This is a genomic window from Arhodomonas sp. KWT2 (genome assembly GCF_041949875.1).
Lineage (GTDB): Bacteria > Pseudomonadota > Gammaproteobacteria > Nitrococcales > Nitrococcaceae > Arhodomonas > Arhodomonas aquaeolei.
Map to the genome: position 1 here is coordinate 170223 of NZ_JBHFPQ010000051.1, position 57479 is coordinate 227701.

47 protein-coding genes, 1 pseudogene and 1 riboswitch (2 of these 49 cut by a window edge) are annotated in these 57479 nt (G+C 69.7%); of the genes and pseudogenes, 29 read left to right on the forward strand and 19 right to left on the reverse strand.

The window, feature by feature from the left end; genetic code table 11:
* The 3 genes from ACEZHJ_RS16210 to tkt all read right to left on the reverse strand — a co-directional run.
* Positions 1-574: the start of a phosphoglycerate kinase gene (locus ACEZHJ_RS16210; protein ID WP_018716467.1), read on the reverse strand. The gene continues 605 nt to the left of window position 1, outside the view; the window shows 574 of its 1179 coding nt (coding positions 1-574); the start codon lies at positions 572-574; its stop codon lies off the left edge, out of view.
* Positions 575-636: 62 nt separating this feature from the next.
* Positions 637-1647 (reverse strand): type I glyceraldehyde-3-phosphate dehydrogenase, encoded by a 1011-nt coding sequence (gene gap / locus ACEZHJ_RS16215; RefSeq protein ID WP_018716468.1) that lies wholly within the window; start codon positions 1645-1647, stop codon positions 637-639.
* 25 nt (positions 1648-1672) lie between these two features.
* The gene (tkt, locus tag ACEZHJ_RS16220) at positions 1673-3667 is read right to left on the reverse strand and encodes a transketolase (protein ID WP_259199854.1); all 1995 of its coding nucleotides are present in this window, start codon (positions 3665-3667) and stop codon (positions 1673-1675) included.
* A 576-nt stretch (positions 3668-4243) separates the two neighbouring features.
* On the opposite strand from tkt, the gene ACEZHJ_RS16225 reads away from it, so the two are divergent.
* The 4 genes from ACEZHJ_RS16225 (at position 4244) to ahcY (ending at position 8702) form a co-directional block, all read left to right on the forward strand.
* Positions 4244-5053, forward strand: coding sequence for a class I SAM-dependent methyltransferase (locus ACEZHJ_RS16225; protein WP_163140267.1), 810 nt, complete (start codon positions 4244-4246; stop codon positions 5051-5053).
* Positions 5053-5892 (forward strand): methyltransferase domain-containing protein, encoded by an 840-nt coding sequence (locus ACEZHJ_RS16230; protein ID WP_018716471.1) that lies wholly within the window; start codon positions 5053-5055, stop codon positions 5890-5892. Before ACEZHJ_RS16225 ends, ACEZHJ_RS16230 begins: the two co-directional genes overlap by 1 nt.
* A 94-nt stretch (positions 5893-5986) precedes the next feature.
* Positions 5987-7150, forward strand: a complete 1164-nt coding sequence (gene metK, locus ACEZHJ_RS16235; RefSeq protein WP_026320849.1) for a methionine adenosyltransferase — start codon at positions 5987-5989, stop codon at positions 7148-7150.
* A gap of 35 nt (positions 7151-7185) precedes the next feature.
* A riboswitch (S-adenosyl-L-homocysteine riboswitch) is annotated at positions 7186-7273 on the forward strand.
* A 13-nt stretch (positions 7274-7286) separates the two neighbouring features.
* A complete protein-coding gene (gene ahcY, locus ACEZHJ_RS16240) occupies positions 7287-8702 on the forward strand; it encodes an adenosylhomocysteinase (protein ID WP_018716473.1) in 1416 nt (471 codons plus the stop codon).
* A gap of 172 nt (positions 8703-8874) precedes the next feature.
* Here ahcY and ACEZHJ_RS16245 read toward each other — a convergent pair whose 3' ends face one another.
* The gene (locus ACEZHJ_RS16245) at positions 8875-9912 is read right to left on the reverse strand and encodes a DUF4062 domain-containing protein (protein ID WP_163140275.1); all 1038 of its coding nucleotides are present in this window, start codon (positions 9910-9912) and stop codon (positions 8875-8877) included.
* Between the two features lie 628 nt (positions 9913-10540).
* Here ACEZHJ_RS16245 and ACEZHJ_RS16250 point away from each other — a divergent pair.
* On the forward strand, positions 10541-11299 hold the full coding sequence (locus ACEZHJ_RS16250) for a hypothetical protein (protein WP_375036706.1): 759 nt from the start codon (positions 10541-10543) through the stop codon (positions 11297-11299).
* Here the strand turns inward: ACEZHJ_RS16250 and ACEZHJ_RS16255 are convergent.
* From ACEZHJ_RS16255 to ACEZHJ_RS16275, 5 genes are all read right to left on the reverse strand, one after another.
* Positions 11227-11727, reverse strand: coding sequence for a DUF4411 family protein (locus ACEZHJ_RS16255; protein ID WP_163140279.1), 501 nt, complete (start codon positions 11725-11727; stop codon positions 11227-11229). The genes ACEZHJ_RS16250 and ACEZHJ_RS16255 overlap by 73 nt on opposite strands.
* Positions 11724-12863 carry an XRE family transcriptional regulator gene (locus tag ACEZHJ_RS16260; protein ID WP_163140281.1) on the reverse strand — a complete coding sequence of 380 codons (1140 nt, stop codon included), beginning with the start codon at positions 12861-12863 and terminating at the stop codon, positions 11724-11726. The genes ACEZHJ_RS16255 and ACEZHJ_RS16260 overlap by 4 nt, the downstream gene beginning before the upstream one ends.
* A gap of 141 nt (positions 12864-13004) precedes the next feature.
* On the reverse strand, positions 13005-14045 hold the full coding sequence (locus tag ACEZHJ_RS16265; RefSeq protein WP_375036707.1) for a helix-turn-helix domain-containing protein: 1041 nt from the start codon (positions 14043-14045) through the stop codon (positions 13005-13007).
* A gap of 392 nt (positions 14046-14437) precedes the next feature.
* A complete protein-coding gene (locus ACEZHJ_RS16270) occupies positions 14438-15718 on the reverse strand; it encodes a CmpA/NrtA family ABC transporter substrate-binding protein (protein WP_375036708.1) in 1281 nt (426 codons plus the stop codon).
* A gap of 23 nt (positions 15719-15741) precedes the next feature.
* Positions 15742-16302 (reverse strand): ANTAR domain-containing response regulator, encoded by a 561-nt coding sequence (locus ACEZHJ_RS16275; protein ID WP_375036709.1) that lies wholly within the window; start codon positions 16300-16302, stop codon positions 15742-15744.
* A 379-nt stretch (positions 16303-16681) separates the two neighbouring features.
* Between ACEZHJ_RS16275 and ACEZHJ_RS16280 the strand changes: the two genes are divergently transcribed.
* From ACEZHJ_RS16280 to cobA, 5 genes are all read left to right on the forward strand, one after another.
* Positions 16682-18031 (forward strand): MFS transporter, encoded by a 1350-nt coding sequence (locus ACEZHJ_RS16280; RefSeq protein WP_259199878.1) that lies wholly within the window; start codon positions 16682-16684, stop codon positions 18029-18031.
* A gap of 65 nt (positions 18032-18096) precedes the next feature.
* A complete protein-coding gene (gene nirB, locus ACEZHJ_RS16285) occupies positions 18097-20535 on the forward strand; it encodes a nitrite reductase large subunit NirB (protein ID WP_375036710.1) in 2439 nt (812 codons plus the stop codon).
* Positions 20536-20563: 28 nt separating this feature from the next.
* Complete coding sequence (gene nirD / locus ACEZHJ_RS16290) at positions 20564-20905, forward strand: nitrite reductase small subunit NirD (protein WP_163143031.1); 342 nt, start codon at positions 20564-20566, stop codon at positions 20903-20905.
* Positions 20902-23373 carry a molybdopterin oxidoreductase family protein gene (locus tag ACEZHJ_RS16295; RefSeq protein ID WP_375036711.1) on the forward strand — a complete coding sequence of 824 codons (2472 nt, stop codon included), beginning with the start codon at positions 20902-20904 and terminating at the stop codon, positions 23371-23373. The genes nirD and ACEZHJ_RS16295 overlap by 4 nt, the downstream gene beginning before the upstream one ends.
* Positions 23374-23384: 11 nt before the next feature.
* Positions 23385-24164: a uroporphyrinogen-III C-methyltransferase gene (gene cobA / locus ACEZHJ_RS16300; protein ID WP_240466332.1), complete on the forward strand. Its 780-nt coding sequence runs from the start codon at positions 23385-23387 to the stop codon at positions 24162-24164.
* Between the two features lie 5 nt (positions 24165-24169).
* Here the strand turns inward: cobA and ACEZHJ_RS16305 are convergent, their stop codons facing one another.
* The 5 genes from ACEZHJ_RS16305 to ACEZHJ_RS16325 form a co-directional block, all read right to left on the reverse strand.
* On the reverse strand, positions 24170-25057 hold the full coding sequence (locus ACEZHJ_RS16305; RefSeq protein WP_259199893.1) for an EamA family transporter: 888 nt from the start codon (positions 25055-25057) through the stop codon (positions 24170-24172).
* A gap of 3 nt (positions 25058-25060) precedes the next feature.
* Positions 25061-26059: a biotin synthase BioB gene (gene bioB, locus ACEZHJ_RS16310; protein ID WP_259199894.1), complete on the reverse strand. Its 999-nt coding sequence runs from the start codon at positions 26057-26059 to the stop codon at positions 25061-25063.
* 480 nt (positions 26060-26539) lie between these two features.
* The gene (locus ACEZHJ_RS16315; protein ID WP_163143284.1) at positions 26540-26902 is read right to left on the reverse strand and encodes a DUF779 domain-containing protein; all 363 of its coding nucleotides are present in this window, start codon (positions 26900-26902) and stop codon (positions 26540-26542) included.
* Complete coding sequence (adhP, locus tag ACEZHJ_RS16320) at positions 26899-27924, reverse strand: alcohol dehydrogenase AdhP (protein WP_163143438.1); 1026 nt, start codon at positions 27922-27924, stop codon at positions 26899-26901. The genes ACEZHJ_RS16315 and adhP overlap by 4 nt, the downstream gene beginning before the upstream one ends.
* Before the next feature lie 35 nt (positions 27925-27959).
* Positions 27960-29480: an aldehyde dehydrogenase family protein gene (locus ACEZHJ_RS16325; RefSeq protein ID WP_259199901.1), complete on the reverse strand. Its 1521-nt coding sequence runs from the start codon at positions 29478-29480 to the stop codon at positions 27960-27962.
* A 223-nt stretch (positions 29481-29703) separates the two neighbouring features.
* On the opposite strand from ACEZHJ_RS16325, the gene ACEZHJ_RS16330 reads away from it, so the two are divergent.
* Positions 29704-31569, forward strand: coding sequence for a sigma-54-dependent Fis family transcriptional regulator (locus tag ACEZHJ_RS16330; RefSeq protein WP_375036712.1), 1866 nt, complete (start codon positions 29704-29706; stop codon positions 31567-31569).
* Positions 31570-31640: 71 nt separating this feature from the next.
* A complete protein-coding gene (locus tag ACEZHJ_RS16335) occupies positions 31641-32393 on the forward strand; it encodes a 16S rRNA (uracil(1498)-N(3))-methyltransferase (RefSeq protein ID WP_163140410.1) in 753 nt (250 codons plus the stop codon).
* Here the strand turns inward: ACEZHJ_RS16335 and ACEZHJ_RS16340 are convergent.
* Complete coding sequence (locus tag ACEZHJ_RS16340) at positions 32390-34342, reverse strand: hypothetical protein (protein ID WP_163140408.1); 1953 nt, start codon at positions 34340-34342, stop codon at positions 32390-32392. The two genes, ACEZHJ_RS16335 and ACEZHJ_RS16340, sit on opposite strands and share 4 nt — an antisense overlap.
* A gap of 240 nt (positions 34343-34582) precedes the next feature.
* Positions 34583-35290 carry a FadR/GntR family transcriptional regulator gene (locus tag ACEZHJ_RS16345; RefSeq protein WP_018716491.1) on the reverse strand — a complete coding sequence of 236 codons (708 nt, stop codon included), beginning with the start codon at positions 35288-35290 and terminating at the stop codon, positions 34583-34585.
* 219 nt (positions 35291-35509) lie between these two features.
* Here ACEZHJ_RS16345 and ACEZHJ_RS16350 point away from each other — a divergent pair, with 219 nt between their 5' ends.
* The 6 genes from ACEZHJ_RS16350 (at position 35510) to ACEZHJ_RS16375 (ending at position 41972) form a co-directional block, all read left to right on the forward strand.
* Positions 35510-36739, forward strand: a complete 1230-nt coding sequence (locus ACEZHJ_RS16350) for an ABC transporter substrate-binding protein (RefSeq protein ID WP_163140406.1) — start codon at positions 35510-35512, stop codon at positions 36737-36739.
* 84 nt (positions 36740-36823) lie between these two features.
* Positions 36824-38317 (forward strand): amidase, encoded by a 1494-nt coding sequence (locus tag ACEZHJ_RS16355; protein WP_163140404.1) that lies wholly within the window; start codon positions 36824-36826, stop codon positions 38315-38317.
* On the forward strand, positions 38317-39207 hold the full coding sequence (locus ACEZHJ_RS16360) for a branched-chain amino acid ABC transporter permease (protein ID WP_240466255.1): 891 nt from the start codon (positions 38317-38319) through the stop codon (positions 39205-39207). The genes ACEZHJ_RS16355 and ACEZHJ_RS16360 overlap by 1 nt, the downstream gene beginning before the upstream one ends.
* Positions 39207-40169, forward strand: coding sequence for a branched-chain amino acid ABC transporter permease (locus tag ACEZHJ_RS16365; protein WP_018716495.1), 963 nt, complete (start codon positions 39207-39209; stop codon positions 40167-40169). Before ACEZHJ_RS16360 ends, ACEZHJ_RS16365 begins: the two co-directional genes overlap by 1 nt.
* Before the next feature lie 4 nt (positions 40170-40173).
* On the forward strand, positions 40174-40893 hold the full coding sequence (locus ACEZHJ_RS16370) for an ABC transporter ATP-binding protein (RefSeq protein WP_163140400.1): 720 nt from the start codon (positions 40174-40176) through the stop codon (positions 40891-40893).
* Entirely contained in the window at positions 40890-41972 is a 1083-nt protein-coding gene (locus ACEZHJ_RS16375) for an ABC transporter ATP-binding protein (protein ID WP_375036713.1), read from the forward strand. Before ACEZHJ_RS16370 ends, ACEZHJ_RS16375 begins: the two co-directional genes overlap by 4 nt.
* Here ACEZHJ_RS16375 and ACEZHJ_RS16380 read toward each other — a convergent pair.
* Entirely contained in the window at positions 41857-42573 is a 717-nt protein-coding gene (locus tag ACEZHJ_RS16380) for a murein L,D-transpeptidase catalytic domain family protein (RefSeq protein WP_375036714.1), read from the reverse strand. The genes ACEZHJ_RS16375 and ACEZHJ_RS16380 overlap by 116 nt on opposite strands.
* A gap of 137 nt (positions 42574-42710) precedes the next feature.
* Between ACEZHJ_RS16380 and ACEZHJ_RS16385 the strand changes: the two genes are divergently transcribed.
* The 5 genes and pseudogenes from ACEZHJ_RS16385 (at position 42711) to hslO (ending at position 48717) form a co-directional block, all read left to right on the forward strand.
* Positions 42711-44342: a murein L,D-transpeptidase gene (locus tag ACEZHJ_RS16385; protein WP_375036738.1), complete on the forward strand. Its 1632-nt coding sequence runs from the start codon at positions 42711-42713 to the stop codon at positions 44340-44342.
* A gap of 118 nt (positions 44343-44460) precedes the next feature.
* Entirely contained in the window at positions 44461-44748 is a 288-nt protein-coding gene (gene gatC, locus ACEZHJ_RS16390) for an Asp-tRNA(Asn)/Glu-tRNA(Gln) amidotransferase subunit GatC (protein WP_163141162.1), read from the forward strand.
* A 28-nt stretch (positions 44749-44776) separates the two neighbouring features.
* A pseudogene (gene gatA / locus ACEZHJ_RS16395) lies at positions 44777-46228 on the forward strand (Asp-tRNA(Asn)/Glu-tRNA(Gln) amidotransferase subunit GatA); the annotation flags it as partial.
* A gap of 73 nt (positions 46229-46301) precedes the next feature.
* Entirely contained in the window at positions 46302-47738 is a 1437-nt protein-coding gene (gene gatB / locus ACEZHJ_RS16400; protein WP_018716502.1) for an Asp-tRNA(Asn)/Glu-tRNA(Gln) amidotransferase subunit GatB, read from the forward strand.
* A gap of 103 nt (positions 47739-47841) precedes the next feature.
* Positions 47842-48717 (forward strand): Hsp33 family molecular chaperone HslO, encoded by an 876-nt coding sequence (hslO, locus tag ACEZHJ_RS16405; protein WP_375036715.1) that lies wholly within the window; start codon positions 47842-47844, stop codon positions 48715-48717.
* A 19-nt stretch (positions 48718-48736) separates the two neighbouring features.
* Here the strand turns inward: hslO and murU are convergent, their stop codons facing one another.
* Together murU and ACEZHJ_RS16415 are read right to left on the reverse strand one after the other, a co-directional pair.
* Complete coding sequence (murU, locus tag ACEZHJ_RS16410; RefSeq protein WP_375036716.1) at positions 48737-49408, reverse strand: N-acetylmuramate alpha-1-phosphate uridylyltransferase MurU; 672 nt, start codon at positions 49406-49408, stop codon at positions 48737-48739.
* Positions 49408-50409, reverse strand: a complete 1002-nt coding sequence (locus ACEZHJ_RS16415) for an aminoglycoside phosphotransferase family protein (RefSeq protein ID WP_240466288.1) — start codon at positions 50407-50409, stop codon at positions 49408-49410. The genes murU and ACEZHJ_RS16415 overlap by 1 nt, the downstream gene beginning before the upstream one ends.
* 181 nt (positions 50410-50590) lie before the next feature.
* Here ACEZHJ_RS16415 and ACEZHJ_RS16420 point away from each other — a divergent pair, with 181 nt between their 5' ends.
* The 6 genes from ACEZHJ_RS16420 to tal form a co-directional block, all read left to right on the forward strand.
* Entirely contained in the window at positions 50591-52840 is a 2250-nt protein-coding gene (locus ACEZHJ_RS16420) for an LPS-assembly protein LptD (protein WP_375036717.1), read from the forward strand.
* Positions 52841-52905: 65 nt separating this feature from the next.
* Positions 52906-54204, forward strand: a complete 1299-nt coding sequence (locus ACEZHJ_RS16425) for a peptidylprolyl isomerase (protein WP_018716507.1) — start codon at positions 52906-52908, stop codon at positions 54202-54204.
* A 23-nt stretch (positions 54205-54227) separates the two neighbouring features.
* Positions 54228-55184: a 4-hydroxythreonine-4-phosphate dehydrogenase PdxA gene (gene pdxA, locus ACEZHJ_RS16430; protein ID WP_040409132.1), complete on the forward strand. Its 957-nt coding sequence runs from the start codon at positions 54228-54230 to the stop codon at positions 55182-55184.
* The gene (rsmA, locus tag ACEZHJ_RS16435; protein ID WP_163142710.1) at positions 55181-55951 is read left to right on the forward strand and encodes a 16S rRNA (adenine(1518)-N(6)/adenine(1519)-N(6))-dimethyltransferase RsmA; all 771 of its coding nucleotides are present in this window, start codon (positions 55181-55183) and stop codon (positions 55949-55951) included. The genes pdxA and rsmA overlap by 4 nt, the downstream gene beginning before the upstream one ends.
* Before the next feature lie 80 nt (positions 55952-56031).
* Positions 56032-56463: a universal stress protein gene (locus tag ACEZHJ_RS16440; protein WP_018716510.1), complete on the forward strand. Its 432-nt coding sequence runs from the start codon at positions 56032-56034 to the stop codon at positions 56461-56463.
* Positions 56464-56761: 298 nt separating this feature from the next.
* A protein-coding gene (tal, locus tag ACEZHJ_RS16445) for a transaldolase (RefSeq protein WP_018716511.1) crosses the window boundary here: on the forward strand, positions 56762-57479 show its 5' portion. The gene runs 404 nt beyond the window's last position; 718 of the gene's 1122 nt are visible here — the first part of the coding sequence; the start codon lies at positions 56762-56764; its stop codon lies beyond the right edge, outside the window.

Below are 57479 nucleotides of genomic sequence, written 5' to 3' on the forward strand. Positions count from 1 at the left end.
CGCCGACGATCGCGACCATCGGCCGTGCCGGATGCTCCAGTGCCTTGCCGAGGGCGTCCAGCTCGGCGGCCAGCAGCGGTCCGGCGCAGGCCTCGGGGGCGAAGCGGGCGACGCCGTGGGTCGAGGCCTGGGCGCGGTGGGCGGTGCCGAAGGCATCCATGACGTAGACGTCGCACAACGCGGCCATGCGCCGGGCCAGGTCCTCGTCGTCCGCCTTCTCGCCGGCGAGAAAGCGGACGTTCTCGCAGAGTACGAGCTCGCCGGGGTCGACCTCGACACCGTCGATCCAGTCCCGCTCCACGCGCACCGGCCGGCCCAGCAGCTCGCCGAGCCGCGCGGCCACCGGGGCCATGGAATCCGCCTCGCTGAACACGCCCTCCGTGGGACGGCCGCGATGGCTGACCACCATCACCCGCGCCCCGGCGGCCAGCGCCCCCTCCATGGTGGGCAGCGAGGCACGGATGCGGGTGTCGTCGGTGACCACGCCGTCCCGTACGGGGACGTTGAGGTCCTCGCGAATGAGCACGCGCCGGCCGGCGAGCTCGAGATCCTCCATTCGCTTGACCGCGGCCATGCTTGCTACTCCCTGTCCGGATTCATGTCGGCATCCGCGCCTCGCCCGGCGCGGGTCGTAAGCTAGCGCCCCGCCATCAGCTCCGCGACGTCGAGCATCCGGTTGGCGAAGCCCCATTCGTTGTCGTACCAGGCACAGACCTTGACCAGCCGCCCGCCCGTGACCCGCGTGAGCGCCGTGTCCACGATGGCCGAACGGGGGTCGTGCATGAAGTCGGAGGACACCAGCGGCTCGTCGCTCACGCCCAGCACGCCCGCGAGCGCCCCCTCGGCGGCGTCGCGGAGCACCCGGTTGACGGCATCCACGTCCGTTTCCTGCGCGGCGAAGAAGGTGAAATCCACCATCGAGACGTTGATCGTCGGCACGCGCACGGCGTAACCGTCCAGCCGGCCGGCGAGCGCCGGCAGCACCCGCTCCACCGCCCGGGTCGCCCCGGTGCTCGTGGGTATCTGGTTCACCGCGGCCGCGCGGGCGCGCCGCGGGTCCTTGTGATAGACGTCGCTCAGGACCTGGTCGTTGGTATAGGCGTGGATCGTGCACATCTGCCCGCTCTCCACGCCGAAGGCCTCGTGCAGGGGCAGGACCAGGGGCGCCAGGCAGTTGGTCGTGCACGAGGCGTTGGAGACGATGCGTTCGTCGCCGCGGAGGCTGTCGTGGTTGACGCCGTAGACCACGGTCGCATCCACGTCATCCCCACCCGGCGCGGAGATCAGCACCCGCGACGCACCGGCATCGAGGTGGGCCGAGGCCTTCTCGCGGCCGGCGAAACGGCCGGTGCACTCCATCACCAGGTCCACCCCGAGGTCGCCCCAGGGCAGCCGGGCCGGGTCCCGTTCGCCGAGCATGCGCACGGCCTCGCCGTTGACCGTCAGCGCGTCCCCGGCGAGCGTCACGGCCCCCGGAAAGGGCCCGTGGGCGGTGTCGTGGCGCATCAGGTGCGCGTTGACGGAGGGCTCGCCCAGGTCGTTGACGGCCACCACGCGCAGCCGGTCGCTGCGTCCGGACTCGTAGAGCGCGCGCAGTACCGCGCGCCCGATGCGGCCGAAGCCGTTGATACCGATGGTGACCGCCATGGCCTCCCCTCCCTGACGGAGCGCCTCACAGCTGGGCGCGCGTGGCCTCCAAGACCGCGTCCGCGGTGATCCCGAAGTGCTCGTAGACGGCGCCGCCGGGGGCGGACTCGCCGAAGTTATCGACGCCGATCACCCGCCCGGTGGCCCCGACGAGACGCCACCAGGGATCCGGCAGCCCGGCCTCCACGGCAACCCGGGCGGTCACCGCCGACGGCAGGACCGTCTCGCGGTAGTCCGCCGGCTGGGCCAGGAAGAGGTCCATGCACGGCATGGAGACCACCCGCACACGGCGGCCCTCCTCGGCCAGGCGCGCCGCGGCGGCCGTCGCCAGCTCGACCTCGGAGCCGCTGGCGACGAGGATCGCCTCCGGCGTGCCGGCGCAGTCGCGCAGGACATAGCCGCCGCGCCGGATATCGGCGAGCTGGCCGGCATCCCGGGGCTGGTGCGCGGTCTTCTGGCGCGAGAGCGCCAGCGCGGAAGGCCCGTCGGTGCGCTCCAGCGCCGCCTGCCACGCGGCCATGGTCTCGGGCACGTCGCAGGGGCGCCACACCGCCAGGTTCGGGATCAGACGCAGGCTCGCCAGGTGCTCAACGGGCTGATGGGTCGGGCCGTCCTCACCCAGGCCGATGGAGTCGTGGGTGAACACGAACACGTTGCGCTGCTTCATCAGCGCGGCCATGCGCACGGCATTGCGGGCGTAATCGGAGAACACCAGGAAGGTGCCACCATAGGGCACGAACCCGCCGTGCAGGGCGATGCCGTTCATCGCCGCCGCCATGCCGAACTCGCGCACGCCGTAGAAGACGTAGTTGCCGTCGCCGTCGGCGGCGGTCACCGGCGTGCAGTCCGCCCACCAGGTGTTGTTGGAGCCCGTGAGATCGGCGGAGCCGCCGAGGAGCTCCGGCATGTACGGCCCGACGGCATTGAGCGCGGCCTGCGAGGCCTTGCGCGTGGCCATCGAGTCGCCGGCCTCCTGGGCCTGGGCGATGGCCGCCTCCAGGTGCCCGGCCAGGCGCTCGGGCAGCTCGCCGGCCATGCGCCGGCGGAAGTCCCGGGCGAGCTCGGGATGAGCGGCCTCGTACGCGGCGAAGGTCTCGCGCCACTGCGCCTCGGCGCGCTCGCCCTCACTCCGGGCGTCCCAGCCGGCGTAGACGGTATCCGGCACCTCGAACGGGCCGTACTCCCAGCCGAGGAACTCGCGGGTCGCCTGGATCTCGTCGTCGCCGAGCGGTGCGCCGTGCACCCCGTGGGTGCCGCAGACGTTGGGCGCACCGAAGCCGATGACCGTCTTGGCGCAGATCAGCGAGGGCCGGTCGGTGACCGAGCGCGCCTCCTCGAAGGCCCGCCGCACGGCCTCGGCGTCGTGGCCGTCGACATCGCGCACGACGTGCCAGCCGTAGGCCTCGAAACGCGTGGGGGTGTCGTCGGTGAACCAGCCCTCGACCTTGCCGTCGATGGAGATGCCGTTGTCGTCGTACACCCCGATGAGCTTGCCGAGCCCGAGGGTGCCCGCGAGCGAGCAGGACTCGTGGGAGACGCCCTCCATCAGGCAGCCGTCACCGAGGAACACGTAGGTGTGGTGGTCGACGATGGTATGGCCCGGGCGATTGAACTGCGCCGCCAGGACCTTCTCCGCCAGCGCCATGCCCACCGCGTTGGCGAGCCCCTGTCCCAGCGGACCGGTGGTGGTCTCGACGCCGGGGGTGTAGCCCACCTCCGGGTGCCCCGGGGTGCGTGAGTTCAGCTGGCGGAACGACTTGAGGTCCTCCAGCGACAGATCGTAGCCCGACAGGTGCAGCAGCGCGTACTGGAGCATCGAGCCGTGCCCGTTGGAGAGCACGAAGCGGTCGCGGTTGACCCAGTGCGGATTGCCCGGATTGTGGCGGAGGAAGTCGTTCCAGAGCACCTCCGCGATATCGGCCATGCCCATGGGCGCCCCCGGATGCCCGGAGTTGGCGCGCTGCACGGCGTCCATGGCCAGGGCACGGATGGCGTTCGCGAGTTCGCGGCGAGAAGGCATGCGGTGAGGTCTCCCGGATCAGCTGGTGGCGCAGGGCCGGCGCCCGCCAGGCTCCGCGCCGGCGCACGCCGCAGGGCGGTAATTCTCGCCAAGTTCCCGCAATGTGGCAAGCCAACGCCGGGTGCCGACAAGCGGCGCAGGGACCGGCGGCAAAAGGCCCGGCGCGGGGCGCGCCGGGCCCGGGTAACCACATCGTCACGAAATCACCTTTGAAATTCATGACGTCCTGAACCACCATGTAGTGAATTCATAACGAACATGTCCCCGCTTCAGGCTGCAGGGCGGCTCGATGAACGCCGCTTATGGGTCTACACGTCGGCGGGGGCTTTAGGCGATAAGCCGTCTCTTCCGGCCACCGGCCGGCCAGCGAAAGAGCCAGCAGCGACAGGGACGACGTGGCGCGTGAACGTGCCGCGGTGAGGCAGCACAACGGGCGCTCCCCCCGTAGCGGGGACGGGCATGCCCGTCTGCCGAGCGCAACGACGAACACGTGGAGACCGAGTCCCCGGACCGGGGGCGGCCGGCGCCGCCCCGCGCGGACCGGGATTTCAACCGTCCACAGGAAGGGCCACGACCATGGCGACACAAGAGAAGCAGGACTTCGGGAACAACCCGATAGAGGTGAGGGAAAGCGAACACTATCAGCAGGAGTACATCGAGGGCTTCGTCGACAAGTGGGACGAGCTCATCGACTGGGACAGCCGCGCCGAGAGCGAGGGCGACTTCTTCATCGACCTGCTGCGCGAGCGCGGCGTGAAGAGCGTGCTCGACGTCGCCACCGGCACCGGCTTCCACTCCGTGCGCCTGCTCGAGGCCGGCTTCGAGGTCGTCAGCTGCGACGGCAGCCCCGAGATGCTCGCCAAGGCCTTCGAGAACGGCCGGCAGCGTGGCCACATCCTGCGCACGGTGCAGGTGGACTGGCGCTGGCTGAACCGCGACATCCACTGCCACTACGACGCGGTGATCTGTCTCGGGAACTCCTTCACCCACCTGTTCTCCGAGCACGACCGGCGCAAGGCCCTGGCCGAGTTCTACGCCACACTCAAGCACGACGGCGTGCTGATCCTCGATCAGCGCAACTACGACGCCATCCTCGACGTCGGCTACTCCAGCAAGCACACCTTCTACTACTGCGGCGACCACGTCTCGGTCCACCCCGAGCACATGGACGACGGTCTCGCCCGGTTCAAGTACGAGTTCAACGACGGCTCCGTCTACCACCTCAACATGTTCCCGCTGCGCAAGGAGTACACGCGTCGGCTCATGCACGAGGTCGGTTTCCAGCACATCGACACCTACGGCGACTTCCAGGAGACCTACCGGGAGACGGAGCCGGACTTTTTCGTCCACGTCGCCGAGAAAAGCTATGAACAGGAGGACGCGTAATGGCTGCGACCTACACGGCAGCGGTTGAGACCGCGCGCGAGTACTACAACAGCGACGACGCCGATAACTTCTACTACACGGTATGGGGTGGCGAGGACATCCACATCGGGCTGTACAACAGCTCCGAGGAGCCGGTCTACGACGCCAGCCGGCGCACCGTCGCACGCATGGCCGAGAAGCTGCCGAAGATCGACGCGGAGACCCGCGTGCTCGATGTCGGCGCCGGCTACAGCGGCTCCGCGCGCTACCTCGCCAGGACCTACGGCTGCCACGTGACCGCGCTCAACCTCTCCGAGAAGGAGAACGAGCGGGCCCGGCAGAAGAATCGCGAGCAGGGCGTGGACCACCTCGTGGAGGTCATCGACGGCAGCTTCGAGGACCTGCCCTTCGACGACGCGAGCTTTGACGTGATCTGGTCCCAGGACGCGATCCTCCACAGCGGCGACCGTCCCAAGGTCCTGCGCGAGGTCGCGCGGGTGCTGCGCCCGGGCGGGCACTTCGTGTTCACCGACCCGATGCAGACGGACGACTGCCCGGAGGGCGTGCTCGATCCGATCTACGCGCGCATCCACCTCGAGACCCTCGGCTCCCCCGGCTTCTACCGCCGCGAGCTCAAGGGCCTCGGCTTCGAGGAGGTGGACTTCGAGGATCACACCGAGATGGTCGCGACCCATTACGGGCGCATCCTCAAGGCGCTCACCGAGCACGAGGCCGATGTGGGCAAGCGGGTCAGCAAGGACTACATCAAGCGGATGAAGACCGGCCTGCAGCACTGGGTCGACGGCGGCCACAAGGGCTACCTGGCCTGGGGTATCTTCGTCTTCCGCAAGGCGGACTGAGAATAGATCGCCGCGGGGCCCGGACGGCCCCGCGTTCGTTTCAACGGGCAAGGACCGTTAGAATGCCCGGTTCACCCATGACAGAGAGTGATTCATGAGCAAGAAGTATCTCTTTACCTCGGAATCCGTTTCTGAAGGCCACCCGGACAAGATGTGCGACCAGATCTCCGATGCGATTCTGGACGCCTACCTCGCCCAGGACCCGAAGGCGCGCGTCGCCGCCGAGTCCGTCGCCCAGACGGGCATGGTGCTGATCGCCGGCGAGACCAAGTCCTCGGCCACCGTGGACATCGAGAAGATCGTGCGCGACACGGTCGCCGAGATCGGCTACGACAGCTCCGAGAAGGGCTTCGACTACGCCACCTGCGCGGTGCTCAACGCGCTCGGCGCACAGTCCGAGGACATCAACCAGGGCGTCGACCGCAGCCGCCCGGAGGATCAGGGCGCCGGCGACCAGGGCCTGATGTTCGGCTACGCGTGCAACGAGACCGACACCCTCATGCCCGCGCCGATCGACTTCGCCCACCGCCTGGTGCGCAAGCACTCGGAGCTGCGCAAGAACGGCACGCTCCCCTGGCTGCGTCCCGACGCCAAGAGCCAGGTCACCTTTGCCTACGACGACGCCGGCCGGGTCACGGGCTGTGACGCCGTGGTGCTGTCCACCCAGCACGACGACGACATCACCCAGGAGCAGATCCACGAGGCGGTGATGGAGCACATCGTCAAGCCGGTGCTGCCGTCCGAGTGGCTGCACGGCGACACGAAGTTCCACATCAACCCGACCGGGCGGTTCGTCACCGGCGGCCCCCTCGGTGACTGCGGCCTGACCGGGCGCAAGATCATCGTCGACACCTACGGCGGCATGGCCCGTCACGGTGGTGGCGCGTTCTCCGGCAAGGACCCGTCCAAGGTCGACCGTTCCGCCGCCTATGCGGCACGCTACGTGGCCAAGAACGTCGTCGCCGCCGGTCTCGCCGACAAGTGCGAGGTCCAGCTCTCCTACGCCATCGGCGTGGCCGAGCCGACCTCCGTGATGCTCGAGACCTTCGGCACCGGCAAGATCGACAACAGCCAGCTCACCGACATCGTCCGTGAGATCTTCGATCTGCGCCCGTTCGGCATCCTCAAGATGCTCGACCTGGAGCGTCCGATCTACGCCGGCACCGCCGCCTACGGGCACTTCGGCCGCGTGGACATCGACCTCCCCTGGGAGAAGACCGACAAGGCCGACGCGCTTCGTCAGGCCGGCGGCAAGTAAGCACGACAACGCCCATGCCCTTTAAGGGCACGTCCGTTGCCGAGGAGCGCTGCAACCCCCGAAGCATCGTGGGGGCCAGGCTCGGCGGACGGACGCGACATTCGACAACGGCGCTCGGTGACCAACGGAGTGAACCATGAACGCAGTCGTGGACAACACCCGCACCGACCACCACGTTGCCGATCTCGCCCTTGCCGACTGGGGTCGCAAGGAGATCGCTATCGCCGAGACCGAGATGCCCGGTCTCATGGCGCTGCAGGAGAAGTACGGCAAGGAAAAGCCCCTCAAGGGCGCGAAGATCGCCGGCTCCCTGCACATGACCATCCAGACCGCCGTGCTCATCGAGACACTGGTCGAGCTGGGTGCCGAGGTCCGCTGGGCCTCCTGCAACATCTACTCCACCCAGGACCATGCCGCCGCGGCCATCGCCGACCAGGGCATCCCGGTGTTCGCCTACAAGGGCGAGAGCATGGAAGAGTACTGGGAGTTCACCCACCGAATCCTGGACTGGCCGAACGAGGACGGTCCGAACCTGATCCTGGACGACGGTGGCGACGCGACCGGCGTGGTCATGGTCGGCGCCAAGGCCGAGCAGGACCCCTCCATCCTCGACAACCCGAGCAACGAGGAGGAGCGCGCCCTCTTCCCCGCGATCAAGAAGCGGCTCGAGGAGCGCCCGGGCTTCTACACCCGCATCAAGGAGCAGATCCGCGGGGTCAGTGAGGAGACCACCACCGGCGTCAACCGTCTCTATCAGATCGCCCGTGACGAGGGCCTGCCCTTCCCGGCGATCAACGTGAACGACTCGGTGACCAAGTCCAAGTTCGACAACCTCTATGGTTGCCGCGAGTCGCTGGCCGACGGCATCAAGCGCGCCACCGACGTGATGGTCGCCGGCAAGACCGCCGTGGTCGCCGGCTACGGTGACGTCGGCAAGGGCTCCGCGCAGAGCCTCAAGGGCCTCGGCGCCCAGGTCTGGGTCACCGAGATCGACCCCATCTGCGCGCTGCAGGCCGCGATGGAGGGCTTCCGCGTGGTGACCATGGACTACGCCGCGGACAAGGCGGACATCTTCGTCACCGCCACCGGCAACTACCAGGTCATCACCCACGAGCACATGAAGGCCATGAAGAACGAGGCCATCGTGTGCAACATCGGGCACTTCGACAACGAGATCGACGTGGCCTCCCTCCAGCAGTACGAGTGGGACGAGATCAAGCCGCAGGTCGACCATATCGTCTTCCCCGACGGCAAGAAGATCATCCTGCTCGCCCAGGGCCGGCTGGTGAACCTGGGCTGCGGCACGGGCCACCCGAGCTTCGTGATGTCCAACAGCTTCTCCAACCAGGTGCTCGCGCAGATGGCGCTGCACGCCAACAAGGGCGAGTACGAGAAGGAGGTGTACATCCTGCCGAAGCACCTCGACGAGGAGGTCGCCCGGCTGCACCTGGAGAAGATCGGAGCCGATCTCACCGAGCTCAGCAACGAGCAGGCGGCCTACATCGGCGTCTCCAAGGAGGGGCCGTACAAGCCGGAGCACTACCGCTACTGATCCCGTAGCGGCTGCTCACGAGCCAGAGAGGGCGCGGCATCGGCCGCGCCCTTTTTCTTTGGTTCATCGCGAAGCAGCGACAAACACCGCCCGCTCCCCACCGCCGCCATGCCTCCCGGACGATTACGGGTTGCTTCGAGCAAACAAGCTACTACTGACCGTGCGCTTCGGTTCAACGAAGGTATCGTTGTAGTCGTCCGATTGCTTGCTCTACCCATTCCCGATAGCCGGCTTCTGTCAACGGCATTAGTCGACGAGCCACGAAAGCTTCTTCCTTGCCGAACATCTTCATGGCCATGCCAGAGGTGTTCTCGGCTGGCGGCTCCTCGACTCGAACGTTCGCAACGTTGTAGAGCCCGACACCTGACCATACGCTGTTCGCGTCGGCGAATCCGACTGCACCCGAACACAGTTGCCGGATTCTTGATGGCGCAGCGAAGTAGGAACTGAAGAACCATCCTTCTCGCTCTATGGTGGGACTGAACAGCAGGACGACCAATCCATCCTCAAACCGATAATAGTAGCTCTTCCCAGAGACCAGGCCGGTATAGTCCCGATCGGTCAGCGGCTCATAGCCTTCGCGCATTTGCGCTAGAGATGCTTCGCACATCTGTGAGAAGACACGGTCAAGCCGAGACTCTTCACGGACGATATCGACGTCTCGCACCGGCTGCGGCCAGAACACGACCGCCAAGACAGGATGGTCGTCTTCAGTAATGACGCGCCTAAGGGCGTGATTTGCTATTTCCTCGAACTGACTCTTTGGCGCCGCGTGGTCTGCAGCCTCCAATTGTCTTAGCGCCTTTATCAACTGGTCCTTCAGCTGCTCCGGTGTATGAAAAGCAGTGCGGAAGAAACCCTGATGGAAGTCTTCGACTTCCTCCCGAAACGCCTGTTGAGCCGGTTCCATCTCAACGCCTTCTTGAACGAAGGCCAATACTGGTTTACCCAGATCACGGGCGGCGCGGAATTCCTGCTGAGTCACCGAGACGCCTGGCTCGGCCTCAAAGCCGAACCGCTCGCCTAGCAGGAGCACGTAGACGTCGGAGTCTTCCACCTCCCTGATGCACGCCTGTTGCGATGAATAGGGACGTGCGGCGAAATCCTCGCACATGATCGGCCGGTGCTCCATGAGGCCAATGGCGCCGCGGCTCGCTCGCCGATAATCCTCGAAGCCTTGGACGACGGAGCTGACGAAAATCTTCTTCATATTCCGAGTGCGTACCACCGTATGGATTTGGAACTAATGCTTAGAAACGTGATTTTGCCGTCCAACGTACGATAGCAGCCATTGGGACGACCACCGGGGCAGCGTGTCCAACGTCGGATTGGTCCACTGCGCGAGGACGGCAATCGCCACTCCAATGGCGATTGATCCCGTCGTCGGAGCATTCGCACCTTGGTTTTGCGCGATGTCCGTATAGCTTCTTCTGACCGGTAGTGCCGTCTCCGCCTCAGAGCAAATTCAGCAACTGGCGGAGGAACGTAACTACGTTTCCGCCCATGAAGTTATGCTCATTCCAGCCTCGGCCTGACAGAGTTCAAGGCGTTAGATAAGAGCGCCCTCAGCCGGTTCGGTCCCAAGTCTTACAGGGTGTGGGAGATAAAGCCTTGCAGCCACGAAATATGCAGAGCAACAGGGCCTGGACCAAGGGCACGAGACCACAAAGGTCTGGTATCACCTTCAACAGGTTGGAACCTGACCGGCCGCTTCGGATCGAGATACGGTGTCGGGATGGTGATCATTTCACTTAGGCCGTAGTCGCTGATTGGCGGGAGCTTCACGTCACCCGTTCCAGCGGCACGCGCATCCCTAACTTTGCCGCAGTGCGGTAACCATGGCCGCCATGGCGACGCCGGATCCCAACCGACAAGATGCTCTCGTGCGAAGGGCGGCCTTCGATTGGCTCGAGGCCCAGACCGCTCGACACGGGGACGTTCTGCCCCGAGGTCTACCCTCCCAGGGCTTCGAGTGGCACGGCCAGCGCGTGCCACTGGTTGGGCCGGCCGGCATCTTCAAGCCCAGGGTCCTTCCGGAGATCCCGCTGACGATCACGACGGCACCTGACGGCCCGTACGAGGATACGTTCGGCGACGAGCATCGCCTGCTCTGCCGCTACCACGGCACCGATCTGAATCACCGTGACAACCGGGGGCTGCGGGAAGCCATGCACCGGCGGACACCTCTGATCTATCTCTTCGGACTGATTCCGGGCCGTTACCTCGCCGTCTGGCCGGTCTTTGTCGTGGGCGACAATCCTGACAAGCTCACTTTCACCGTCATGGCGGACGCCCAGGACACGATCACGGACTCGCTCGCGCGGGGCGCCGACCGGGAGATACGGGACGAACCGGAGGAACCGCGCCGACGGTACATCACGGCGACCATACAGCGACGACTGCACCAGCGCAGTTTCCGCGAGCCAGTGCTGAGCGCCTACCGGGAGCGCTGTGCGCTGTGCCGTCTCCGCTATCGTGAGCTACTGGACGCGAGCCACATCATCCCGGATAGCCCATCACCTCGCTACCTATCGAGAACCAGCCGTGCTTCCAGCAAATCCATGAGGTCGTATGTGTTGCGGTACGGGACGCGGTAGACCTCGCAGAGGTTCGGGACCTTCACCTTCTTGCTGTTCGCCGCAACCCTGGTTTCCTGCGTAATGACCTCGGCGCCACAGGCTATTGCCTTTGCTATCAGCCATGGGTCCGCACCGTCCAGAAACGTAGTCGTGTGCGGCTCTGCGAACACATCGTGGGTCATGACGAAGTTGGCGATGTCGGCAAACGCCGTCTGGGTGGCTTCGTCGTCGACCGGCACAAAGACATCGCGCCGCTCTTTGACCCAGTCTGAGAGTTGGTCCTTGCCGGCCTCCAGCTCGTCGCGCACAGGGCGGAAACTGCCGACTGCACCATTGTGGAAGTGCAGATCGAGCCAGTCCCAGAAGCCGGGCACGATGTGCATGCGGTAGTGAAAGTTCTTGGCCTGTATATAGGTGTTGGCGTCCAGCAGATACGAAAAACTCACAGCCCCAGCTCCCTCCTCGCGAAGTCGGCGAGCTTGTGGGGCCGTATACCGGTGAGCCGGTGGGCATCGCGTAGCAGCAGCCGGCCGCTGAGTGCTTCACTGGCGACCGCCTGGGCAAAGCGCGTGCTGATTCTGGCGCGCTGCAGACGATGGAAGCTCGGCTGACCCTGGCGATTGCCGTCACGGCGCTCCGCCAGCTTCTGCTGCACATAGGCACGGTACTCATCCTCCGAGATCAGGTTCAGCTCCCGTGCGCGCCGGGCGATCACCCACTGGCTAACGTGGAATCGGGCGGCCAGCGCCGGCAGGTTCTGACGCCATTCCTGATCGGGCTCCCATAACGGCCGGAACTCCACTTCCGGCACGAGGAACTCGGCGGCGACGGCATTGCAGAGCTTCTCGGCCCGGTGCGGCGTCGCGGGCTCACCGTCGGAGATGCCGGACTCGCCGAGCCAGATATGCGCCAGCTCATGGATCAGCGTGAACAGCCGGGCTTCCTCGCAGTCCGCGGTATTGACGAAGATGACCGGTGCGTAGCGGTCCGCAATTGCAAAGCCGCGGAACTCGCCGACATCCAGCGGACGGCTGGTGTTGGTCCCGACCATGCTGTTGCGCATCACCATGATGCCCAGGGATTCAATGCGCTCCACCAGGCTGCGGAAGTATTCTTCCCAGGTGCCGCGTTCCGGGTGCGCCGGAACACCCAGGTGATCGCGCATGTCGCGCACAACCTCGTCCACGGCTGCTCCGCTGCCCATGGAAGCGACCACGGCCACCGGGTCGGCATCCCGGTCCTGTTGATATTCCCGATACCAGAGCTGGCGCTGTATGACTTCCCGTAGGGTGTCCCGCAGGTCTGCGCTGATCCCTTGGGGTTTGTGATCACCCACTGTCCGCAGGTCCGGTATGGGAAGTTCTTCCTGAGGCGGTTCGCGCAGAAACAGGTAGCCGAACGGCACATGGGTGTGCCGCGCAAGGTTCTGTGCCTGGCGGAAGGTCGGGCGCCTATCACCTTCCTCCCAGGCCTCGACCTTGTCGTCCTTGACGTGCAGCTTCCGCGCGAGCGCGGACACGCTCAGTCCCGCGCGTTCACGCGCCCAGCCGAGCATCTGCGGTGTGATGTGGGCCTGTGCCATTGGCGTGATTCCGGTTCGCCCCGGTGTCAGTCAGCGTTTGACGCTGGAACACGTTCCATGTTCGCGGCGGCTACTGTTTGCTGACCATTCTCGGGCACGCGTTGCCGTGCCGACAAGCGGAGCTGCAGCATGGCACGCCGATCAGGCGGTACACTCCGAATGGAACTGCATGAGCGGCTTGCCCATGAGCTCCGCGGCCTTGGACTCGCCGATCAGGTCTTCCGCCAGGGCGCGGTAGACAAGCTGCTCGAAGACGCGCGGCTGCTCGCCCGGGTAGTCGCCGAAGGGTTCCTTTTTGAGCCATCCGCGTGCCTTGAATTCCTGGCGCAGGCGCTTGTAAGTCTGATCCGGGATGATGCCCAGGTCCCGGGCGCGGTGCAGCCACCCGGCCATGCTCAGACCGTACTCCTGTTTGAGCAGCCACAGCTCCCGCGGCTCAAGCCAATGCCGCTTGTCGCCCAGGGCTCGCCGTGCGGCCTGCTCCGGCACCAGGAACGCCCCGGCGAACCGGTTGGCGGCCAGCTCCATGTCCAGATCCTTTGCCAGCCGGCCTTCAAGCACCAAGTGACCGAGCTCGTGTGCCAACGTGAAGCGCTGACGGTCGCCAGGCCAATCTTCGCCCAGAATAATCACCGGATTGCCCCGCACCAGGGCCGCGAGGCCGTCGAAATGCTCGTCGTGCGGTATCGACGTGCGGAAAACACGAATGCCGTGTTCCTCGCAGGTGTCGATCAGCTCCGGAATGGGGTTAACGCCGAGTCCCCAGGCCTCGCGTAAGTCCGCGGCCGCGCGCTCGACATCCACGTACGTATCGATCCGGTCTGCCAGTGCCCGCGGGACCCGGAACTCGCCGACTGGAAGCACGGGAAGGACCGCTTCCAGCTCCAGAAAGCGCTCGAGCTTCTCCTTGACGTCCGCCTTGATGCGGTCCAGCAACCGATTGGGGGCCGTGTGATGCTTGCGGTACCCCTGCATCTCCAGCTCGACGTGTTCCGGCCGCAGGAAGTACTCGACACGCACGTTCAGCGCGTCTGCCAGGGACAGCAAGACTGTCGAGGACGGCGTCGCCTTGCCGTTCTCGTATTTCGACACGGCCATAGCGGAAATCTGTGCGCGCTCGGCCAGAGCGCGTTGCGACAGCCCGGCCGCATGACGTGCCTGCTTGATCCGGTCACCGATCATGGTCGCCCCCGGTTTACAAAACTATGCTTCCAATTTGAATATTGTAAACCAAACAGCCACGACATGTCCCTGGCGACAGACGGGCACGGCGCAACAACATGGCAACGAACCCTCCCACAGACGGCGGCTTGGCGCGGACGTCGTCCCACCGGGTAACTCGACTACTCCTGGGGAACCGGCTACGCGGGGCAAAGGGCGGGGCTGCCTGCGATGCCGATTCCGGAGATGCCGAGGCCTTCCCGCATGCGGGAACGCAACGCGTGTGACGAGGCGCCCGGCACGTATGCCCTGTGGGCATTTGGGGCTCGTGTGACCGCCCTGGCCGGAGTGTATTTGCTCCAGCCGCTCCCTGATAATGGACTGCCGGGAGCCCCAAGCGGTGCCCCCCGAACTCAGACCCCGTCCGCGCCGACGCCGGGGCCGCGCAGGCACGCGGCCGGGTCCTTCGGGTCGAAATGCGCCCCGTCGAAGAAGCGGTCCGCGCCCATGGGGATCGGTGCCGTCGCCGTCTCCAGCTGCCAACCCCCGGCGTGGACGCCCTCCTCTTTCCAGTCCGCCTGCGGGGCGGGCAGGCCAAGGTCCGCGGCCGCCTCGCGGTAGAGGTCCGGGCGGTACGTCCGTGCCACCGCCTCGTCGACGGCGGCATCCATGTCGAGCTGTCCCCAGCGTTCCATCTGCATGGCGAACCACAGCCCGTGGGAGCGCCACGGGAAGTTCGCCGCGTAACGCGAGAACACGGTGAAGTCCGGGATCCTGCGCGGCCGCGCGGCGATGCCATCGCGGAACTCGCCGCCGAGGGTCGCGGCGAGGACGTCCTCGTCGACGCCCACGTACTCCGGACGTGCGAGCAGCCGGGCGGCGCTGCGGCGGTTGGCGCCGTCCGCGTCCAGCCAGCGGCAGGCGTGGAGCAGCGCCCTCAGGACCGCGCGGTGGGTGGCGGGATGGCGCTGCGCCCAGTCCTCGGTCACCGCGAAGACCTTCTCGGGACCGTTGTTCCAGATCTCGTAGCTCGAGATTAGGCTGCAGCCCACGCCGCGGGCGACGGCGAAGCCGTTCCACGGCTCGCCGGCGCAGAAGCCGTCGATGCGGCCCTCCTCCAGGTTGGCGGCGACGAACTGCGGCGGGATCACGATCAGGCGCACGTCCCGGTCCGGGTCGATCCCCGCCGAGGCCAGCCAGTAGCGGAGCTGGTAGGTGTGACCGGAGACCGGGAACACCGTCGCGAAGGTCAGCGGCCCCGCCCCCTGCCGCCGGTCCGCCTCGATCACCCGGCGCAGGGCGTGGGCGGTGATCGGCCGCCGCGCCATCGCCTCCGGGTCGGTATGGCAGAGACGCTCGTAGAGGCGGCGGGAGACGGTCACCGCGTTGCCGTTGAGGTTCAGGGTCAGGGCCGTGACCATGGGCTTGCGCGGGCTCACCACACCGAGCGTGCCGGCCAGGGGCATGGGGCCGAGCATCTGCGCGCCGTCCAGGGCACCGAGCTGGACCTTGTCCCGCACGTTCGCCCATGAGGCCTCGCGGGTGATGGTCACGTCCAGCCCCTGCTCGGCGAAGAAGCCCATCTCCCGCGCCACGACCAGCGGCGCGCAGTCGCTCAGCGGAATGATCCCGAGGCGCAGCTCCCGCTTCTCCGGCGGGGCGCCGGCCCCCGTTTGCCCTGATCCTGATGACATCGTGGTCCTCCCTTCGCCGTCGCTTACCCGAGCAGCTCGCAGGCCAGCTCGTAGAGACTGAGGCGCCGGTCCATGGCCATCTTGCGCAGGCGCTGGTAGGCGGCCTCCTCGCCGATGCCCTGGCGCTCCATGAGCAGGCATTTGGCGCGGTCCACCGCCTTGCGCTGCTCCAGGCTCTGCTGCACCCGCCCGAGCTCCGAGCGCAACGCGTCATGGGCCTGGAAGTGCGCGATGGCGACGTTCACCAGCGAGCGTACGGTCGCCGGGGCCAGGCCGTCGACCACGTAGGCGCTGACCCCGGCCCGCGCCGCCTCCAGGCTGACCTGCGGGTCGTCCTGATCGGCGAGCATGACGATGGGGCGCGGGAAGCGCCGGCCGAGCTGGGCGAGGTGCTCCAGGGTGTCCCGGCTGGGCAGCTCGGCGTCGACGATCACGGCGTCCGGGGCGAGCTCGGTCATGCGCGCGTAGAGGTCGTCGCGCTCGTCCACGCTCGCCACGACCTCGAAGCCCGCGTCGGTGAGCGCCTGTTCCAGCGCCCGCGAACGTCTGTCCTTGGTGTCTATGAGCAGGATGCGTGCGGCCATTGCCTGCCCCGTGACAGCGGATAGTCCATGCCCTGAAACCAGCAACTGTCATGCCACATTGGCCGGGGGACCCGCACCCCGCGGTGTGGCGCCGGCCACGGCCCGCCGGCACTGCGCGACATGACCCGGCAGCACCCGGATCTGCCCCGCTGCAGTGCAACATTGCACCACGACGAAGCGTCACCCCGGTACGTCAGATGGGGCAATTCCTAACAAAAAACCAAAAAACAATTACTTACATAAGTGGCACGACCGTTGCAACCTTCAGGGCGACGTGGACCAGGCCTGCCTGACGGTGGGTACGAGTGCGTCGATCAACGCCCTTCAACGGCGAGGGGCCGATCGTCCGTCATTCGTACCGAACAACCGGGGTAGCGTCATGGAGCTGCGTAACAAGGCAACGAAGATCAATCTCTTCGACCTCCGGTCCGTGCAGACACGGACCTTCCATCTCACCTGGCTGGCCTTCCACCTGTGTTTCTTCGGGTGGTTCGGCATCGCCCCGCTGATGGCGGTGGTGCGCGACGACCTGAACCTCACCAAATCCCAGGTCGGTTCCACCATCATCGCGTCGGTCGCCATCACCGTGCTGGTGCGGCTGCTCATCGGCCCGCTGTGCGACAAGTTCGGGCCGCGGCGCACCTACGCCTGGCTGCTGTGCCTGGGCTCGCTGCCGGTCATGGCCATCGGCCTGGCGGACAGCTACGAGAGTTTCCTGCTCGCGCGACTTGCCATCGGCGCCATCGGTGCGTCGTTCGTCATCACCCAGTACCACACCTCGGTGATGTTCGCGCCCAACGTGGTGGGCACGGCCAACGCTACCACCGCCGGGTGGGGCAACCTCGGCGGCGGCACCACCCAGATCGTCATGCCGCTGGTCTTCTCCGCGGTGCTGATGTTCGGTGTCAGCGAGGCGGTGGGCTGGCGCGCGGCGATGGTGCTGCCCGGCGTGGTGCTCTTCGTCATGGGCCTCGCCTACTACCGCTTCACCCAGGACGCCCCGGACGGCGACTACCGCGAGCTTCGTGCCCGGGGGCTGATCCCCGAGGCCCGCAACGAGCACAGCGCCAGCGGCAGCTTCCTGGTCGCCGCACGGGATCCGCGGGTGTGGGCGCTGTTCGTGGTCTACGCCGCCTGCTTCGGCGTGGAGCTGACCATCAACAACATCGCCGCACTGTACTTCTTCGACAACTTCGAGCTCGGCCTCGCCACGGCCGGCTTCATCGCCGGACTGTTCGGGCTGATGAACATCTTCGCCCGGACCCTCGGCGGCATCTTCTCCGACCGCTTCGCCCGTGCCGCGGGCCTGCGCGGGCGGGTGCGGTGGCTGTTCATCGCACTGTTCTGCGAGGGCCTGGCACTGATCGCCTTCTCGCAGATGGCGGTGCTCGCCGCCGCGGTGGCGACCCTGGTGGTGTTCAGCCTGTTCACCCAGATGTCCGAGGGCGCCACCTACGGGCTGGTGCCGTTCATGCACAAGAAGGCGCTCGGGGCCGTCTCGGGCATCGTCGGCGCCGGCGGCAACGCCGGTGCGGTGGCCGCCGGCTTTCTCTTCCGCACCGAGGGCCTGACCTACGGCCAGGGACTGCTCTACCTGGGCATCGCGGTGCTCGCGTGCTCGTTCTTCGCCTTCGCCGTGCGCTTCTCGCCGGAGACCCTGGCGGAGGAGGACCGCGCCTTCAGCGCCGCCGCCGCGGGCGACGAGTCCGTCGCCCCCGCCACCGCCTGAACCCCATCGCAGACACGGCAACGGGGCGGCGGCACTACCGCCGCCCCACTGAACGAGGTTCCGTCATGAGTGAACGACTCGTCGTCATCGGCAACGGCATGGCCGGCATCCGCACGGTGGAAGAGCTGCTCAAGCTCGACGACAGCCGCTACGAGATCACCGTCTTCGGTGCCGAGCCCCACGTGAACTACAACCGCATCATGCTCTCGCCGGTGCTCGCCGGCGAGAAAACCCTCTCGGACATCGTGCTCAACGACCGCGAGTGGTACGCCGACAACGGCATCACCCTGCATACCGGCGATCCGGTCGAGCGCATCGAGCGCGGGCGACGGCGGATCGTTTCCGCCAGCGGCCGGGAGACGCCCTACGACCGGCTGCTGCTCGCCACCGGCTCGACCCCGTTCGTGCTGCCGGTGCCCGGCAACGACCTCCCCGGTGTGGTCAGCTTCCGCGACATCGGCGATGTGGAAACCATGCTGGAGGCCGCCCGCCGCCACCGCCACGCGGTGGTCATCGGCGGTGGCCTGCTGGGGCTGGAGGCGGCCAACGGCCTGATGAAACAGGGCATGTCCGTCACCGTGGTGCACATCGCCGACAGCCTCATGGAGCGCCAGCTCGACCGCCCCGCCTCGGGACTGCTCCGGGACACGCTCATCGAGCGCGGCCTGGACTTCCGCATGGAGGCGGTCACCGAGCGCATCCTCGGACGCCGACGGGTAAGCGGGGTGCGCTTCGAGGACGGCACCGAGGTCCGGGCGGACCTGGTGGTGATGGCCGCCGGCATCCGCCCCAACACGGCCCTGGCCCGGGACGCCGGCCTGCACTGCGAGCGCGGCGTGGTGGTGCACGACACCATGCAGACCTTCGATCCGCGCATCTACGCGGTCGGCGAGTGCGTCGAGCACCGCAAGGCCACGTACGGACTGGTCGCGCCGATCTGGGAGCAGGCCCGGGTCTGCGCCAATCACCTGGCCCAGCACCAGATCGGACGCTACGAGGGCTCGGTGGTCTCGACCCAGCTCAAGGTGACCGGCATCGATCTGTTCTCCGCCGGCGACTACGAGGGCGGCGAGGACACCGAGGACATCGTCCTCCAGGACCCGCGGCGCGGCGTCTACCGCAAGCTCGTCGTCCGTGACGACCGCCTGCAGGGCGCCGTGCTGTACGGCGACACCGACGACGGCCCGTGGTACTTCGACCTGATCAAACGCGGCGAGGACATCTCGGAGATCCGCGAGCGGCTGATCTTCGGCCGCGCCCACGCCGAGGGCGGCGGCGATAGCGCCGGCGGACGCGCCGCACTGATGGGCGACGACGAACAGGTCTGCGACTGCAACGGGGTATGCAAGGGCGCCATCGTCGCCGCGGTCCGCGACGACGGGCTGACCAGCCCGGCTGCGGTGATGAAGGCCACCAAGGCCGGCACCTCCTGCGGCTCGTGCAAGTCCCTGGTCGGCGACATCGTCGCCCTCGCCGCCGGCGCCGACGCGGTGACCGAGGACAAGCCGACCCTGTGCGAGTGCACGGCACTCTCCCACGACGAGGTCCGCGAGGCCATCCGCGAGCGCCACCTCACCTCCCCCGCGGCGGTCCGCGAGGCCCTGGGCTGGCAGGAACCGGACGGCTGCTCCAAGTGCCGGCCGGCGCTCAACTACTACTGCATCAGCACCTTCCCGGCCGAGGCCCGGGACGACGCGCAGTCGCGGTTCATCAACGAGCGCGCCCACGCCAACATCCAGAAGGACGGCACCTACTCCGTGGTCCCGCGGATGTACGGCGGCATCACCAACCCGCAGGAGCTGCGCGCCATCGCGGACGTCGCCGAGAAGTTCGAGGTGCCGACCGTGAAGGTCACCGGCGGCCAGCGCATCGACCTGCTGGGGGTGAAGAAGGCCGACCTGCCCGCGGTCTGGCGCGAGCTGCGCGAGCGCGCGGGCCTGGAGTCCGGCCATGCCTACGGCAAGGCGCTGCGCACCGTGAAGACCTGCGTGGGCCGGGAGTGGTGCCGCTTCGGCACCCAGGACTCCACCACCATGGGCATCGAGCTCGAACGCATGGCCGCCGGCTCCTGGACCCCGCACAAGGTGAAGATGGCGGTCTCCGGCTGCCCGCGTAACTGCGCCGAGTCCACCATCAAGGACTTCGGCGTGATCGCCAACGACAGCGGCTGGGAGCTGGTGGTCGGCGGCAACGGCGGCACGAAGCTGCGCGCCGCCGAGGTCCTCTGCCGGGTCACCGGCCACGAAGCGGTGCTCGAACACGCCGCGGCCTTCCTGCAGATCTACCGCGAGGAGGCGCGTTACCTGGAGCGGACCGCCCACTGGATCGACCGCGTGGGCCTCGACTACGTCCGCTCACGGGTCGTCGACGACGCCGACGGCCGGCGCCAGGCCCACGAGCGCTTCCTGGAGTCCCAGCGGCACACCCAGGTGGACCCGTGGGCACCCCGCTCCGACGCCAGCGCCCCGGACCCGGAGTTCCGCGCCCTCCGGGCGACGGGCTGAACGCCCGTACCACAGAGGAGACACGAGCATGTCAGCAGCCGTCGATACCGGCGAGTGGGTCGCGATCGGCCCCCTAGACGCCATTCCCCGCCGCGGGGCCCGCACGGTGGAGACGCCCGACGGCCCGGTGGCGGTATTCCGCACCGCCGACGACGCCGTCTTCGCCGTCGCCGACCACTGTCCGCACCAGGGCGGGCCGCTGTCCCAGGGCATCGTCTCCGGCGCGGCGGTCTACTGCCCGCTGCACGACTGGTGCATCGAGCTCGCCACCGGCCGGGCCCGGGCGCCGGACGAGGGCAGCACGCCCCGCTACCCGGTGACCGTGGAGGGCGGCACCATCCACCTGCGGCTGACCCCGGAGGCGTCATGAGCACGGCGGTCCGCACCACCTGCCCCTACTGCGGGGTCGGCTGCGGCGTGATCGCCGAGCCCGGCCCGCGGGGCGTGCACGTGCGCGGCGACCCGGACCATCCGGCCAACCACGGCCGCCTCTGCGCCAAGGGCGCGAACCTGGGCGAGACCGTGGGCGACGGGGGCCGGCTGCGCCACCCGGAGATCCGCGGTCGCCGGGTGAGCTGGTTCCGCGCCCTGGACGAGGTCGCCGACGGATTCCGCCGGGTGATCGACACCCACGGCCCGGAGGCGGTGGCGATCTACGCCTCCGGCCAGCTCCTCACCGAGGACTACTACCTCGCCAACAAGCTCATGAAGGGCTATATCGGCACGGCCAACATCGACACCAACTCGCGGCTGTGCATGTCCTCCGCGGTGGCCGCCCATGAACGCGCCTTCGGCGAGGACGTGGTGCCCGGCGACTACACGGACCTGGACCAGGCCGACCTCGCCGTGCTCGTCGGCAGCAACGCCGCCTGGTGCCACCCGGTGCTCTACCGCCGCCTGCGCGACGCGCGCGAGGCCGACCCGCAGCGGCGCATGGTGGTCATCGACCCGCGGACGACCGCAACGGCGCGGGAGGCCGACCTGCACCTGGCCATCCGCCCGGGCACGGACGCGTGGCTGTTCAACGGCCTGCTCGCCCACCTTGCGCGCACCGGCGCAATCGACCGCGACTGGGTCGAGGCCCATACCGGGGGACTGGACGCCGCCGTCGCCGCCGCCCGGCGCAGCGCGCCGGACACCACCGAGGTGGCCCGGGCCTGCGGGCTGGTGGAGGCGGACGTCGCCCGGTTCTTCGACTGGTTCGCCGCCACGCCACGCACGCTGACCCTGTTCTCCCAGGGGGTGAACCAGTCCAGCAGCGGCACCGACAAGGCCGGCGCCATCCTCAACTGCCACCTCGCCACCGGCCGCGTGGGCCGTCCCGGGGCCGGCCCGTTCTCGCTCACCGGTCAGCCCAACGCCATGGGCGGGCGCGAGGTCGGCGGGCTCGCGAGCACCCTGGCGGGGCACCGCGGCTTCGACGCCGCGGCCGCGGTGCAGGCGTTCTGGGGCAGCCCCGCCATCGCCGGCGAACCGGGACTCAAGGCCGTGGATCTGTTCGAGGCGATTCACGCCGGGCGGGTGCGTGCGGTATGGATCATGGCCACCAACCCGGCAGTGAGCCTGCCGGATACCGAGCGCGTGCGCGAGGCACTGCACCGCTGCGAGCTGGTGGTGGTCTCGGACATGACCCGCGAGACCGACACCGCGGCCTGGGCGGACGTCCTCCTGCCCGCCGCCGCCTGGGGCGAGAAGGACGGCACGGTAACCAACTCCGAGCGCCGCATCTCCCGCCAGCGCCCCTTCCGCGACGCCCCGGGCGAGGCACGGCCGGACTGGTGGATGATCGCCGCGGTCGCCCGGCGCATGGGCTACACCGGCTTCGACTACGCGGGCCCCCACGAGATCTTCGACGAGCATGCGCGGCTCTCCGCCCTCGACGGCGCGCCGCGTGCGTTCGACATCGGCGGCCTCGCCGGCCTGGACCGTGCCGGCTACGACGCCCTCGCCCCCCGACAGTGGCCGCTGCCCGCCGCCGGCGGTGCCGAACACCCGCGCCTGTTCGCCGACGGGGGCTTCCCCACCGCCGACGGCCGGGCCCGCCTGCAGGCCGTCGAGCCCCGGGCGCCGGCCCACGCGACGGACGCCGACTACCCGCTAAGCCTCAACTCCGGGCGGGTGCGCGATCACTGGCACACCCTCACCCGCTCCGCCCGTGCACCCCGCCTGTGTGGCCACACGCCGGAACCGCGGCTGGCGGTGAGTCCCGCCGACGCGGCCGCGCTCGGCCTCGCCACCGGCGGTCTGGCCCGGGTGGAGAGCGCCTGGGGCACCACCGTGGTGCGCGTGGAGATCACCCCGGAGCAGGCACCGGGGGCCGTGTTTCTGCCCATGCACTGGAGCGAGCAGTTCGCCAGCGGCGGCCGCGCCGGGGCCCTGGTCAACCCGGCGGTGTGTCCCCGCTCCGGGGAACCGGAGTTCAAGCACACACCGGTGCGCGTCACCGCCCTGGCCACGGCCTGGCAGGGCGTCGCCGTCGCCCGCGGGCGCCTGGACGTCACCGCCCTGGACTGCTGGACCCGCGTGCCCGGCCGGGGACACGAGCGCTACGAGCTCGCCCACGGCGAGGTCCCGGCGGACTGGCATGCCTGGGCGCGGACACTGCTCGACGACGGCACCGACGGTGACTGGCTGGAATACGCCGATCCCCGCGCCGGGCGTTACCGCGCGGCGCTGATCGGCAGCGACGGCAGCCTGCACGCCTGCGTCTACGCGACCCCCGACGAGGAGGGGCTGCCCGAGCGCTACTGGCTGACCAACCTGTTCGAGGCCGGTCCCCTGGACGGCACCGCGCGCTTCGCCGTGCTCGCCGGCCGGCCCTCTGCGGTGACCGGCTGATGGAGGCGACCATGACCCCGTATCGACCCGTCCCGGAGGGCGGCTGCGTCTCGCTGGTGGGCTGCGGACCCGGCGACCCGGACCTGCTCACGATCCGTGCGGCCCGGACCCTTGCCGCCGCCGACGTGATCGTCCACGACCGCCTCATCGACCACCGCATCCTGGCGATGGCCCCGGAACATGCCCGGGTGATCGACGCCGGCAAACGCTGCGCCCGCCACACCCTGGCGCAGCCGGCGATCTGCGCACTGCTCGTCGAGCACGCCCGGGCCGGGCGCCACGTGGTGCGCCTCAAGGGCGGCGATCCGTTCGTGTTCGGCCGCGGCGGCGAGGAGCTGGCGGCGTGCCGGGCCGCTGGGGTGCCCTGCGAGGTGGTGCCGGGCGTGACCGCCGCCCTGGGCTGCGCCGCGGCGACGGGCATCCCGCTGACCCAGCGGGGACGGGCGTCGGCGGTCACGTTCATCACCGGCCACGGCCGCGACGGCGACCTGCCGGCCCAGGACTGGCGGGCACTGGCCGGACCGGGACGCACCCTGGTCTGCTACATGGCCACCCGCCAGTGGCCGCGTCTGCGCCGGGCGCTGCTCGACGCCGGGCTGGGACGGGGGCTGCCGGTGGCGGTAATCCACGGCGGCACCCGCGCCGACCAGTCGGTGTATCGCACGACCCTCGCCGACGGCCTGCCGCCCGTGCGCGACGAGCGCCCGGCGCTGGTGATCGTCGGCGAGGTCGCCGCGGAGGCCGCCTGTGACGTGCCGTTGCCACCGGCGGTGGCGGCGGCGCTGCCTTGACGCGCCTACTCGCCGGCGGCGGGCACCGCGGCGGCGGTCGCGCCGCGCGGTCGCAGCAGGTGATTCACCCACAGCGCGAGCCCCATCAGCGCCCCGCCCAGGGCCAGACGCCCGAGGTCCGCATCGCGGTTCCAGATGAGCACATTCACGAGCAGACCCGCCGGGATCAGGGCGTTGTTCATCACCGCGAGGCTGCCCGCGTCGGTGAGCGCCGCGCCCTTGTTCCAGAGGAAATACCCCAGCCCCGAGGCCACCAGCCCCAGCCACAGGAGCACGCCCCACTGCACCGGGGTCGTCGGCAGCGACGAGGCATCGCCGAAGATCAGGAACGCCGGCACGCCCACGCACAGCGCGCCCACGTAGAACCACCCGAACGCCTGGAGCTGCGGGACGGCGGCCTCGACCTCGCCGGCGATGCGGCGGTAGGCGATCTGGCCGGCGGCGAAGCACAGGTTCGCGCCCTGGACCACCAGGAAGCCCGCCCAGATATCGCTCGACACGCCCTGGTAGCGGATCACCGCGGCACCCGCCACGGCGAGCGCCGCACCGGCCAGCGCGCCGGGATTGACCCGGCCCTTGAGGGCGTCATCGAGCAGCGAGATGTACAGCGGCGTGAAGATGGTGAACAGCAGCACCTCGGGGACGCTGAGCAGCAGGAACGACTGGTAGAAGAACACGTACATGGCCCCGAGCTGCACCGCCCCGACGCCCATCAGCGCAAGGACGAGCCGCCCCGGCAGCCGTCCCGGGCGCAGCATCGGCGCAAACACCAGCGTTGCCAGGCCGATGCGTACGAGCACCGCGAAGTAGCTGTCCACCTGGCCGGCGAGATAGACCCCGATCAGCGAGAAGGAGAAGGCCCAGACGACGGTCACGAACACCAGGTACGCCATCGCTCAACCCTCCCCGCCGGCCAGGGCCGGTTCGCGCTGCGGAGCCTCCGCCTCCAGCCCCAGCCGGGCCAGCAGGGCGCGGTCCGCGGTCTCGTCCGGGTTCTCCGCGGTGAGCAGGACGTCACCGAAGAACAGCGAGTTCGCCCCGGCGAGCACGCACAGCGCCTGCACGGCGTCACTCATCTGCGTCCGCCCCGCCGACAGCCGCACCCGGGCCCGTGGCATGAGGATGCGCGCCACGGCGATGGTGCGCACGATGGCCAGCTCGTCCGGGGGCCCGGCCTCCGCCATGGGCGTACCCGGCACCGGGATGAGCTGGTTGATGGGCACGCTCTCCGGGTGGGCGGGCAGGTTCGCGAGGGTGCGCAGCAGCTCCGCGCGGTCCGTCTCGCCCTCACCCAGGCCGACGATCCCACCGCAGCATACCCGCAGCCCGGCATCGCGGACGTGCGCCAGGGTGCTGAGACGCTCGTCGTAGCGGCGGGTGGTGATGATCTCCGGGTAGTATTCGGGGGAGGTGTCGAGGTTGTGGTTGTAGTAGTCCAGCCCGGCATCGGCGAGCTCGCGGGCCTGCCCGTCGCTGAGCAGCCCCGCCGAGAGGCACACCTCCAGGCCCTGCTCGCGCACCGCGGCGATCATCTCGCGCAGCCGCGGCATGTCCCGGGCCTTCGGCCCGCGCCAGGCCGCGCCCAGGCACAGCCGCGCCACGCCGGCCTCGCGAGCGCGGCGTGCCGCCTCGCGCACCGACGCCACCGGCATCAGCGCATGGGGCTCGACGTCGGTCTGGAAACGCACGCTCTGCGGGCAGTAGGCGCAGTCCTCCGGGCAGGCGCCGGTCTTCACGGACACCAGCGAGGCGAGCTCCACCTGGGCGGGATCGAAGTACCGGCGGTGCACCTGCTGCGCGGCGAACAGCAGCTCCGTGAACGGTGCGTCGAACAGGGCCCGGACCTCGTCGGCGGACCAGTCGTGACGGATGTCACCGGTGGCGGGTACGGACATGGCAGTCGGCCTTCTTCTTCATGGATGGGCCGGGCCATTGTGCACGGACTGTAAACCTTTATTCAACTTTTAAGGTTTACGGTGCACGCGATCACAAAAGGCCTACCGCAAGGTAGCGGGCAACCCGGTCACGGACCGATGCCTCCGCTCGGTGCGTCAGGCACACGCCCTCTCCGGCAGGAGCCGATGACCCCTTTACCGGTTGAACCGGGCACCTGATTTACGGGTAGCGTTGCACCGACACGGACTTGCGGCACAGCTCGGGTAGGTCGGCCGCTCTGGGCAGCCGACTTCCCCCCTCCGGTACGTCGGCATCGGGACGTTGGCTGCCAGGAGCAGCCAACCTGCCCGAGGCGGTACGACAACGCCCGGGATCCAGCCATACCCCGGGATGCCGCACACGGCCTGCGACCGTAAACAAACCGCCGGCAAGGTGCGGTGCCTCTGAAAAAGGGCCCCGATGGGGCCCGTCCAACAGATCTACGTCCGGTCCGGCTCGCCGGTGACCTGCGAGCGCACGATGAAGCGCACGCCCTCCGGGGCCTCCAGCGAGAAGCCGCTGCCCCGGCCCGGAACGACATCCAGCACCAGGTGGGTGTGACACCACAGCGCGTACTGGCTGCCGCCGATGTAGAACGGCTCGCCGTGGACATCACCGAGATGGACGTCGCGCTCGCCGACGCGGAACTCGTCACGGGGGTAGCACATGGGCGCGCTGCCGTCGCAGCAGCCCCCGGACTGGTGGAACAGCAGCGGTCCGTGTCGGGTCCGCAACCGCTCGATCAGCTCGGCGGCCCCGGGGGTGACCGACACCCCCGGGGCCTGTTCGCCCGTCCCGCTCATGCCAGGTCCAGGACCACGCGCCCGTCGATATGGCCCTCGCGCATGCGGTCGAGCACGGCGTTGATCTCCTCCAGCGGTGCGGTGCTGACCGTGGCCTTCACCGCCCCCTCGCCAGCGAACCGGAGGGCCTCCTGGAGGTCCAGTCGGGTGCCGACGATGGAGCCACGCACGGTGATGCCGTTGAGGACCACGTCGAAGATCGGCAGCGGGAAGTCCCCCGGCGGCAGGCCGTTGAGGGCCACCGTGCCGCCGCGGCGCACCGCCCCAAGCACCTGCGAGAAGGCCTTGGGCGAGACCGCCGTGACCAGCGCGCCGTGGGCCCCGCCCACCGCGGAGTGGATGCGCTCACCGGGATCCTCCTCAGCGGCGTTGACGGTCAGCTCCGCCCCCAGGCGCTCGGCGAGCGCGAGCTTCTCGGGGGAGACGTCGATGGCGGCCACGTGCAGCCCCATGGCCCGGGCGTACTGCACCGCCACGTGGCCGAGCCCGCCGATGCCGGAGATGGCCACCCAGTCGCCGGGGCGCGTCTCGGTGACCTTGAGGCCCTTGTAGACCGTCACGCCGGCGCAGAGGATGGGGGCGATCTCCGCGAAGCCGACCTTGTCCGGCAGCACGCCGACGTAGTCCGGGTCCGCGATCACGTACTCGCCGTAGCCGCCCTGCACCGAATAGCCGGTGTTCTGCTGGGATTCGCACAGGGTCTCCCAGCCGCCGATGCAGTGCTCGCAGCGCCCGCAGGCGTTGTAGAGCCAGGGCACGCCCACCCGGTCGCCCTCGCGCAGGTGGGTCACACCGCGACCGACGCCGGAGACGTAACCCACACCCTCGTGACCGGGGATCAGCGGCAGGATCGGCTTGACCGGCCAGTCCCCCTCGGCGGCGTGCAGGTCCGTGTGGCAGACCCCGGAGGCCTGGATGCGGACCTGGACCTCTCCGGGACCGGGCTCGGGCACCGGTACCTCGTCGATCTCCAGCGGCCGGCCGAACTCGCGGACCACCGCGGCCTTCATCGTCTTGCTCATGGCTTCTTCTCCTCCTCCGTGTGGTTCCCCGCCACTCAGAACAATCCCATCGGGGCGGGGTCATAGCTGACCAGCAGGTTCTTGGTCTGCTGGTAGTGATCGAGCATCATCCGGTGGTTCTCCCGCCCGATGCCGGACTGCTTGTAGCCGCCGAACGCGGCGTGGGCGGGGTAGAGGTGGTAGCAGTTGGTCCACACCCGGCCGGCCTCGATACCACGGCCCATGGCGTAGGCGGTGTTCATGGTGCGGGTCCACACACCGGCGCCCAGGCCGTAGAGGGTGTCGTTGGCGATCTTCAGGGCGTCGTCCATGCCGTCGAAGCCGGTCACCGACACCACCGGCCCGAAGATCTCCTCCTGGAAAATGCGCATGGCGTTGTCGCCCTCGAAGACCGTGGGCTGCACGTAGAAGCCGCCGGCGAGATCGCCGGACATCTCCGCCGGACCGCCGCCGGCGAGCACCCGCGCGCCCTCCTGGCGGCCCAGGTCCACGTACGCGAGGATCTTCTCGTACTGGTCGCGGGAGGCCTGGGCGCCGACCATGGTGTCGGTGTCCAGCGGGTTGCCCAGGCGCAGGGCCGCGGTGCGCTCCAGCGCGGCCTCCATGAAGTCGTCGTAGAAACGCCGCTGCACCAGCGCCCGCGACGGGCAGGTGCAGACCTCGCCCTGGTTGAGGGCGAACATGGCGAAGCCCTCGAGGCTCTTGTCGCGGAAGGCGTCGTCCTCGGCGAAGCAGTCCGCGAAGAACACGTTGGGCGACTTGCCGCCGAGCTCCAGTGTGACCGGGATCAGGTTCTCCGAGGCGTACTGCATGATCAGCCGGCCGGTGGTCGTCTCGCCGGTGAACGCCGCCTTGGCGATGCGCGGGCTCGCCGCCAGCGGCTTGCCCGCCTCCACGCCGAAGCCGTTGACCACGTTGACCGTGCCGGCCGGCAGCAGATCGGCGATCAGCTCCATGAGCACCAGGATGCTCGCCGGCGTCTGCTCGGCGGGCTTGAGGACCACACAGTTGCCCGCCGCCAGCGCCGGCGCAAGCTTCCAGATGGCCATCAGCAGCGGGAAGTTCCAGGGGATGATCTGGCCGACCACGCCCAGGGGCTCGTGGAAATGATAGGCGACGGTGTTGCCGTCGATCTCGCTGATCCCGCCCTCCTGGGCCCGGATGGCGCCGGCGAAGTAGCGGAAGTGGTCGATGGCCAGGGGCAGGTCGGCGGCCAGGGCCTCGCGCACGGGCTTGCCGTTATCCCAGGTCTCGGCGACCGCCAGCGTCTCGAGGTTCTCCTCCATACGATCGGCGATGCGGTTGAGCACCAGCGCCCGCTCGGCCACCGGGGTGTCGGCCCATCCCCGGCGCGCGGCGTGGGCGGCATCCAGGGCGCGCTCGACATCGGCCGGACCGGAGCGCGCCACCTCGCAGAAGACCTCGCCGGTCACGGGGGTGGGGTTCTCGAAGTAGGCCCCTTCGACGGGCGGCACCCACTCGCCGCCTATGAAGTTCTCGTAACGGCTTCGGAAGTGTACGCGGGCACCGTCTGTTCCGGGCTTGGCGTAAAGCATCGGCTCTCCTCCTGGTTGTCGTTGAAAGGCCGTCCTCAGGGCGGCACCGCCATGGAGAGCAACGGACGTGCCAGTCCGGTCGCGCCCGGCCCGGGCCTTGCGCCGCGGGGGCTGGCGTAGCACGCTCATGGGCGGAGGGTGCTCCACGGGTGTCGCGGGCGGGACAGGTGCCACGGGACACCCGTTGCAGAATGCGACACCCCCGGACGGAGGAGAGATACCAATGGCGGCGGATCATGCGAACGACTCCGCCTCGCTGCGCGAGGCAAGGCGGCGTTTCTTCGAGGGTGGCGACGCCGGCGCCGCACCGGTACTGGCGGAGACGGTAACCCGGTCCTGGCACCGGTGCCGTCTCGACGGCCTGGTGACCGACGCCCGCCCGCCGGGGGCGTGCTACTCGGAGAGCGAGCTGCGCGAGCGGCACGCGGGCAACCGCCGGCTCATAGAGGCGGCCCTCCCCGAGCTCGAGACCATCCACCGGCAGATCGCCCGGACCAACAGCGCCGTGATCCTCGCCGACGCGGAGGGCGTGCTGCTCCACCGCTACGGCGACCCCGGCTTCGACCGCCGGGCACAACGCGTGGCGCTCAGCCCGGGCGCCTGCTGGCTGGAATCGGAGAGGGGCACCAACGCCATCGGGACCGCCCTCGCCGAGGCCCGGGCGGTATCCGTCCATGGCCCCGAACACTTCCTGGACTGCAACAGCTTCCTGACCTGCGCGGCCGCGCCGATACGTGCGCCGGACGGACGCACCATCGGGCTGTTCGACGTCTCCGGTGATCAGCCGACACGCCAGCTCCATGCCCTCGGGCTGGTGCGCATGGCAGCGCTCATGGTGGAGAACCGCCTGCTCGAGACCGAGTTCGACGACGCCGTGTACGTGCACTTCCACCCGCGGCGGGAGTTCCTCGGGACCCTCGGCGAGGGGATCGCCGCGTTCGGCCCCGACGGCGCCCTGCTCGCGGCCAACGCCAGCGCCCTCGGCCACCTCGGCACCGCGGCCGGCGGGTTCAATGGCCTTTTCGACGCGGAGCTGGGCAACGCGGTGGCCCGGGCGAGCCACGGCACGACACTGCTGACCACCCGCTCCGGGCTGCAGGTCCACGCGCGCGTGAGTGTCCGCGGCGAGCGCGACCAGCCCGGCCGGACCGTGGTGCCGGGTACCGGTGCCGCAGCAGACACGCCCGCGCTGCATCACGGCGACGACGCCGTCGCCGCCTGCGAGGCGCGTGCCCTGCGGGTTCACGCCCGGGGCATTCCGGTACTCGTCGAGGGCGAGACCGGGACGGGCAAGGAGTACCTCGCCCACCGTATCCACCACCAGGGGCCGAGGGCGGGCGGACCTCTGGTGGTGGTCAACTGCGCCGCGATACCCGATGGGCTGATCGAGTCGGAGCTATTCGGGTATGCCCCCGGGGCATTCACCGGCGCCCGTCGCGAGGGCGCCCGGGGCCGGGTGCACGAGGCGGACGGCGGGACCCTGTTCCTCGACGAGATCGGCGAGATGCCCCAGGCATTGCAGACCCGGCTTCTCCGCGTGCTTCAGGAGCAACGTGTCGTGCCGGTGGGCGGCGGCCACGAGGAATCGGTGGATTTCGCCCTGATCGCGGCCACGAACCGGGACCTCGCACAGTGCGTGGCCGACGGTACATTCCGCGCGGACCTCTACTACCGCCTCAACGGCCTGCGTGTGCGCCTGCCGCCGCTGCGCGAGCGCGCCGACCTCGAGGCCCTGATCCGGCACATGCTGACCACGGAGAACGTCGCCACGGAACCGGAGCCGGAGTTCATGCAGGCGCTGCGCGAACATCACTGGCCGGGCAACCTGCGCGAGCTGCACAACGTCCTGCGCACCGCGGCGGCCCTGGCGGAGCCCGGAAGGCCGCTGCGCCGGTACGACCTCCCGGACGACCTCGCGACGCCGTCGACCGGGGAGGACACCGTCTCGTCCGGCCTGCGCGCCCGCGACGAGTCGATGATGCGCGCCGCCGTGCAGGCCCACGACGGCAACGTCGCCGCCGCGGCCCGCAGCCTCGGGATCAGCCGGAGCACCCTTTACCGCCGACTCGGCCGCCACCCGGGGCGTTGACCCCGGCGGGGCCGGCAGTACCATCGTCGCGAGTAATCCGGCCCCGTTCACCACATCAGCGATCCGAGACCATGTCGCGCAGCGAGACCCGAATCCACCTCCCCGGCCCCCTGAGCGCCGGCACCACCATCAACGCGCCCGACGAGACGGTGCGCCACCTCCGCGCCCGCCGGCTGCGTGCCGGCGACGCCCTGACGGTGTTCGACGGCAAAGGCGGCGAATACGCCGCCCGTGTCGACACCCTGGAGCGGCGCGATGCACGGCTGACCCTGACGGAGCACCGCCTGCGCGAGAGCGAGCCGCCGCGCCCGTTCCTGCTTCTGCAGGGCGTCGCCAAGGGGGACCGCATGGACTTCGCGGTGCAGAAGGGCGTGGAGCTGGGCATGACGCGCATGATCCCGGTCATCACCGCACGCTCGACGGTCCGCCTCGGCGACGAGCGCGCCGCGCGCCGCCGCGCCCACTGGGAACGGGTCGCGATCAGCGCCTGCGAACAGTGCGGCCGCAACCGTATCCCCCGGATCGACACCCCCTGCACCCTGGAAACCGCCTGGTCGATGACGGCGGACCATTCCGGCGTTGTGCTCGACCCCGACGGCGGCACGAGCATTTCCAACCTGCCGGCCCCGGATGGCGGCATCGCCCTGCTCGTGGGGCCCGAGGGCGGACTCAGTAACGGTGAGGTGGAAGAGGCCGCCGGACAAGGCTTCGCACGCCTCGCGCTCGGCCCCCGCATCCTGCGCGCCGAGACCGCCGGCATCGCCGCGCTGACACTGCTGCAGGCCCGCTTCGGCGACCTCGCGCAGGGAGACCGGACCTTCTAGTTCTCCGGGAAGGCGGTCCAGCCTGCGGTCCAGTCCGCGCCGTCCCCCGGTGCCACCGCGCCGATGTAGGTGGTGGACTCGTCCCAGAACTCCGACTGCGGCGGTGCCACGCCGGCACCGGCAGCCGGGCTGGTGCCGAGCGGGGCGTACCGCGGGGCGGTCACGCTGAACGCCCGGGGCGACAGACGCGGCTCGGCGCCCAGCGTGGTGGCCGGCGCGGTTTCGAGGAAATCCCGCTCGACGAAGCCGCCGTCGTCGTCGGCCTCGCCGGTCTCCGGCTGGAAGGCGGCCGCGACGGGCATGGCGATCATGGTGTGGTCGAAGCTCAGGTCGCCGGAACCCGCCAGCGAGGCGCTCGTCCCGCCCTGGACGTCGACGGCCTCCAGCGGGAACCCGGCCACGAGCAGGTTGTGGAAGTGGGCACCGGTACCGCGGCGCAGGGTCATGCCCCGCTGGCGGCCCTGCGCCTGCCCGGGGCCGAGCAGGGTGACGTTGTAGAGCGTCGGCCCGGAGCGCGGCCGCGCATCCGGCGAGCCCTTGAGGTTGTCCGCCTCGATCCCGTTATCGCCCCTTCCGGGATACTGCTGCACGATGACGTTCTGGACCCGGCCCTGCCAGCCCATGTCCCAGTCAAGGCCGTCGTCGCCGGGCCCGGTGATGAGGGTCTGGGCGAGATCCGTCGTCCCGCCGAAGAACTCGATGCCGTCGTCCAGCCCGCGGTGGATCTGGAGGTGGCGGAGGATGGTGTTCCGGCCGCAGCCGCCGACGGTCAGGCCGTTGAGCTCGTTGTTGGCGAAGACCTCGTGACCGGCGAACTCGATGCGCACGTACTCCATGACCCCGCAGGAGTGCGCCGGGTCGTCCCCGCCGAAGGCCCCACGGGGATCGTCGGCCGGGATACCCTCCACGTGGGCGCCGTCGACGTTCACCGGCGCGCCCCCGAGCAGGACCACACCGCCCCAGTCGCCGGAACGGCGTTCGCCCGGCGGCTGCGCGCTCGTGAAGACGATGGGCCGGTCGGGGCGGCCGCTGGCCTGGATGTCCGCCCCGCGGGTGATCACCAGCGCGGCACCGAACGCGCCCTCTATCGTGGTGCCCGGCTCGATGGTCAGGGTGGCGCCGTCCTCCACGAAGACGGTATCCATCAGCCGGTAGGTCGTACCGGTGCTCCAGGTCGTGTCCGCGGTGATCGGCTCATCCAGGCGGACCGCACCGCCGTTGCCGGCGCCGGAAAGCCCGGCCACCGCCGCGACGGCACCGGCCACGACGAGACCGGCGAGCAACACCCCGGCGACGATACCCCACTGCCCGCGACGGCCGCCGCGCTCATCCACGGTGCCGCCCTCGCCCTCCGGCGGCGCCAGCTCAGCCATCACGGCCTCGGCATGGGCCACGGAAAGCCGGCCGCGCCGGATGTAGGTGGCGTAAACGCGCAGCCGGCCCCTCTCATCGAGCTCGCCATCGGCCTGCAGCCGGCAGACGTTGGCGTACAGCTCGTCACGCCAGTTCAGCGGTGCGACCCCGGCTCGCCCGCGGGTATCGCGTTCGATCGCGCTGGTGGTATCGGCGTCCAGGTGGCCGCGGCGCGCGAGGCGGTCCAGCCCCTCGCGGTCATCCAGCGAGAGCAGCTCGGCGCGGGCCAGCGCCGCCGCCACGGCCTCGGCGTATTCCTCGACCGGCCCACGCCTGCCCCCGGCCCCGCTGTCAGCGGAAGGCGGAAAAGACGCACCGCCGGGCGGGGCCTCGCCGTCCTCCGGGAGAGAGCGCTCCAAACGCCCCGCGAGATCGCACAGCGCGGGATCACCGCTGTCCCGTCCCTCGCGCAGGACGTGCCGGAGATAGTTGCCATCCTGAACCAGACGGAGATAGGAAAGCGACTCTCCCGTGGCCGCCCGGTAGGCCGTGACGAAGGCCCAAAGCGTCGACTGGGTATGCTGACTCTCGCCCACGTGAATCCGTCCCTGCATTCCGGTCCCGTTTATGGTGGAGACGGAATGTGACACGACAATTGCCGTGCGAACGGCCTCTCACTCGGCAGCGACGGGCTCGGCGGGAGAGCCGATAGCGGATGACGTCGTCAACCGCCCATCATCGCTCAGTTCCGGCCCCGTTGCCGCTGCGTCCTCGATAGCGTAGCGATGGAGAGGGCATATGGCCGCTGCCCGGTTAACCGCCATCTCAAGGGTCAGTCAGCTCGTCGAGAACTTCGTGCCGGTGCGGTCCGCGGCACGCAACAGGTGATGGTGGACCATGTGCTCGGCGAGCAGGGGGTCGCCGCTGTCGATCGCATCGATGAGCATCTCGTGCTCCGCCACGGCCTCGGGCAGACGAGCGAGTGCGTACAGGGGCAGCGTCTGGCTCTCCAGTACCAGCGGCTGGTAGCGCGCCAGCACGTCCCGCATGATGGCGTTGCCAGCGATACCGGCGATGCCCATGTGGAACTCGTAGTCGTGCTGCGCGGCATCGCTGAGCCGACGTGTCTCCATGCAGGCGTTCAGTCGCGCGTTTGCCTCCCGCAACGCACGAATGTCCCCCGCCGTGGCCCGCCTGGCGGCGAGGCGGGCCGTCTGCGCCTCCAGGGCGAAACGAAGCTGGTAGACCTCGACGTAGGAAAAGCCCTGCCCGCCCTGTTCTCCCTGTGCGCTCCCGGCCGACAGTGTCCCGTGCCGGAATGTCGTGTCACCGACGTAGACCCCGCGTCCGGGCTGGACGTCCACCACCCCCATGAAGGAGAGCGTGGCAAACGCCTCGCGAAGGGAGTTCCGGCTGACGCCGAGCTCATGCGCCAGCTCGCGCTGGGAGGGCATCCGATCCCCGGCGGCCAGCCCCTCGCTGACGATGTACTGCTGGATACGCCAGGCCGTCGTGTGGGTGACCGGTTTTCCTTCCGTCGCCATGACTACGCACCTTTTTCGCTCAGGGGCATCACCGCGGTGCACGCGCACGCACCAAAAGTCACCCGACAACAGCCCACTATGCACCAACAAGTTACTTTTCTACCCAGTTTCTGGATTTTCAGTAATTTTTATTGACGCTTCAAGCCCGCTCTGCTTCTTTTAACTTGTGTGGAAGGACCGGTCCTACCACAACCGGTTAACTGGCTTCTGGAGGCCATCATGTTCAAATTCAAGCACCTCGGTATGGGCGCTGCGCTGGCGGGCGCCGCCCTCGCACTGACGGGCACCGCCGCCGCGCAGGACAGCGGGCCTGTAAAGATTGGCGCCATCTTTTCTCAATCCCCGCCCGGATCCGTGGTTCAGGGAACCCAGGTGAAGGCCGGCCTGGAGATCGCCCGGGATATGCTCAATGACCAGGGAGGCATCCTCGGCCGCAAGGTCGAGCTGGTGATGGAGGACGGCCAGGGATTGCCCGAGAAGGGGCGTTCCGCCGCCGAGAAGCTCATCACCAGGGACGGCGTGGTCGCGATCACCGGTGAGCACCAGAGCTCGAACGTGCTTGCCGAGATCGAGGTCGCCAAGCGCTACAACATCCCCTACGTCAACACCAACGGCTGGTCCGACGCGATCCGCGAGAAGGGCTACCGGCAGGTCTTCAACCCCGCCAACTACAACACCCGGGTCTCCCAGGCCATGGCCTCCGTGCTCGCGGACATGGACGTCGACTCGGTGGTGACGTTCGCCGAGAACACCGACTACGGCATCGGCCAGGCGGAGCTGCTGGGCAAGTATCTCGCCGAGAAGGCACCGGACATCGATTTCCGCTACGAGACGCTGGACCGCCAGTCGAAGGACTTCATGCCCGCCGTGCTGCCGCTCAAGGCGAATCCGCCGGACGTGGTCGTGAACATCCTCCTGCCGCCGGCCGCCTACATCCTGATGAACCAGCTCTACGAGCAGGGCGTCGCCCCGAGCGCGACCACCTGGCTGTACGACGGCGCGGGCCTGGCGGACTATCCGGACTTCTGGGACAACGTCGGCGAGGCCGGCCGTACCCTGCTGGAGTTCGGCCTCTATCATCCGGCCATGTCGATGCCGCCGCTGGGCGAGAAGGTCAGCGAGGCGTACACCGAGCGTTACGGCAAGGAGCCGAACCGGCTCATCTTCCAGGCGGCCGACAGCCTGTTCCTGCTCGCCGAGGCGATGAACCGCGCCGGCACGACGGACGCCGACCCGGTCATCGAGACCCTCCAGGGCATCGAGTACACCGGCACTCGGGGCACCATCACCTTCTCCGACGAGCCCGGCTACAGCTTCCAGCAGTGGCTGGAGGTCCCCTTCGTGACCTACCAGCTCACGGAAACGGGTCAGCCGGTCAGCGAGGCCCCGCTGGTGCAGAAGGCCGGGCAGTCGCTGGACCCCGACCTGCTGGTCCGCCCGGGCGACTGATCCGGGCGAATCGTGTCGCACCCGCTGCGCCAGACCCGCTCCCGCCGGTATGGCGCAGCGCCTTCAACCCTGCCGGACACCACGATGACCCCGAGCGAAGCACGTGACCGCTACCTGACCGCCCTCGCCGCCCTGCGCGGTTACCCGTATCCGGAACGCCACGAGCTGTGGGGGGCCCGTTTCGACGTCAATCAGCCGGAGCTCGACGCCCTGGCGAACGCCCCGGATCCCTCCGCCCCTCCCTTCCACCCCGGCAGGCCCGCCGGCACGCCCCGCACGGGCATACCGGCCACATCGCTCGCGCCGGCGCACACGGCGATTCAGCGGTTCGACACCGCTCTCGCCCGGGTGAGCGAACAGCGCCAGCTCAACGCCTTCATCGGCCTGTGCCCACCGCCGGTCTCCCCCGTCAGCGGCCCCCTGAGCGGCATGCTCGTGGGCATCAAGGACATCATCAGCGTACGCGACATGCCCCGTACGGCCGGCAGTCTCGCCCTGACGAGCGAGCCTGCGGCCGAAGACGCCCCCTGTGTCGCCCGGCTGCGCGAGGCAGGGGCACTGATCGTGGGCACGCTGAACATGCACGAGCTGGCCTACGGCATCACCAGCGTCAATCCCCACTACGGCACCGTGGTCAATCCGCGCGCGCCGGCGCGCATCGCCGGGGGCTCCAGCGGCGGCTCCGCAGCAGCGGTCGCCGCGGGCATCGTCGACACCGCACTGGGCACCGACACCGCGGGTTCCATCCGTATCCCCGCCGCATGCTGCGGGGTGGTCGGCTTCAAGCCGACCTACGGCGCGGTATCCACCGAGGGCGTTCTGCCACTGGGCTGGTCGCTCGACCACGTCGGGCCGATCACGCGTAACGTGGCGGACGCGGCGGCCATGTTCGACGTCATGGCCGGGGGCCCGGCCGTCCCCACCGATGAGCCGGACGACCACCGCGGCTGGACGCTGGTACGGCCCGCGGACTTCTTCTTCGAGCAGCTCGCCCCTGCCGTGCGCGAGCGCCTGGAGCGGGCCCTCTCGCTGCTTCACAACCGCGGCATCGCAGTGGTGGAGCGCCCGCTGCCATTGCTCGACCACGCCGCGGGCGCCCAGTTCGCCACACTCTGCGTGGAGGCGACGCAGCAGCACATGCGGCTCATTGAACATCACCCCGAACGGCTCGGCGAGGATGTCCGCGTCCGCCTGGAGATCGGGCAGTTCATTCCCGGGGTCGACTACCAGCGCGCACAACGGCTGCGCGGCGAACTGGACATCGCCATGCACGCGGCACTGGAGCGGTGCGATGCCCTTGTTACGCCCACGCTGCCGGTGCCGGCACCACCGGTGGGCGCCACCGCCGTCGAGGTGGCCGGCCGAAGCATGCCGGTCCACACCGCCGCCACCCGGTGTACCGCACCGTTCAACCTCACCGGCATGCCCGCGGTGACTCTGCCCTGCGGCACGGACGACTCCGGCGCGCCCATCGGCCTGCAGCTCGCGGGGCGGCGCGGCGAGGACGCCCGGCTACTGCGCCTCGCCCTGGAGGTCGAGACGCTGATCGGGGAATTCGACACGGGGGGATGGAGCTGATGCTTTACCTCGATCTGACGGTCACGGGCCTGATGACCGGCGTGTTCTACGCGCTGATGGCCATCGGGCTGACCCTGATATTCGGGATCCTGCGGGTGGTGAATTTCGCCCACGGGGAGTTCTACATGGTCGGGGCCTACACCTACACCCTGCTCAGCACCGCCCTCGGCGTTCCCGTGTGGCTCACCCTGCCGGCAGCGGTGCTCGTCGGCGCGGCCCTCGGCTGGGTGACGGAGCGGACGCTGATGCGCCCGCTCTACGCGGGCTACGCCAGCTGGGGGCTGATGAAGGACGAGTACGCGATCATCGTCACCTTCGGGCTGTCGCTGCTGCTCATCAACCTCGTCGACAAGGTCATCGGCCCCTACCCCTACCGCGGCCCCGAGCTCATCGACACGGCACGCGTGCACCTCGGTCCGGTGATCGCCGACGGCCACCGGCTGATGGCCACCGGGCTCGGCGTGGCGGTGATCGCGGGCGTGTTCGCGTTCATGCGTTTCACCGTCGCCGGCAAGCAGGTACAGGCGGTCGCCCAGAACCGCCTCGGCGCCTCCCTCGCGGGGATCGACCCCGGCCGGGTGAGTGCCGCCGTGTTCGCCGCCTCGGGGGGACTGGCCGCGTTCGCCGGGGGGCTGCTCGCGCCGATCATCAACGCCTCCCCGGACGTCGGCGTATTCACCGCGGTGAAGTCCTACGTGGTCGTGGTGCTCGGCGGGATGGGCTCGGTCGCCGGCGCCGTGGTGGCCGGGCTGTTCCTGGGCGTCGCCGAGAGCTTTGGCGCCGTGTTCATCTCCTACGGCTACCGGGACACCTTCGGCCTGGTCATCCTCATCCTGGTTCTCATGTTCCGCCCCCAGGGGCTGTTCGGCGAAAAGGGCAGGAGCGTCTGATGGGCAACTCGGAGCGCCGCCTGCGCGCGGAATTCCACGGCTCCCTCGTCATCCTGGCACTGGTCGCGGCCCTGCCGCTGGTCCTCACCAGCGTGTACTGGCAGGGCGTGGTCATCGTCAGCCTCTACTACGCCCTGCAGGCCATGGGCTGGAACCTGGTGACCGGCTACACCGGCCAGATGAACCTCGCGCCGGCGGCGTTCGCCATGGTCGGGGCCTACGGCGTGGGCCTGCTCAGCCATCACTGGGGGATATCGCCGTGGCTGGGGGTGCCGGTGGGCGTGGCCGCCGCTGCGGGCATCGGGCTGGTGCTGGGACGCATCGTGCTGCCCCTGCAGGGGGCCTACGTGGCCCTGACCACGCTGTCGTTCGCGGAGATCCTGCGGCTGGTGATCGGCAACTCGTATTCCGTCACCCGCGGCGACCTGGGCCTGAACGTGCCCACGGTCTTCGACGGGCGCCTGCCCTACTACTACCTGATGCTCGCGGTGGTCGTGCTGGTGCAGATCGCGCTCTACGCACTGATGCGCTCGCGCATGGGGCTGTTCCTCCAGGCGGTGCGCGACGACGAGGTCGCGGCGGCGAGCCGCGGGGTCTCCATCGTGTGGTGGAAGACGCTGGCCTTCGTGGTCAGCTCGGCGATCTGCGGGCTCGCCGGCACGCTCTACGCACCGTTCGCCGGGCTGATCAGCCCCGAGCTGGGGCTGATCCTCAATACCGGCCTGGTGGTAAGCATGGTGGTCATCGGCGGCATGGGCACGATGATCGGCCCCATCGTCGGCGCCCTGCTCGTCTACACCGCGGGCGAGATGCTGCGCGAGGTCGGCGACTACCACCTGATCGTCTTCGCGCTGCTCGTCATCGTCTTCGCCCGGTTTTTCCGCGGCGGCATCTGGGGACTGCTGCAGCTCGGCGCCGACCGGCTCCCGGGGCGGCGGGAGACCGGCGCGAGGGAGGGGTGAACGCATGACGTTTCTGCAGGTAAAGGGACTGGAAAAGCGCTTCGGCGGACGGCACGCGGTGGACTCGGTGCACTTCGACGTGGCGGCGGGGGAGCTGGTGGGCCTGATCGGACCCAACGGCTCGGGCAAGACTACCCTGCTCAACATGCTCAGCGGCCATCTGGCGCCGGACGGCGGCACGGTGACCCTGGAGGGGCGGGAGGTCACCCGGCTGCCGGTCCACCGGCGGGCCCGGGCAGGGATACTGCGCATGTTCCAGCTCACCCGCGTCTTCGACCGGGTCAGCACGCTGGACAACCTGCTCGTCGCCGGGCGCGGCCTGGGCCTGAACGCGCGGGACGCCCTGACCCGGGCCCGCGCACTGCTCGACGAGCTCTCCCTGTCACCGGTGGCCGCGCTCGACGCCGGCCGGCTCTCGGGCGGGCAGCGCAAGCTCCTGGAGTTCGGCACCTGCTTCATGGTGCCACCGCGCATCGCCCTGCTCGACGAGCCCTTCGCGGCCGTCCACCCGAGCATGCGCGAGATCATGGGCCGGTTCGTGCGGGAACGCCACGCCCTGGGACAGACGTTCCTTCTGGTGAGTCACGACATGCCCGTCGTCCGTGAGATGTGCGAGCGCAGCGTGTGCATGAACGCGGGCTCGATCCTCGCCGACGGTAACACGGAGGACGTCCTCAACGACCCGGCGGTGATCGAGGCCTACCTGGGCGGAGAAGCGGCATGACGGCACTGTTGCAGATCGAGGACGTGACGGCGGGCTACACCTCGGATATCGACATCCTGCGCGGTGTCTCCGTGACGGTGCCCCCCGGGTCGATACGGGGGCTGATCGGGCTCAACGGCGCCGGCAAGTCCACCGTCATGAAGACCGCCTGCGGCTTCCTCACCCCCCGCCGGGGCCGGGTCCGTTTCGACGGCGAGGAGATCACCGGCATTGCCACCCACCGCCTGCTCCGGCGCGGCATCAGCCTGATCCCGCAGGAGTCGAGCCTCTTCCCCCACCTCAGCGTCGAGGACAACCTCCGACTGCCCCTGCGCGCCGCCCGCCGCGCCGGGCTGTCCAGCGACGACGCCCTGGAGCGCACCCTGGAGCGCTTCCCCGAGATCCACGGCAAGCTCCGCGCCGATGCCGGATCGCTGAGCGGCGGCCAGCAGAAGATGGTGGAATTCGCCAAGGCCCACATGCTCCGGCCCCGGCTGTGCCTCATCGACGAGCCGAGCATCGGGCTCTCGCCGAAGATCGCCGGCGAGGTGTTCGGCTGGATACGGCAGTTCGCGGACGAGGGCATGGCGATACTGCTCGTCGACCACAACATCCGCAAGGTCATCGAGCTGTCGGACTATACCTACGTGCTGACCCTCGGCGAGGTCACCGCCGAGGGCCCCCGGTCCCAGTTCGAGGGGGACATGCACGAGCAGGTCCGCGAGTGGCTCGGCCTCCACGTCTGCCGCCCGGCGCGGGGGGGGGGGGGGGGCGCGGGGCCCCCGCGGCGCCGCGCCGGGGGGGGGCCTCCAAAGCCGCCCCCCCCCCCCCCCCCCCCCCGCGAGGAGTGGGGGGAGGGGGTGGGGGGGCTTGCGGGGTTGTTGGTACCAGGGGGACACGCCCGCGCCGGCCCGCGCGTGGCACGGCCACACCGTCTGCCGCCCGCCGCGCGGCGGCGGGGACCCGTCGCGCCCCGGGCGCCCCTCAGTGGGCGTCCGCCCTCAGCCCCGGCGACTCCCCGCCGCCGCAGCCGAGATAGCGGGAGTGCTGGATCCAGCTCGCCTGCGGGTAGTACGCGAACAGGTACTGCCCGCCCTTGATGCTGTCGATCAAGGGCTCGGCCACCGCCGGGCGCACCGCCGGGCAGCCGTAGCTGCGCCCCAGTCGTCCGACCCGGCGGATGAACGCCGGGGTGGCGTAGTCCGCCCCGTGGACGACAATGGCCCGGCTGTAGGCGTGGTCGTTGACCCCGGGCTCCAGGCCCTTCAGGCGCAGGGAATAGCCGTTGCGGCCATGGTAGCTGTTGAGGGTGCGGTACAGGCCGAGGCTGGACGCGTGGCTCTCGGGCACATTGGAGAAGTGCTCGGCGCGATTGCCGCCGGTGGCCTGGCCGTGGGCGACCCACTCGCGGAACAGCAGCCGGCGGTCGTCGAGATCGAACACCCAGAGGCGCCGTTTCGTCGACGGGAGGGAGTAGTCGATCACCGCGAGACGGCCGGCCGCGGGCTGGCCGCGCTGCACGGCGCAACTCATGGCCTCGGCAGCCAGCGACAGGGCCCGGGGATCGGCCCCGGGGGCGAGCTGCTTGAGGGTATCGGCCAGGGGAGCGGCCTGGACGGCGCCGGCGAGCATCAGCACGGCCAGCGCGACCCCGGCAAGGCGATACCGCCGGGGCGGAAGCATTCTTTGAAGAAAGGGCACGTCTCGGTCTTCCTCCGTGACAGCACGAGCGGCTACGCTGCTGGAACGAACCGTCCACAGGTCGCCGCAGACGGCTCCATTATCGCGAAACGGGCGACGGTCACAACCGCAGGCGGATCCGGAGGGGGAAGTTGACCGTGCGCACAGGTCGGATCGCCGCAACCATCGTACTGATCGCCGGGCTCGTTACCGGCGGTAAAGCCGCCTTGGCGGACGCGGCCGGGGACCCGGTCGGCGATCGGCTACAGACTCTGCTGGACGCCCCGTCTCCACCGGCCTCCGGCGACCTGACGCCCCGGGTCGAGGCGTTCTATGCCGTCCGGGACTTTCGTCCGGCCTGGCGACGGCCCGAGGCCGTAACCGCATTCACGACCGCACTCGACACCCTGGCGGGCGACGGCCTGAGGCCTGCGGATTACGCCGCGGACCGGCTCGTCGCGGCCCACCGCCGGGCCTACGCCGGGGATGGCCCGATAGACGAACGCGCACGCTTCGATATCGTCGTCACCCGGCTGCTGCTCACCGCACTCCGCCACCTCGACCGGGGCAAGGTCGACCCGGCATCGCTGGAGGCGGACTGGGACGTCCCCCTGCCACCCTTCTCGCCGGACATGGACGCCCTGTCCGACGACGTCGACGCCCTGGACTTCGAGACCGCCTTTGCCCGGGCCCGGCCGGACTACGCCCCCTACCACCGGCTGCGCACGGCGCTCGCGCACTATCGCCGGATCCGCGACGCCGGCGGCTGGCCGGCCCTGCCATCGCTGGACACCGCGCTGCACCCCGGCGACCGGGCCCCGGCGGTCGCCGTGCTCCGCCGGCGACTCGCGGTCACCGGCGCACCCGTGGGGGACAGCGCGGACCCGGCACGCTACGACGATGCCCTCGCCGGGGCCGTGCGGCACTTCCAGCGCCACCATTACCTCGCCGTGGACGGTGTCGTCGGCACCGCCACCCGGGCGGCGCTCAACGTCGACGTGGACGCGCGCATCGACCAGATCCGGGTCAACCTGGAGCGTGCACGCTGGCTGCTCCACGGGCTGCCACGCTCGTTCGTGCTGGTGGACATCGCCGGCTATCGCCTGACCTACTACCGCCCGGATCACAAGCCATGGCACACGCGCATCGTCGTCGGCACCCCCTACCGGCGCACGCCGGCGCTGCGCTCGCGGATCACGCACCTGACGTTCAACCCGACCTGGACGGTGCCCGCCTCGATCACCTGGCCTGAGCTGCTGCCCCGCATCCGCCGGGACCCCGGCTACCTCGCCCGCGAGCACCTGCAGGTCCTCACCCCGGAGGGCCGGGCGCTGGACCCGGCGACGATCGACTGGCGCGATCCGCCCGCGGTGGTGCTGCGCCAGAGGGCGGGAGCGGACAACGCCCTGGGACGGGTGGTATTCCGCTTCCCCAACCCCTACTCGGTCTATCTCCACGACACCCCGGCCCGGGCGCTGTTCGACCGCCCCCGGCGCGCGTTCAGCCATGGCTGCATCCGCGTCGAGCACCCGCTGGAGCTGGCCCGCCTGCTCCTCGACGATCCGCAACGGTGGGACGCCGCCGCCATCGGCGAAACCATCGCCACCGGCGTCACGCTCAGCGTCGACCTGCCCGAGCCGGTCCCGGTCATCGTGCACTACTGGACGGTCAACATCGCCGGTGACGGCACCCTCGCGTTCAAGCCCGACATCTACGGGCGCGACCGCGCAGTCCTGGCCGCCCTCGAACGCCCCGCCACGGCGCCCGAGTCTGCCCTGCTCCGCCCGTGACGGGCGGCGCGGGACGCCGCCCGCGCGATTAACACCCCCGGCGTTGTATGCTAGTTTTCCGCTTTCGCCCGGCGGGTGCGCAAGCCCGTAGCAACCCAACCCTGTTCGGAGAACACGCATGTCCCTGGATGCCTCAGCCGTGGCGCATATCGCGCATCTGGCGCGCCTGGGTATCGACGAGAGCGCCGTGCCCGACTACGCGCGCAACCTCAGCGAGATCATCGACTTCGTCGAGCAGCTCTCCGGCGTGGACACCGGGGATGTCGAGCCGCTCGCCCACCCGCTGGAGATGAACCAGCGGCTGCGCCCGGACGAAGTCAGCGAGACCGACCAGCGCGAGCGCTTCCAGGCCATCGCCCCCGCCACCGAGGCGGGCCTGTACCTGGTGCCCCGCGTCATCGAGTGAGCCTCGCAACCACAGGGTCCGAACCGTCATGCACGAATACAGCATTACCGAGCTCGCCGCCGCTCTCGAGCGCGGCGACTTCACCAGCCGCGAGCTCACGGGGCACTACCTGGAGCGCATCCGCCGCCACGACGGCACGCTGAACAGCTTCATCAGCGTCACCGAGGAGGCCGCGCTGGCCCGGGCGGAGGCCGCGGACGCACGCCGCGCCCGCGGCGAGGCCGGGCCGCTGACCGGCGTGCCCATCGCGCACAAGGACATCTTCTGCACCGACGGTGTGCGCACGAGCTGCGGCAGCCGGATGCTCGATAACTTCATCGCGCCCTACGACGCCCACGTGGTCGAGCGCCTCAACGAGGCCGGCGCGGTGATGCTCGGCAAGACCAACATGGACGAGTTCGCCATGGGCTCGTCCAACGAAACCAGCTTCTACGGCCCTGTGAGCAACCCCTGGGACACCGCCGCGGTGCCCGGCGGCTCGTCCGGCGGCTCCGCCGCCGCGGTGGCCGCACGGCTGACCCCGGCGGCCACCGGCACGGACACCGGCGGCTCCATCCGCCAGCCGGCGTCCATGTGCGGCATCAGCGGGCTCAAGCCCACCTACGGCCGGGTCTCTCGCTACGGCATGGTCGCCTTCGCCTCCAGCCTCGACCAGGGCGGCCCCATGGCCCGCTCCGCCGAGGACCTGGCCGTGCTGCTCGGCGCCATGGCCGGCTTCGATCACCGCGACTCCACCAGCGTGCAGCGCGAGGTCCCCGACTACCGCGCCGCCCTCGGCGACGACATCCGCGGCCTGCGCATCGGCCTGCCGGCGGAATACTTCGGCGAGGGCCTGGACGCCGGCGTGCGCGCCGCCATCGACGAGGCGGTCGCCGCGCTCCGTGCCGAGGGCGCCGAGATCACCGAGGTCTCGCTGCCCAACACCCACCTCGCGGTGCCGGTGTACTACGTCATCGCCCCGGCGGAGGCCTCCTCCAACCTCTCGCGCTTCGACGGCGTGCGCTTCGGCTACCGCTGCGAGGACCCGCGCGGACTGGAGGACCTCTACACCCGCAGCCGCGGCGAGGGCTTCGGCGACGAGGTCAAGCGCCGCATCATGGTCGGCACCTACGCCCTGTCGGCGGGCTACTACGACGCCTACTACCTCAAGGCGCAGCAGGTCCGTCGAATGATCCGCGACGACTTCACCCGCGCGTTCGAGGACGTGGACGTCATCCTCGGCCCGGTGGCGCCGACCCCGGCGTTCGACATCGGTGAGAAGGCCGACGACCCGGTGCAGATGTATCTCTCCGACATCTACACCCTGGCGGTGAACCTCGCCGGCCTGCCGGGGCTGTCGGTGCCCGCGGGCTTCGCCAACGGCCGGCCGGTGGGCCTGCAGCTCATCGGTAACGACTTCGACGAGGCGCGGCTGCTCAACGGCGGCCACCGGTTCCCGCAGGCCACCGACGGGCCCACCCGCGCCCCCGGCGTTTTCGCCGGACGCGCGACCAACCGGCGGCGGCGCCCCGGCGCCGCCACGATCGACTACTTACGACTAGCGGGAACCCGTCATGGAGTGGGAACCGGTCATCGGACTCGAGATTCACGCCCAGCTCGCCACCCGGACGAAGATCTTCTCCGGGGCGTCCACCGCCTATGGTGCCGAGCCCAACACCCAGGCCTGCGCGGTGGACCTGGGGCTGCCCGGCGTGCTGCCCGTGCTCAACGAGCAGGCGGTGCGCTTCGCTGTGCGTCTCGGGCTCGCCCTGGACGCCGAGGTCGCCGGGCGCTCGGTGTTCGCGCGCAAGAACTACTTCTACCCCGACCTGCCCAAGGGCTATCAGATCTCGCAGTACGAGCTGCCCGTGGTCGGCACCGGCCACCTGGACATCGACCTCGAGGACGGCACCACCAAGCGCATCGGGGTCACCCGCGCGCACCTGGAGGAGGACGCCGGCAAGAGCCTGCACGAGGGCTTCGAGGCGATGACCGGCATCGACCTCAACCGCGCCGGCACGCCGCTGCTGGAAATCGTCTCCGAGCCGGACCTGCGCTCGGCGAAGGAGGCGGTCGCCTACATGAAGAAGCTCCACTCGCTGGTGCGCTACCTCGGCATCTGCGACGGCAACATGCAGGAGGGGAGCTTCCGCTGCGACGCGAACGTCTCCGTGCGACCGAAGGGCGAGTCGGGCTTCGGCACCCGCGCCGAGCTCAAGAACCTCAACTCGTTCCGCTTCGTCGAGCGCGCCATCAACCACGAGATCGAGCGCCAGATCGAGCTCATCGAGGACGGCGGCGAGGTCGTGCAGGAGACGCGCCTGTACGACGCCGACAAGAACGAAACCCGCTCGATGCGCACCAAGGAAGAGGCGAACGACTATCGCTACTTCCCGGACCCGGACCTCCTGCCGCTGGAGGTGACCCGGTCGCTGATCGAGGAGATCCGCGGCGAGCTCCCGGAGCTGCCGGACGCCAAGAAGGCGCGCTTCGAGGCCGACTACGGCCTGCCCGCCTACGACGCCGGCGTGCTCACCGCCAGCCGCGAGCTCGCCGACTACTACGAGGCCACCGTGACCGCGGCGGACGGCGAGGCCAAGCTCGCCGCCAACTGGGTCATGGGCGAGCTCTCCGGGGCGCTGAACAAGGCCGGCCTGGACATCACCGACTCGCCGGTGAGCGCCGCCGACCTCGGCGGGCTGCTGTGCCGGATCAACGACGAGACCATCTCCGGCAAGATCGCCAAGGACGTCTTCGAGGCCATGTGGAACGGCGAGGGCGACGCCGACACGGTGATCGAGTCGAAGGGGCTGAAGCAGGTCACCGACACCGGCGCCATCGAGGCCATGGTGGACGAGGCCATCGCCGCCAACCCCACCCAGCTCGAGCAGTACCGTGCCGGCAAGACCAAGCTCCTCGGCTTCTTCGTCGGCCAGGTGATGAAGGCGTCCGGGGGCAAGGCGAACCCGCAGCAGGTCAACGAGATCCTGCGCCGCAAGCTCGACGGCTGATCACCCGGCCGCCGCCGGGGGCGCGCCGCGTCCCCGGCCCATGCTTGAACACCCCCGCCACGCCCCCATCTCGAACGGTACAGCCGCGACGGGACCGAGCCTCATGAGTGACCGCCTCTACCGCTTTCTCTTCGAGAACGCCGACGTTCGCGGCGAGCTCGTCCAGCTGGACAGCGTCTACCGGGAGCTCACCCGGCGGGCGGACTACCCCCCGGTGGTGAACCGCCTGCTCGGCGAGGCGCTGGCGGCGGCGGCGCTGCTCACCGCGACGCTCAAGTTCCGCGGCCGGCTGGTGATGCAGATCCAGTCCAGCGGCCCGCTGACCATGCTCGTCGTCCAGGCCAGCAGTGACGGCGGCATGCGGGCGATGGCACGCTACAACGCCGAGGTACCGGACGCCACCCTGGACGAACAGGCCCGTGACGGCGCGCTGGCCATCACCCTGGAGCCCGACGACGACACCCAGCGCTACCAGGGCATCGTCGATCTCGCCCCCGGAAGCCTGGCGGCGGCCCTGGAGAAATACTTCCGCGAGTCCGAGCAGCTCGACACGCGGGTCTGGCTCTCGGCGGCCGAGGGCCGCGCCGGCGGCATGCTGCTGCAGCGCATCCCGGCGCGGGAGGACGCCACCACGGACACCGACGCGTGGGCGCGCAGCGGCCACCTCGCGGAGACCATCACCGCCCGCGAGCTGCTCTACCTGGACGTCTCCCAGATCCTGCGGCGCCTCTTCCACGAGGAGGACATCCGGCTGTTCGACCCCATGCCGCTGCGCTTCCAGTGCCGCTGCTCGCGGGAGAACGTCGGCGCCATGATCGCCTCTCTGGGCCCGGAGGAGGTGCGCTCCATCGTCGCCGAGCAGGGCGGCGTGGAGGTCCACTGCGACTTCTGCAACGCGGCCTACCACTTCGACCCGGTGGACGCCGAGCAGCTGCTCGCCGACCCCAGCGCGCCACCGCCCTCCGACACCCAGCACTGAGCCCGCGCGGTGGAGGCGCTCAGGCGCCGCCGCGCCGGCTCAGCCACGCGTCCAGCACCTTCAGCCGCTCCGGCGTACCGACGTCACACCACGCCCCGCGGTGGTGGGTCGCCCCCAGCCGCCCCGCCGCCGCGGCATCGCGCAGCAGCGGCGCCAGCCGGAAGGCCCCGTCGTCGCGCCCGCCGAACAGCCCGGGCCGGTAGGCGCCGATGCCGGCGAAGGTCAGCCGCGGCGGCGCCTCGACCGCCCGGCCGTCGCGGAGCCCGAAGTCCCCCTCCGGATGGTGGCCGGGGTTGTCCACGAGCACGATGTGCGCGTCACCGGCCGGCTCCCGGGGCAGCGTGGCCGGGTCGAAGTCCGTCCACACGTCGCCGTTGACCACCCAGAACGGGGCCTCGCCGAGCAGCGGCAGCGCCCGCCGGATCCCGCCGCCGGTCTCCAGCGCGCTGTCGCCCTCGTCCGAGATCGTCACCTCGAGGCCCCAGGCACCGCCGTCGCCGAGGTACTCCCGCAGACGTGCGCCCTGCCAGGCGACGTTGACCACCACGCGGGTCACACCGGCCCGGGCCAGGGCCGTGAGGTGCCAGTCGATCAGCGGCCGGCCACCCGCGCACAGCATGGGCTTGGGCCGGTCGTCCGTCAGCGGGCGCATGCGCTCGCCGCGCCCGGCGGCCAGGATCATCGCGTGCATCACCCCCCCTCCTCTCCCACGCGGTAGCGCGCGAAGAGCTCGAGCAGCGGCGCCAGCTCCGGCCACGCGGCGGCCTCGCGGCGCACGTAGCGTGCGAACCGCGGCAGCTCAGGGAGATAACGGGACTTGCCGTCACGATAGTGCAGCCGGGCGAAGACCCCCAGGACCTTGAGATGACGCTGCACCGCCATCCAGTCCAGGTCCTGGCGGAACGCCGCCTCCCCCGGCAACGCCAGCCCGGATTCGGCGGCGCGCTCGCGGTATAGCGCGATCCAGCGCGTCTCGTCCGCCTCCGGCCACTCCCAGAACGCGTCGCGGAGCAGGCTCGCGAGATCGTAGGTCAGCGGACCGACGACGGCGTCCTGGTGATCGATCACGCCGGGCAGCCGCTCGCAGTCCATGAGGTTGCGGACCATGAAGTCCCGGTGCACCCCCACCCGCGGCTGGGCCAGTGCGCGCCCGATGAGCCGCTCGCACACCGCCTCCCAGTCTCGGCGCTCGGCGTCGTCCAGACGGATGCCCCGGTGACGGCCCAGGTACCAGTCGACGAACAGCGACAGCTCCCGGGCAAGCAGGTCCCGGTCATAGGGCGGCAGCCCGTCGGGCAGCGGCGCGGCCTGCCAGCGCACCAGGGCGTGGATGGCCGCCGGCATCAACCGTTCGCCCTCGCCGGCGTTGAGCCCGGCGAGATAGTCCCGACCGCCGAGATCCTCCAGCAGCGCCCAGCCACGCCCGGCATCCGACGCCAGCACCGCCGGGGCATGCAGACCGGCGTCGCGCAGCAGCCGGCCGGTCACCAGGAACCGCGCGAGCTGGGGCGAGTCCTCGCCCGCGACCATCAGCACGCACGTACCGGCCTCGTGAGCGACGCGGAAATAGCGCCGGTCACCGGCATCCCCGGTCATGGGTGCGAGCTGCACGCGGGCACCCAGCCGCGCCTCGATCCAGTCCTGCATCGCCGCCGTCGCGGTATTCGTGTCGCTGCCCTTCACGCCGGTCACGGCGCCTCCCCTGTGGCTGTTGGCAAAGGCGACGATGATACTACCAGCCCGCCGCCTCCCGGGACGCCCGTCGCCGGTCCTATGGCCGTAAAAGCGCCGGCGCGACGGGCAACGCCACGAGCGCGTTTGCGGCGGCGTGGGAGCTGTGCGAAGGTAGCGACGCCTTGCAGGAGAAGAACGCGTGACCCGGAAAACCCCACTGGTCCGCCTCGCATGGATTACCGCGCTCGCCACCCTGGCCCCCTCTGTCGCCGGGGCGGCCGACGGCCCGTGGGCGCTGTGCGGCCCGCCACTGACCCCGGCGCCCCTCGGTGATCCGGCCAAGCGCGACGACCCTGACACGCCCACGGAGGTGGACGCCGGCGCCGTACGCTACGACCAGGGACGCTACGTGCTCACCGGCGGCGCGGTGATCCGGCGCGCGGATCGCAAGGTCACCGCGGAGCGCATGGAGTACCGCACCGACCCGGAGCGCGTGAGCGCCAGCGGCGACGTCCACTACGAAGAGGCCGGTGCGGTGGTCACCGCGGACGAGGCCCGGATGAACCTGGACGCGGACACCGGGCGCTTCTCGGCGGTGACCTACCGGGTCGACGCCGGTCACCTCCAGGGCGACGCCAGCCGCGCCGAGCGCCTGGGTCCCGAGCGTGCCCGCTACTACGACGTGCGCCTGTCCACGTGCAACCCCGGCGAGGAGGTCTGGTGGCTGCACGCCGGCACGGTGACCATCGACCAGGAAGAAAACCAGGGCACGGCGACCAACGCCTGGCTGTCGGTCGCCGACGTGCCGGTGTTCTACTCCCCCTGGCTGCGCTTCCCGGTGGGCAGCGAGCGCCTGACGGGCTTTCTGGCGCCGAGCATCGGCCAGAGCAGCGACGGCGGATTCCAGGTCAGCACGCCCTGGTACTGGAACATCGCCCCGAACCGTGACGCCACCATCACGCCGACGTACTACACCAAGCGCGGCCTGATGCTGGGCGGCGAATTCCGGTACCTGGAGCCCTGGGCGGCGGGCGAGGTCCACGGCACCTACCTGCCCAACGACAGTGCCTACGGCGACGACCGCTGGCTCGTCCAGCAGCACCACCGCTTCGCGGCCGGAAAGCACTTCAGCGGCGAGCTCGAGCAGCGCCGGGTAAGCGACGACGACTACCTCGACGACTTCGATACCGGATTCAACGACGGCGACTTCTCCTCGTCAGAACGCAATCTGGAGAGCTACGCCCGGGCGTCCTGGAGCACGGAGGACTGGCAGGTCACCGCCGACGCCCAGGACTGGCAGACGATTGACCCGACCGTCTCCCCACGCAACGAACCCTATGCGCGCCAGCCCAGGGTGAGCTTCGACTACCGGCCGCTGATCACGGACATGCCGCTGGACGTATCGTTCGAGGCGGAGGCGGTGGACTTCTACCACCCCTATCCGGATCAGCGTGTCACCGGCCAGCGTTTCGACATGAAACCGCGCCTGGCCCTGCCGCTGCGCTCGCTCGCCTATCATTTCGAGCCGGCGGTATCCTGGCGCTACACCAGCTATCAGCTCGACGATCCGGACGGCACCAGCCGCAGCCCGGACCGCAGCGTGCCGATCTACAGCGTGGACACGGGGCTGAACTTCGTCCGCGACACGTCCTGGTTCGGGCATAACATGACCCAGACCCTGGAACCGCGGATGTTCTACCTCTACGTCCCCGAGCGGAATCAGGACGACCTGCCCACGTTCGACACCGACGCCTCGGACCTCAGCTACAGCCAGCTCTTCCGGGAGGAGCGCTTCAGCGGCCCGGACCGCGTGGGTGACGCCAACCAGCTAAGCCTCGGCGTGACCTCGCGCCTGCTGGATCAGAACACCGGCCGGAACTACCTGCGCTTCTCCGCCGGCCAGATCTTCTATTTCGACGACCGCGAGGTCACGCTGGATGGCAGCGACGACACCGAGGAGCGCTCCGACTACTTCACCGAGCTCCGGCTGAATCTGCCCCTCGGGCTGAGCAGCACCATCAACTACAGCTGGGACGAGGCCGATTTCGGGAACCACGACCTCTACAGCCGGGTCCGATGGAACAATGGCGGCCCGCTGCTGCTCAACGTCAGCTACCGCGACCGCAGCGGCGAGGGCCGCAACCCGCTGGAGCAGGCGGAGACGAGCTTCGCGCTGTCCGTCTCGCCGCGCTGGTCGGTGCTCGGCGGCTGGAACCAGGATCTGCTCGACAAGGAGACGGACGAGCGCTTCATCGGCCTGGAGTACGAGAGCTGCTGCTACGCGATCCGCGCGGTCTACCAGGCGACCCAGGACAACGCCCCCGGCGACAACCTGGAGAACCAGATCCTGCTCCAGTTCGCGCTCAAGGGCCTGGGTGGCCTCGGTGATACAATCCCCCAGTTTTTCGAGAATGCGGTGCCGGGCTACAAGGCCCGGCCAGGCTACTGACCGGACGCGGTGCCCGCGTGCACCGGGCGTCCCCACGACTGATCGAGGTATAGACCGTGTTGCGCATGAGCCTCTACCGGTGCATCGCCGCCGCCTTCCTGACGCTCGCCCTGGCGGGGCCGGCGGCGGCCCAGCTGCTGGACCGGATCGTCGCCGTGGTCAACGAAGACGTCATCCTGATGTCGGAATTCCAGGACGAGCTCGCCCAGGTCCGCTCGCAGCTGCAGCAGCGTGACATCGAGGCGCCGTCGGAGCAGGAGCTGCGCCAGCAGGTCCTGGAGCGCCTGGTCGTCGAGCAGCTCCAGATCGACGCCGCCAACCGGCGCGGCATCACCGTCGACCAGGCCACGCTCGACGCCGCGGTCCGCCGCGTGGCCGAACGCAACAACCTGGACCTGCGCGGCTTCCGCGACGCCCTCGTCAATCAGGGCATGTCCATGGACGGGTTCCGCGAGCGCCTGCGCCGCCAGATCCTTGTCCAGCGCCTGCGCCAGCGCGTCATGGATCAGCGGGTCAACGTCACGCCCCAGGAGATCGAGCAGTACACCGCGCGCCTCGCCGAGGACCAGCAGGAGTACCACCTCCGACACATCCTTGTGGCGCTACCGGAGGCGGCCTCGCCCGAGGCCATCTCCGACGCCCGCGACAAGGCCGAGGCCCTGCGCCGCCAGCTCACCGAGGGCGGCGCCAACTTCGCGACCCTGGCGGCGGCGCGCTCGGACGGGCGCAACGCGCTGGAGGGTGGCGATCTCGGCTGGCGCCGGGCCGGCGAGCTGCCGGGCGTTATCGCCGACCGCCTGAACGCCCTCGACCCCGGCGGGATCAGCGAGGTTCTGCGCACGCCCTCGGGCTTCCACCTGTTCAAGATGGAGGACCGCCGCGCCGCCGAGCGGCACGTCGTCACCCAGAGCCATATCCGCCACATCATGATCCAGACCAATGAGGTCGTCACCGACAGCGACGCCCGCAAACGGCTGCAGTCGCTGCGCCAGCGCATCGAGGGCGGCGCCTCGTTCGAGGCACTCGCCCGCGCGAACTCCGATGACAAGGCCACCGCCGCCGACGGCGGCGACATGGGCTGGCTCGGCCCGCAGGAGATGCCGCCGGCCGTCCGCCGCGCCGTCGAGGGCATGCAGGCCGGCAGCGTGAGCCGGGCGTTCAAGTCCCGCAACGGCTGGCACCTGATCCAGCTGGTCGAACAGCGGCGCAAGGACACCACCGAGGCCTACCGCCGCAACCAGGCCGCCGAGCAGCTGCGCCAGCGCAAAGAGGACGAGGAGCTCGAGCTGTGGCTGCGCCAGCTCCGCGAGGAGGCCTACGTGGACTACCGCCTCGACAACCCGGCAGGGGCCGCCAACTCGTGACCGCCCCCGCCCTGGCGGTCACCATGGGCGAGCCGGCGGGCATCGGTCCGGACCTGCTCGCCATGCTCGCGGCGAACCCGCCGGCCGACTGCCGCCCGGTACTGGTGGGCGATCCGGAGGTGATCGCCACACGGGCCCGGACTCTCGGACTGGATATCGAGCTCGTGCCCTACCGCCCGGACGCACCGGCCCCGGACCACGGACTGGAGATCGAGGCGGTCGCGATGCACAAGGCGGTGACCCCGGGACGGCTGGACCCCGGCAACGCCACCGCCGTGCTCGCCATGCTCGACGCCGCCCTGGGCGGCTGTCTTGACGGGCACTTCGCCGGCATGGTCACCGCCCCCGTGCACAAGGGTGTGATCAACGAGGCCGGCGTACCCTTCAGCGGCCACACGGAATACCTCGCCCACCACAGCGGCGGCGACCTGCCGGTGATGATGCTCGTCGCCGGCGGACTGCGCGTGGCGCTGGTCACCACCCACCTGCCCCTGCGCGAGGTCGCCGACGCGATCACCGCCGGGCGCCTGGAGCGGGTGACCCGCACGCTCGAGGACGAACTGCGCCGGCGCTTCGGCATCGCCGCACCCCGGATCCTTGTCGCCGGCGTCAATCCCCACGCCGGCGAGGGCGGCCACCTCGGAGGCGAGGAGATCGAGGTGGTCACACCCGTGCTCGAACGCCTGCGCGGCGAGGGCATGGCGCTCACCGGACCGCTGCCCGCCGATACCCTGTTCACCCCCGAGCACCTGGACCACGCCGACGCGGTGCTCGCCATGTATCACGACCAGGGGCTGCCGGTGCTCAAGTACGCGGGCTTCGGCGAAGCGGTGAACGTCACCCTGGGGCTGCCCGTGGTGCGCACCTCCGTCGATCACGGCACCGCCCTGGACCTCGCCGGCAGCGGCCGGGCGCGGGACGGCAGCCTCCGCGCCGCAATCGAGCTCGCCACCCGCCTCGCGACCGGGGGCGGCCGTTGAGCCACCGGCCCCGCAAGCGCTTCGGACAGAACTTCCTCCATGAGCGCGCCTACATCGAGCGCATGATTGCCGCCATCGCACCGGTGTCCGGCGAGGCCATCGTGGAGATCGGTCCCGGCCAGGGCGCGCTCACCCGGCCGCTGCTGGAGGCCGCCGGGGCACTCACGGTCATCGAGCTCGACCGCGACCTCATCGCCGGACTGGAGCGCCTCGACGCCGGCAGCAGCCGGCTGCGCATCATTCAGGGCGACGCCCTGCGAGTCGATCCGGCCTCGCTGGGCGAGGGGCCGATCCGCGTCGTCGGCAACCTGCCCTACAACATCTCCACGCCGCTGCTCTTCCACCTCACCGCCGGTACCGCGCCCGTCTCCGACCTGCACCTCCTGCTCCAGCGCGAGGTCGTCGAACGCATGGCCGCGGCACCGGGGGGCGGCACCTACGGCCGGCTGTCGGTGATGATCCAGTACCGCTGCCGGGTGGAGCCGCTGTTCGATGTCCCGCCCGGGGCGTTCACGCCGGCCCCCCGGGTCACCTCGACCTTCGTGCGCCTGGTGCCTCATGCCGCCCCGCCGGTTGACGTGCCCGACGAGGAGCGCCTCGCCACCGTGGTTACCCGTGCGTTCACGGCCCGGCGCAAGACCCTGCGCAATGCCCTGTCCGGGCTGCTCGAAACCGACGCCATCGCCGCGGCCGGGATCGACCCGCGGACACGCGCCGAAACGCTGAGCCTCGACGACTTCGCCGCGCTCGCACGGCGACTGGACTGAAGCGGACACGGAGCGCTTCTCCACGACGCGTGCGTGCATTACCCTGAGGCCATGCCGAATGCCGACGGGGAGGCCATGGCATGGAGGGGTATCAGCACATTCTGCTCGCCGCGGATTTCCAGGACGACAGCGCCTGTGTGGGCCTGCGCGCCCGGGACATGGCGGAGCGCTACGGCGCCCGGCTAAGCCTGCTGCACGTGGTGGAGAACATGCCGGTGGAGCCCGGCAACGAGCTCATGATCCCACCCACCGCGAACGTGGAGCAGGAACTGCTCGCCAATGCCGAACGCCGCCTGCGCGAGCTCGGGGAGAAACTGGGCGTCGCCGAGGACGATCGGGAGGTGCGGGTCGGACAGACCAAGCGCGAGATCATCGAACATGCGCAGGAATGCGGCGCGGACCTCATCGTGGTGGGCTCACACAGCCGCCACGGTCTCGCACTGCTGCTAGGCTCGACGGCGAACGCGCTACTCCACGGCGCGCCCTGCGACGTCCTCGCGGTGCGCCTCTAGCGGCAGCGCCCCGGGCGTGTTGCGCCTGCGGGCCTCAGAGGTAGGGGACGAACACCGAGGCCGCAAAGGCCACGGCGACGGCAATCGTCAGAGATGTCAGCAGATCGGGTTTTCGCATGATGGCTCGCTGTTTCCGGCGCCTGCGCCCCCGGCCGACGATACATGCCACCGGAAGCGAACGCGCTAGAGCGTAACACAACATGACCGCCCGCAACTTTGCGGAAACCCGGCAATATGCCGATTCCGCACCGCGGTCGGCCCCGGGGAGACGACGATCACGACCAACAGGGAAACCGGGATGAGCAACACCCCCCTGCACCACCTGCAACGCCTCGGCCAGAGCGTGTGGCTGGACACCATCCACCGCGGCCTCATCGACGACGGCGGCCTGCATGCCCACCTCGAACGTGACGCGGTCACCGGGGTGACCACCAATCCGACCATCTTCGACCAGGCGATCGCCGACGGCACACGCTACGACAGCGCGCTCCGCGCGGCGCTGGCGCGACATCCCGAGGCCCGGGCGGAAGACCTGTTCTTCGAGCTCGCGATCGCGGACGTGTGCGACGCGGCCGACATCCTCCTGCCCGTCTACGAGGCCACGGAAGGGCGGGACGGCTTCGTCAGCATGGAGGTTTCCCCGCTGCTCGCCGGCGACAGCGAGGCCAGCATCGAGCAGGCGTGCTGGCTGGTCGAGCGCATCGAGCGCGATAACCTCATGGTCAAGATCCCGGGCACCGAGGCCGGACTGGCGGCCATCGAGACCCTCACCGCGCGGGGCATCAACGTCAACACGACGCTGCTGTTCTCCCGCGAGCGCTACGCCCAGGTGCTCGAGCACTGGCTCCGCGGCCTGGAACACCGGCTCGACCGCGGCCTGGAGGTCACGGGCATCGATGCCGTGGCGAGCTTCTTCGTCAGCCGCGTGGACGCCGCGGTGGACCGGGAGCTTGAGGCCGCGGGCCCCGGTGCGCTGGAGGCCCTGGGCGGACGTGCCGCCATCGCCAATGCGGCAG

Excerpts from the sequence above, each read along its gene's own strand:
- gatC (WP_163141162.1), top strand. The coding sequence starts at position 44,461 with ATGTCCCTGGATGCCTCAGCCGTGGCGCATATCGCGCATCTGGCGCGC.
- ACEZHJ_RS16315 (WP_163143284.1), bottom strand. The coding sequence starts at position 26,902 with ATGAGCGGGACGGGCGAACAGGCCCCGGGGGTGTCGGTCACCCCCGGG.
- ACEZHJ_RS16440 (WP_018716510.1), top strand. The coding sequence starts at position 56,032 with ATGGAGGGGTATCAGCACATTCTGCTCGCCGCGGATTTCCAGGACGAC.
- ACEZHJ_RS16225 (WP_163140267.1), top strand. The coding sequence starts at position 4,244 with ATGGCGACACAAGAGAAGCAGGACTTCGGGAACAACCCGATAGAGGTG.
- nirD (WP_163143031.1), top strand. The coding sequence starts at position 20,564 with ATGTCAGCAGCCGTCGATACCGGCGAGTGGGTCGCGATCGGCCCCCTA.
- ACEZHJ_RS16230 (WP_018716471.1), top strand. The coding sequence starts at position 5,053 with ATGGCTGCGACCTACACGGCAGCGGTTGAGACCGCGCGCGAGTACTAC.
- murU (WP_375036716.1), bottom strand. The coding sequence starts at position 49,408 with ATGCACGCGATGATCCTGGCCGCCGGGCGCGGCGAGCGCATGCGCCCG.
- ACEZHJ_RS16360 (WP_240466255.1), top strand. The coding sequence starts at position 38,317 with ATGCTTTACCTCGATCTGACGGTCACGGGCCTGATGACCGGCGTGTTC.
- ACEZHJ_RS16325 (WP_259199901.1), bottom strand. The coding sequence starts at position 29,480 with ATGCTTTACGCCAAGCCCGGAACAGACGGTGCCCGCGTACACTTCCGA.
- gatB (WP_018716502.1), top strand. The coding sequence starts at position 46,302 with ATGGAGTGGGAACCGGTCATCGGACTCGAGATTCACGCCCAGCTCGCC.
- ACEZHJ_RS16275 (WP_375036709.1), bottom strand. The coding sequence starts at position 16,302 with ATGGCCGCACGCATCCTGCTCATAGACACCAAGGACAGACGTTCGCGG.
- ACEZHJ_RS16270 (WP_375036708.1), bottom strand. The coding sequence starts at position 15,718 with ATGTCATCAGGATCAGGGCAAACGGGGGCCGGCGCCCCGCCGGAGAAG.
- ACEZHJ_RS16265 (WP_375036707.1), bottom strand. The coding sequence starts at position 14,045 with ATGATCGGTGACCGGATCAAGCAGGCACGTCATGCGGCCGGGCTGTCG.
- ACEZHJ_RS16375 (WP_375036713.1), top strand. The coding sequence starts at position 40,890 with ATGACGGCACTGTTGCAGATCGAGGACGTGACGGCGGGCTACACCTCG.
- gap (WP_018716468.1), bottom strand. The coding sequence starts at position 1,647 with ATGGCGGTCACCATCGGTATCAACGGCTTCGGCCGCATCGGGCGCGCG.
- ACEZHJ_RS16280 (WP_259199878.1), top strand. The coding sequence starts at position 16,682 with ATGGAGCTGCGTAACAAGGCAACGAAGATCAATCTCTTCGACCTCCGG.
- ACEZHJ_RS16365 (WP_018716495.1), top strand. The coding sequence starts at position 39,207 with ATGGGCAACTCGGAGCGCCGCCTGCGCGCGGAATTCCACGGCTCCCTC.
- ACEZHJ_RS16425 (WP_018716507.1), top strand. The coding sequence starts at position 52,906 with ATGAGCCTCTACCGGTGCATCGCCGCCGCCTTCCTGACGCTCGCCCTG.
- ACEZHJ_RS16305 (WP_259199893.1), bottom strand. The coding sequence starts at position 25,057 with ATGGCGTACCTGGTGTTCGTGACCGTCGTCTGGGCCTTCTCCTTCTCG.
- ACEZHJ_RS16245 (WP_163140275.1), bottom strand. The coding sequence starts at position 9,912 with ATGAAGAAGATTTTCGTCAGCTCCGTCGTCCAAGGCTTCGAGGATTAT.
- ahcY (WP_018716473.1), top strand. The coding sequence starts at position 7,287 with ATGAACGCAGTCGTGGACAACACCCGCACCGACCACCACGTTGCCGAT.
- metK (WP_026320849.1), top strand. The coding sequence starts at position 5,987 with ATGAGCAAGAAGTATCTCTTTACCTCGGAATCCGTTTCTGAAGGCCAC.
- bioB (WP_259199894.1), bottom strand. The coding sequence starts at position 26,059 with ATGTCCGTACCCGCCACCGGTGACATCCGTCACGACTGGTCCGCCGAC.
- adhP (WP_163143438.1), bottom strand. The coding sequence starts at position 27,924 with ATGAGCAAGACGATGAAGGCCGCGGTGGTCCGCGAGTTCGGCCGGCCG.
- tkt (WP_259199854.1), bottom strand. The coding sequence starts at position 3,667 with ATGCCTTCTCGCCGCGAACTCGCGAACGCCATCCGTGCCCTGGCCATG.
- ACEZHJ_RS16335 (WP_163140410.1), top strand. The coding sequence starts at position 31,641 with ATGTCGCGCAGCGAGACCCGAATCCACCTCCCCGGCCCCCTGAGCGCC.
- cobA (WP_240466332.1), top strand. The coding sequence starts at position 23,385 with ATGACCCCGTATCGACCCGTCCCGGAGGGCGGCTGCGTCTCGCTGGTG.
- pdxA (WP_040409132.1), top strand. The coding sequence starts at position 54,228 with ATGGGCGAGCCGGCGGGCATCGGTCCGGACCTGCTCGCCATGCTCGCG.
- ACEZHJ_RS16355 (WP_163140404.1), top strand. The coding sequence starts at position 36,824 with ATGACCCCGAGCGAAGCACGTGACCGCTACCTGACCGCCCTCGCCGCC.
- hslO (WP_375036715.1), top strand. The coding sequence starts at position 47,842 with ATGAGTGACCGCCTCTACCGCTTTCTCTTCGAGAACGCCGACGTTCGC.
- ACEZHJ_RS16370 (WP_163140400.1), top strand. The coding sequence starts at position 40,174 with ATGACGTTTCTGCAGGTAAAGGGACTGGAAAAGCGCTTCGGCGGACGG.
- ACEZHJ_RS16350 (WP_163140406.1), top strand. The coding sequence starts at position 35,510 with ATGTTCAAATTCAAGCACCTCGGTATGGGCGCTGCGCTGGCGGGCGCC.
- ACEZHJ_RS16330 (WP_375036712.1), top strand. The coding sequence starts at position 29,704 with ATGGCGGCGGATCATGCGAACGACTCCGCCTCGCTGCGCGAGGCAAGG.
- ACEZHJ_RS16260 (WP_163140281.1), bottom strand. The coding sequence starts at position 12,863 with ATGGCACAGGCCCACATCACACCGCAGATGCTCGGCTGGGCGCGTGAA.
- ACEZHJ_RS16345 (WP_018716491.1), bottom strand. The coding sequence starts at position 35,290 with ATGGCGACGGAAGGAAAACCGGTCACCCACACGACGGCCTGGCGTATC.
- ACEZHJ_RS16250 (WP_375036706.1), top strand. The coding sequence starts at position 10,541 with ATGGCCGCCATGGCGACGCCGGATCCCAACCGACAAGATGCTCTCGTG.
- nirB (WP_375036710.1), top strand. The coding sequence starts at position 18,097 with ATGAGTGAACGACTCGTCGTCATCGGCAACGGCATGGCCGGCATCCGC.
- ACEZHJ_RS16295 (WP_375036711.1), top strand. The coding sequence starts at position 20,902 with ATGAGCACGGCGGTCCGCACCACCTGCCCCTACTGCGGGGTCGGCTGC.